Annotated in this window: 49 protein-coding genes, 1 tRNA gene and 1 other RNA gene (1 of these 51 only partly in view); 14 read left to right on the top strand and 37 right to left on the bottom strand. The window is 65.5% G+C overall.

Translation table 11 applies throughout. From position 1 onward, the window contains the following. The 6 genes from J2S97_RS07005 to J2S97_RS06980 form a co-directional block, all read right to left on the bottom strand. Positions 1-1,323, bottom strand: the 5' portion of a protein-coding gene (locus J2S97_RS07005) for an aspartate kinase (RefSeq protein WP_307047894.1). 36 nt of this gene lie to the left of the window's left edge; the window shows 1,323 of its 1,359 coding nt (coding positions 1-1,323); its start codon is at positions 1,321-1,323; the stop codon falls past the left edge of the window. A gap of 80 nt (positions 1,324-1,403) precedes the next feature. After that, complete coding sequence (locus tag J2S97_RS07000) at positions 1,404-2,024, bottom strand: GNAT family N-acetyltransferase (RefSeq protein WP_307047892.1); 621 nt, start codon at positions 2,022-2,024, stop codon at positions 1,404-1,406. Positions 2,025-2,045: 21 nt separating this feature from the next. Beyond that, the gene (gene recR / locus J2S97_RS06995) at positions 2,046-2,645 is read right to left on the bottom strand and encodes a recombination mediator RecR (protein WP_104174078.1); all 600 of its coding nucleotides are present in this window, start codon (positions 2,643-2,645) and stop codon (positions 2,046-2,048) included. 144 nt (positions 2,646-2,789) lie between these two features. After that, complete coding sequence (locus J2S97_RS06990; RefSeq protein ID WP_307047889.1) at positions 2,790-6,050, bottom strand: DNA polymerase III subunit gamma and tau; 3,261 nt, start codon at positions 6,048-6,050, stop codon at positions 2,790-2,792. A gap of 51 nt (positions 6,051-6,101) precedes the next feature. After that, positions 6,102-6,198: signal recognition particle sRNA small type (ffs, locus tag J2S97_RS06985), an RNA gene on the bottom strand. A gap of 59 nt (positions 6,199-6,257) precedes the next feature. After that, a complete protein-coding gene (locus J2S97_RS06980) occupies positions 6,258-6,584 on the bottom strand; it encodes a hypothetical protein (protein WP_307047887.1) in 327 nt (108 codons plus the stop codon). Positions 6,585-6,999: 415 nt separating this feature from the next. On the opposite strand from J2S97_RS06980, the gene J2S97_RS06975 reads away from it, so the two are divergent. After that, positions 7,000-7,084 (top strand) — tRNA-Ser (locus J2S97_RS06975). A gap of 129 nt (positions 7,085-7,213) precedes the next feature. On the opposite strand, the gene J2S97_RS06970 is transcribed toward J2S97_RS06975, so the two are convergent. After that, entirely contained in the window at positions 7,214-8,125 is a 912-nt protein-coding gene (locus J2S97_RS06970) for an oxygenase MpaB family protein (protein ID WP_307047886.1), read from the bottom strand. Between the two features lie 431 nt (positions 8,126-8,556). Between J2S97_RS06970 and J2S97_RS06965 the strand changes: the two genes are divergently transcribed. The 4 genes from J2S97_RS06965 (at position 8,557) to J2S97_RS06950 (ending at position 12,887) form a co-directional block, all read left to right on the top strand. Continuing rightward, on the top strand, positions 8,557-9,717 hold the full coding sequence (locus tag J2S97_RS06965; protein ID WP_307047884.1) for a M23 family metallopeptidase: 1,161 nt from the start codon (positions 8,557-8,559) through the stop codon (positions 9,715-9,717). A gap of 95 nt (positions 9,718-9,812) precedes the next feature. Beyond that, positions 9,813-10,298 carry a glutathione peroxidase gene (locus J2S97_RS06960; protein ID WP_307047882.1) on the top strand — a complete coding sequence of 162 codons (486 nt, stop codon included), beginning with the start codon at positions 9,813-9,815 and terminating at the stop codon, positions 10,296-10,298. A gap of 240 nt (positions 10,299-10,538) precedes the next feature. Beyond that, entirely contained in the window at positions 10,539-11,750 is a 1,212-nt protein-coding gene (fdhA, locus tag J2S97_RS06955) for a formaldehyde dehydrogenase, glutathione-independent (protein ID WP_307047880.1), read from the top strand. Positions 11,751-11,945: 195 nt separating this feature from the next. Beyond that, positions 11,946-12,887, top strand: coding sequence for a phosphodiesterase (locus J2S97_RS06950; RefSeq protein ID WP_307047878.1), 942 nt, complete (start codon positions 11,946-11,948; stop codon positions 12,885-12,887). Positions 12,888-12,893: 6 nt separating this feature from the next. Here J2S97_RS06950 and J2S97_RS06945 read toward each other — a convergent pair whose 3' ends face one another. Then, positions 12,894-14,369 carry a stealth family protein gene (locus tag J2S97_RS06945; protein ID WP_373460512.1) on the bottom strand — a complete coding sequence of 492 codons (1,476 nt, stop codon included), beginning with the start codon at positions 14,367-14,369 and terminating at the stop codon, positions 12,894-12,896. A gap of 263 nt (positions 14,370-14,632) precedes the next feature. Further along, a complete protein-coding gene (locus tag J2S97_RS06940; protein ID WP_307047876.1) occupies positions 14,633-15,547 on the bottom strand; it encodes a hypothetical protein in 915 nt (304 codons plus the stop codon). Positions 15,548-15,694: 147 nt separating this feature from the next. Here J2S97_RS06940 and J2S97_RS06935 point away from each other — a divergent pair, with 147 nt between their 5' ends. Both J2S97_RS06935 and J2S97_RS06930 read left to right on the top strand, forming a co-directional pair. Further along, positions 15,695-15,994 (top strand): type II toxin-antitoxin system VapB family antitoxin, encoded by a 300-nt coding sequence (locus tag J2S97_RS06935; protein WP_307047874.1) that lies wholly within the window; start codon positions 15,695-15,697, stop codon positions 15,992-15,994. Next, positions 15,987-16,652: a LytR C-terminal domain-containing protein gene (locus tag J2S97_RS06930; RefSeq protein WP_307047872.1), complete on the top strand. Its 666-nt coding sequence runs from the start codon at positions 15,987-15,989 to the stop codon at positions 16,650-16,652. The genes J2S97_RS06935 and J2S97_RS06930 overlap by 8 nt, the downstream gene beginning before the upstream one ends. A 4-nt stretch (positions 16,653-16,656) precedes the next feature. On the opposite strand, the gene J2S97_RS06925 is transcribed toward J2S97_RS06930, so the two are convergent. The 18 genes from J2S97_RS06925 to J2S97_RS06840 all read right to left on the bottom strand — a co-directional run bounded on the left by J2S97_RS06925 (position 16,657) and on the right by J2S97_RS06840 (position 34,852). Continuing rightward, the gene (locus J2S97_RS06925) at positions 16,657-17,280 is read right to left on the bottom strand and encodes a TetR/AcrR family transcriptional regulator (RefSeq protein WP_307047870.1); all 624 of its coding nucleotides are present in this window, start codon (positions 17,278-17,280) and stop codon (positions 16,657-16,659) included. Positions 17,281-17,332: 52 nt separating this feature from the next. Beyond that, complete coding sequence (locus J2S97_RS06920) at positions 17,333-18,049, bottom strand: DsbA family oxidoreductase (protein WP_307047868.1); 717 nt, start codon at positions 18,047-18,049, stop codon at positions 17,333-17,335. 198 nt (positions 18,050-18,247) lie between these two features. Further along, positions 18,248-18,817: a GNAT family N-acetyltransferase gene (locus J2S97_RS06915; protein ID WP_307047866.1), complete on the bottom strand. Its 570-nt coding sequence runs from the start codon at positions 18,815-18,817 to the stop codon at positions 18,248-18,250. A gap of 41 nt (positions 18,818-18,858) precedes the next feature. Next, positions 18,859-19,707 (bottom strand): sugar phosphate isomerase/epimerase family protein, encoded by an 849-nt coding sequence (locus J2S97_RS06910; protein ID WP_307047864.1) that lies wholly within the window; start codon positions 19,705-19,707, stop codon positions 18,859-18,861. Between the two features lie 60 nt (positions 19,708-19,767). Further along, positions 19,768-20,991 (bottom strand): substrate-binding domain-containing protein, encoded by a 1,224-nt coding sequence (locus J2S97_RS06905; RefSeq protein WP_307047862.1) that lies wholly within the window; start codon positions 20,989-20,991, stop codon positions 19,768-19,770. Then, a complete protein-coding gene (locus J2S97_RS06900; RefSeq protein ID WP_307047860.1) occupies positions 20,991-22,103 on the bottom strand; it encodes an ABC transporter permease in 1,113 nt (370 codons plus the stop codon). The genes J2S97_RS06905 and J2S97_RS06900 overlap by 1 nt, the downstream gene beginning before the upstream one ends. Then, the gene (locus tag J2S97_RS06895) at positions 22,100-23,137 is read right to left on the bottom strand and encodes an ABC transporter permease (protein WP_307047858.1); all 1,038 of its coding nucleotides are present in this window, start codon (positions 23,135-23,137) and stop codon (positions 22,100-22,102) included. Before J2S97_RS06895 ends, J2S97_RS06900 begins: the two co-directional genes overlap by 4 nt. Further along, positions 23,134-24,735: a sugar ABC transporter ATP-binding protein gene (locus J2S97_RS06890; protein WP_373460528.1), complete on the bottom strand. Its 1,602-nt coding sequence runs from the start codon at positions 24,733-24,735 to the stop codon at positions 23,134-23,136. The genes J2S97_RS06895 and J2S97_RS06890 overlap by 4 nt, the downstream gene beginning before the upstream one ends. A 93-nt stretch (positions 24,736-24,828) precedes the next feature. Beyond that, positions 24,829-25,311 (bottom strand): heme-degrading domain-containing protein, encoded by a 483-nt coding sequence (locus J2S97_RS06885; RefSeq protein ID WP_307047854.1) that lies wholly within the window; start codon positions 25,309-25,311, stop codon positions 24,829-24,831. Beyond that, a complete protein-coding gene (locus tag J2S97_RS06880; RefSeq protein ID WP_307047852.1) occupies positions 25,304-26,338 on the bottom strand; it encodes a Gfo/Idh/MocA family protein in 1,035 nt (344 codons plus the stop codon). The genes J2S97_RS06885 and J2S97_RS06880 overlap by 8 nt, the downstream gene beginning before the upstream one ends. 1 nt (position 26,339) lies before the next feature. Continuing rightward, a complete protein-coding gene (locus J2S97_RS06875; protein ID WP_307047850.1) occupies positions 26,340-27,230 on the bottom strand; it encodes a TolB family protein in 891 nt (296 codons plus the stop codon). Between the two features lie 142 nt (positions 27,231-27,372). Continuing rightward, positions 27,373-28,374, bottom strand: coding sequence for a sugar phosphate isomerase/epimerase family protein (locus tag J2S97_RS06870; RefSeq protein WP_307047848.1), 1,002 nt, complete (start codon positions 28,372-28,374; stop codon positions 27,373-27,375). A gap of 1 nt (position 28,375) precedes the next feature. Further along, positions 28,376-29,512 carry a Gfo/Idh/MocA family protein gene (locus J2S97_RS06865; protein WP_307048558.1) on the bottom strand — a complete coding sequence of 379 codons (1,137 nt, stop codon included), beginning with the start codon at positions 29,510-29,512 and terminating at the stop codon, positions 28,376-28,378. A gap of 179 nt (positions 29,513-29,691) precedes the next feature. Further along, on the bottom strand, positions 29,692-30,531 hold the full coding sequence (locus J2S97_RS06860; protein ID WP_104174058.1) for a carbohydrate ABC transporter permease: 840 nt from the start codon (positions 30,529-30,531) through the stop codon (positions 29,692-29,694). Further along, positions 30,524-31,537 carry a carbohydrate ABC transporter permease gene (locus tag J2S97_RS06855; RefSeq protein ID WP_307047846.1) on the bottom strand — a complete coding sequence of 338 codons (1,014 nt, stop codon included), beginning with the start codon at positions 31,535-31,537 and terminating at the stop codon, positions 30,524-30,526. The genes J2S97_RS06860 and J2S97_RS06855 overlap by 8 nt, the downstream gene beginning before the upstream one ends. Positions 31,538-31,600: 63 nt before the next feature. Then, positions 31,601-32,923: an ABC transporter substrate-binding protein gene (locus J2S97_RS06850; protein WP_307047844.1), complete on the bottom strand. Its 1,323-nt coding sequence runs from the start codon at positions 32,921-32,923 to the stop codon at positions 31,601-31,603. Between the two features lie 49 nt (positions 32,924-32,972). After that, positions 32,973-34,115 (bottom strand): Gfo/Idh/MocA family protein, encoded by a 1,143-nt coding sequence (locus tag J2S97_RS06845; RefSeq protein WP_307047842.1) that lies wholly within the window; start codon positions 34,113-34,115, stop codon positions 32,973-32,975. Further along, positions 34,112-34,852: a sugar phosphate isomerase/epimerase family protein gene (locus J2S97_RS06840; protein WP_307047840.1), complete on the bottom strand. Its 741-nt coding sequence runs from the start codon at positions 34,850-34,852 to the stop codon at positions 34,112-34,114. Before J2S97_RS06840 ends, J2S97_RS06845 begins: the two co-directional genes overlap by 4 nt. A 184-nt stretch (positions 34,853-35,036) precedes the next feature. Between J2S97_RS06840 and J2S97_RS06835 the strand changes: the two genes are divergently transcribed. Together J2S97_RS06835 and J2S97_RS06830 are read left to right on the top strand one after the other, a co-directional pair. Further along, on the top strand, positions 35,037-36,269 hold the full coding sequence (locus tag J2S97_RS06835; RefSeq protein ID WP_307047838.1) for an ROK family transcriptional regulator: 1,233 nt from the start codon (positions 35,037-35,039) through the stop codon (positions 36,267-36,269). 83 nt (positions 36,270-36,352) lie between these two features. Beyond that, entirely contained in the window at positions 36,353-37,546 is a 1,194-nt protein-coding gene (locus J2S97_RS06830; RefSeq protein ID WP_307047836.1) for an MFS transporter, read from the top strand. A gap of 254 nt (positions 37,547-37,800) precedes the next feature. Here J2S97_RS06830 and aceB read toward each other — a convergent pair whose 3' ends face one another. Both aceB and aceA read right to left on the bottom strand, forming a co-directional pair. Beyond that, positions 37,801-39,474 (bottom strand): malate synthase A, encoded by a 1,674-nt coding sequence (gene aceB, locus J2S97_RS06825; RefSeq protein WP_307047834.1) that lies wholly within the window; start codon positions 39,472-39,474, stop codon positions 37,801-37,803. Between the two features lie 223 nt (positions 39,475-39,697). Next, positions 39,698-41,029 (bottom strand): isocitrate lyase, encoded by a 1,332-nt coding sequence (aceA, locus tag J2S97_RS06820; protein WP_307047832.1) that lies wholly within the window; start codon positions 41,027-41,029, stop codon positions 39,698-39,700. A gap of 181 nt (positions 41,030-41,210) precedes the next feature. Here aceA and J2S97_RS06815 point away from each other — a divergent pair, with 181 nt between their 5' ends. Next, positions 41,211-42,698, top strand: a complete 1,488-nt coding sequence (locus J2S97_RS06815) for a helix-turn-helix transcriptional regulator (RefSeq protein WP_307047830.1) — start codon at positions 41,211-41,213, stop codon at positions 42,696-42,698. A 94-nt stretch (positions 42,699-42,792) separates the two neighbouring features. Here the strand turns inward: J2S97_RS06815 and J2S97_RS06810 are convergent, their stop codons facing one another. From J2S97_RS06810 to J2S97_RS06800, 3 genes are read right to left on the bottom strand one after another with little or no spacing between them, the layout of a single operon-like run. Next, the gene (locus tag J2S97_RS06810; RefSeq protein WP_307047828.1) at positions 42,793-43,827 is read right to left on the bottom strand and encodes a TAXI family TRAP transporter solute-binding subunit; all 1,035 of its coding nucleotides are present in this window, start codon (positions 43,825-43,827) and stop codon (positions 42,793-42,795) included. Next, positions 43,824-45,260, bottom strand: a complete 1,437-nt coding sequence (locus J2S97_RS06805) for a sensor histidine kinase (RefSeq protein WP_307047826.1) — start codon at positions 45,258-45,260, stop codon at positions 43,824-43,826. The genes J2S97_RS06810 and J2S97_RS06805 overlap by 4 nt, the downstream gene beginning before the upstream one ends. Further along, the gene (locus J2S97_RS06800; protein ID WP_307047824.1) at positions 45,257-45,925 is read right to left on the bottom strand and encodes a response regulator transcription factor; all 669 of its coding nucleotides are present in this window, start codon (positions 45,923-45,925) and stop codon (positions 45,257-45,259) included. Before J2S97_RS06800 ends, J2S97_RS06805 begins: the two co-directional genes overlap by 4 nt. A 288-nt stretch (positions 45,926-46,213) precedes the next feature. On the opposite strand from J2S97_RS06800, the gene J2S97_RS06795 reads away from it, so the two are divergent. After that, complete coding sequence (locus J2S97_RS06795; RefSeq protein ID WP_307047822.1) at positions 46,214-47,608, top strand: MFS transporter; 1,395 nt, start codon at positions 46,214-46,216, stop codon at positions 47,606-47,608. Positions 47,609-47,882: 274 nt separating this feature from the next. Beyond that, positions 47,883-49,631 carry a pyruvate dehydrogenase gene (locus tag J2S97_RS06790; protein WP_307047820.1) on the top strand — a complete coding sequence of 583 codons (1,749 nt, stop codon included), beginning with the start codon at positions 47,883-47,885 and terminating at the stop codon, positions 49,629-49,631. Between the two features lie 121 nt (positions 49,632-49,752). Here J2S97_RS06790 and J2S97_RS06785 read toward each other — a convergent pair whose 3' ends face one another. Beyond that, positions 49,753-50,109 carry an iron chaperone gene (locus J2S97_RS06785; RefSeq protein ID WP_307047817.1) on the bottom strand — a complete coding sequence of 119 codons (357 nt, stop codon included), beginning with the start codon at positions 50,107-50,109 and terminating at the stop codon, positions 49,753-49,755. A gap of 222 nt (positions 50,110-50,331) precedes the next feature. Between J2S97_RS06785 and J2S97_RS06780 the strand changes: the two genes are divergently transcribed. Continuing rightward, a complete protein-coding gene (locus J2S97_RS06780) occupies positions 50,332-51,636 on the top strand; it encodes a serpin family protein (RefSeq protein WP_307047815.1) in 1,305 nt (434 codons plus the stop codon). Positions 51,637-51,815: 179 nt separating this feature from the next. On the opposite strand, the gene J2S97_RS06775 is transcribed toward J2S97_RS06780, so the two are convergent. From J2S97_RS06775 to J2S97_RS06760, 4 genes are all read right to left on the bottom strand, one after another. Further along, positions 51,816-52,658 carry a hydroxymethylpyrimidine/phosphomethylpyrimidine kinase gene (locus J2S97_RS06775; protein WP_307047813.1) on the bottom strand — a complete coding sequence of 281 codons (843 nt, stop codon included), beginning with the start codon at positions 52,656-52,658 and terminating at the stop codon, positions 51,816-51,818. 56 nt (positions 52,659-52,714) lie between these two features. After that, positions 52,715-53,146, bottom strand: coding sequence for a hypothetical protein (locus J2S97_RS06770; RefSeq protein WP_307047811.1), 432 nt, complete (start codon positions 53,144-53,146; stop codon positions 52,715-52,717). Beyond that, positions 53,143-54,060 carry a TIGR01777 family oxidoreductase gene (locus J2S97_RS06765; protein ID WP_307047809.1) on the bottom strand — a complete coding sequence of 306 codons (918 nt, stop codon included), beginning with the start codon at positions 54,058-54,060 and terminating at the stop codon, positions 53,143-53,145. The genes J2S97_RS06770 and J2S97_RS06765 overlap by 4 nt, the downstream gene beginning before the upstream one ends. 65 nt (positions 54,061-54,125) lie before the next feature. Continuing rightward, a complete protein-coding gene (locus J2S97_RS06760; protein WP_307047807.1) occupies positions 54,126-54,782 on the bottom strand; it encodes a TetR/AcrR family transcriptional regulator in 657 nt (218 codons plus the stop codon). A gap of 243 nt (positions 54,783-55,025) precedes the next feature. On the opposite strand from J2S97_RS06760, the gene J2S97_RS06755 reads away from it, so the two are divergent. Further along, on the top strand, positions 55,026-55,721 hold the full coding sequence (locus J2S97_RS06755) for a queuosine precursor transporter (protein WP_307047805.1): 696 nt from the start codon (positions 55,026-55,028) through the stop codon (positions 55,719-55,721). The last annotated feature ends 151 nt before the right edge of the window (positions 55,722-55,872 follow it).

The following is a 55,872-nucleotide window of genomic DNA, read 5'->3' as shown; positions in this document are numbered from 1 at the left end:
TTCGCTGTCCAGGTCGAATGCCTTGTGGATGGCCCGGACTGCATCGTCGAGCAGGTCCGCGTGCGTCACCACGGAGATGCGGATCTCAGAGGTGGAGATCATGTTGATGTTGATCCCGGCGTCGGACAGGGCCTTGAAGAATGTGGCCGAAACGCCCGGGTGCGAACGCATACCGGCGCCGATCAGCGAGAGCTTGCCGATCTGCTCGTTGTATTCGATGCTTTCGAAGCCGATTTCCGGCTGGGCGGCACGGAGGGCAGCGAGCGCGTCGGCGCCTTCGACAATGGGGAGCGTGAAGGAGATGTCCGTCCGGCCGGTGCCGTGCGTCGAGACGTTCTGGACGATCATGTCGATGTTGGAGTGCGCATCGGCGATCACCTGGAAGATCGCGGCGGCCTTGCCCGGGATGTCGGGAACCCCCACCACGGTGACCTTGGCTTCGGAACGGTCGTGTGCAACGCCGGAGATGATTGGCTGCTCCAAGGCAACTCCCTCTTGAGTCGTGATCTTGTCGTCGGCTCCCGGCATGACCCAGGTGCCTTCGTTCTGGCTGAATGAAGAACGCACGTGCAGCGGCACGCCGAAGCGCCGCGCATATTCCACGCAGCGCAGGTGCAGGATCTTGGCGCCGGAAGCGGCCAGTTCCAGCATTTCTTCGCTGGAGATGCGGTCGATTTTCTGGGCGGAGGGAACCACGCGGGGATCCGCCGTGTAGATGCCGTCCACGTCCGTGTAGATCTCGCAGACATCGGCGTCCAGCGCCGCGGCCAGGGCCACCGCGGTGGTGTCGGACCCGCCGCGGCCCAGGGTGGTGATCTCGTTGGTGGTGCGGCTCATCCCCTGGAAACCGGCCACGATGGCGATGTGTCCCTTGTCCAGGGCGGTGCGGATCCGGTGCGGGTCGACGTCGATGATGCGCGCCTTGCCGTGGATGCCGTCGGTGATCATGCCTGCCTGCGACCCGGTGAAGGACTGGGCCGAGGCGCCGAGCTTGTTGATGGCCATGGCGACGAGGGCCATGGAGATGCGCTCACCGGCGGAGAGGAGCATGTCCATTTCGCGCGCGGGGGCCGAATCGGTGACCTGCGCGGCAAGATCCAGGAGTTCGTCGGTGGTGTCGCCCATGGCCGAGACCACCACAACTACCTCGTTGCCGGCCGTCTGCGCGTCAACTACGCGCTTTGCCACCCGTTTGATGCCGTCCGCGTCAGAAACCGAGGAGCCGCCGAACTTCTGCACAATGAGCTGCTTGGTGCGGGCAGTGGCGATGGGCACCACGTGCGGCTGATTTTCGGTCTTCACTTCGGTAGTGGGCATACTCATGCGCGCACCCTCACTGGATCAAATCGGGGTTCCGGGGCCAAGCAACCTAACGTCGCGACGGCGTAACTGATGTGCTCAGTTTATCGCCGGGAGCCGCGCGGCGTTGAATTGTGACCGTATGGTGGCCCGGCGCTCCACGCCGCCCGGTCCAGGCGGTAGCGCCAGGAGGCCAGCCCCTTGCCATGGCTGTCCTGGTTGGCGGTGAAGTAATGATCCCGGACGAAGCCGAGGCGTTCGAGGAGGCGCCGGGAAGGGGTGTTGGCTTCGTAGACGCCGGCGTAGATGGTGTCGATGCCGCGTTCGGTGAAGAGCCAGCGGACCAGCGCCGCGGCGGTTTCGGTGCCGTAGCCTTTGCCGTGGTGGTCCGGGTGCAACAGGTAGCCGAGACTGGCATAGCGGTCGGGAAGGCTGCCCGGCAACGGTGGTTCAGCCGTGTTCCACGTGCGGCCGTCGCCAATCATCGCCCCTGAAGACCGAAGCACTACTGCCCAGCCGACGTGGAAGCAGGCAGCCGTTGAGCGTTCCGCGCGGGTCAGCAAATCGGCGAGGAGCTGATCTGTTTTCCCGGCGCTCAGCGGCTGGTGCGACAAAAAGCGGACCGCATCGGGATTGCCCCGGAGTCCGCGTAAGGCGTCGGCGTCGGCTTCCGTCAGGGGGCGCAGTTCCAGGCGTTCCGTGACGATGGAGGATAGCGGTTGCATGGGCTGCCGTCGGTGACCGGGTCAGCTCAACGCATTGCGGCGGCCCTCGAACGCCCGCCCCAGGGTGACCTCGTCCGCGTACTCCAAGTCACCGCCCACGGGCAGGCCCGAGGCAAGCCTGGTGACCGCGATGCCGATCGATTTCAGCATCCTGGCCAGGTACGTGGCGGTTGCCTCACCCTCAAGATTGGGGTCGGTGGCGATGATGATCTCCTGGATGGCGCCGTCGTTGAGCCGGGTAAGGAGCTCCCTGATCCGCAGCTGTTCCGGCCCGACGCCGGCGATCGGATTAATGGCGCCGCCCAGAACGTGGTATCGGCCCCGGAAGGAGCGCGTGCGCTCAACAGCCAGGACGTCCTTGGATTCCTCCACAACGCAGATGACCGACGGGTCGCGGCGCGGGTCACGGCAGATGTTGCACAATTCCTGCTCCGTGACGTTGCCGCAAACCGTGCAGAATTTCACGCGTTCCTTGACCGTGGTGATGGCGTCGACAAGCCGCTTCATATCCTGCGGGTCCGCTTCGAGGATGTGGAAAGCCAGCCGCTGGGCCGACTTGGGCCCCACGCCGGGAAGGCGGCCAAGTTCGTCGATCAGCTCTTGAACTGCACCTTCGTACACAATGTCCTCGTTCGTTTGACTCGTTCGGTTGAATCGTAAGTTGGCGGGTGTTGAGCCGCCGGCGTCCGTTCGCTGCAGGGGTTGGCCCGCCGCGTCAACCACTGGCGCGGGTCCGGCCGAAAGACGAACCCGAGCGGCGGCGGGCTAGAAGCGGGGCGGCAGCGGGCTGCCGTCCAGCGACCGCTCCTCCACCAGCTTTCCGCCCAGAATACGCTCGACGGCGGCGCGTCCAAAGACGCCCGATTCCTCGATGGTTTCGTCATCCGCACTGGGGATGTCCTGGACGTAGGTCTTGGTGGCGTCGGCCTGGCGCGCAGGAGCTTTAGCCCTGCCGGCTTCGGCCTCCGGGCTGTTGGAGAGCCGCTGGTACAGACTCTGTTTCACCGTCGTGGCGGGGCTGGCTGCCGGAGCAGGGGCGACCTGCGGCTGGGTTGCGTACCCCGCGGGTGATGGTGCAACCGCGACGTTCCGGACATCCGGCGCCGGCATCGCGGGTGACGGGTCCGCCGCGGCGGCGGGACCGTTCTGCCCGGACGGTGCCCAGCCCGCTGGGGAACTATCCGCAGAGGGACTCACCGCAGAGGAATTGCCCGCACCGGCGAGCACACCTACCGGCTGCTTGGTCTCGACCGGCCGAGGGGCTTCCGCGGCCTGGAGGGGCCGGGGTTCCTCCGGAGTCTCGGCGGCCCCGGGGAGCTGGGCTGCAGCGGGCTCGTAATGGGGTGTCGGGGGTTCCGGCTCAGCCGGCAGGCCGGCCATGTCGGGGCTGTCTACGGACTTGCCCACGTTCGACTCAGCACCCACGGTCCAGACGCCCGGCGCCTCTTCCATGGCGCGGGACCATGGATCGTCGCTGGACGTGCCGTTTGTCCCGCCCGCCGAGGACCTGCCTACGGATGACTTCTCGGCCGGTTGCCGGATTGAATCCCGGCCTTCCGGGGCCGGGCGGGCCGGTGTGACCGCCGATGCAGGGGCGGGCTGGAGTGGATGTGACTGCACCGGAGCAGACGGCATCCAGTCCATAGGCGGCTCTTCCTCCATCGGAGGGGCATCTTCGTCCAGGGGCGGACCCCAGTCATCGTCGGGGTAGCTGTAGGAACCGGAAGCGTCTTCTTGCGACTGCGTTGCCGGCGGAGCCTGCAGGGCGCCACCCGGAGCGGGGCTGGCCGGTGCGGGGATGGCCGGAGCGGGGCTGGCAGTAGCGGGGCTGGCAGGTGCGGGGCTGGCCGGTGCGGGGCTGGCAGTAGCGGGGCTGGCCGGTGCGGGGCTGGCCGGTGCAGCATCGCCAACTGCGCGGGCAGGCGCTGTACCCGGGCCCGGCTGGCGCGCAGGGGCATCGACGGAGGGCACGGGTGCGGGCGTCCCGCCGGGAGCGGCGTCCCCTCCCGTAGCCGCAGGGGCAAGGCCCCAGGCCACGTCAGCGGACGTCGCCGGTGTTTCCCGGCCAGCAGGTGTTTTTGGGGTCGCCGGTGTTTCCCGGCTAACGGGTGCTTTTGGGTTTGGCTCAGAGCTCGCTGAGCTGCTGGCGGCGCCGGACACTGCATTGATCTGGCAGTCGATGCCCACGGTTTTGTGGATTGCCTGGCGAAGATTTTCGGAGTGGTCTGCCCGTCCGAAGGCGCCGGCCAGCCCGGAGGTGGTGAATGAAAGAGTCAGCACCTGGCCGTCAAACTGGCCCACCTGGGCGTTGGGTTCCACAAGGGCCCAGGTGCTGCGTTTGATCTTGGTCAGGGTCTGCAGGATATCGGGCCACGCGCGGCGAAGGACCTCGACGTCGCCGCCGGGTCCGGCCGCCGGAATATGGGTTTCCGCCGCCGGCTGCCGTGCTTCGGTCCTCACAGGGGCCGGCTCGGCTGCGGTCGGCTGAACGGACGCCCGCTCAGATGGTGGCGGTGCCACTGCGGGCTCCACGGGGGCCGGCGGGGCGGCGGGACGCGAGGGGGCCTGGCCGGGCATGCCCCGGTTTGCTGTGACCGGCTCGTCAACAGGCCAGTCGGCCGTGGAGACGCGCGGTGGCGTGAGGGATTCCCGGGCGGGCCCTTCGCTGCCGCCTGCTGCGGGCTGGGCCTCGGCGGCCGGAGCCACTGCCGGTGCCGGGGCAACTGCGGGTGCTGGTGCAGGCGTGGCAGCGGGTGCCGAAGCCGGGCCCGAAGCAGCGGCCGCTGCCGGGACGGCAGGGGGTGCTGAGGACGCCGCAGGAGCGGCAGTCGGTGCCGGAGCCCCGACGTCGTTGCCGCCGTAGTTCAAGCGGCGCTCCACGCGGTCGATCCGGGCGGCGATACCGCGTTCAGTCTGCTCGGAGCTGGGGAGCAATATGCGCGCACACAGCAGCTCGAGGTGAAGCCGCGGCGACGTTGCCCCCGTCATCTCCGTGAGGGCTGTGTTGGTGACGTCCGCGGCCCGGGAAAGCTCGGCTGCGCCCAGGTTGTGCGCCTGGTTCTGGAGGCGGGCTATCTGGTCCGCAGGCATGCCGCGCAGGATCGACTGGGCGCTTTCCGGCATGGCCTGGACGATGATGAGGTCGCGGAAGCGCTCCAGGAGATCCTCGACGAAGCGGCGGGGATCGTGGCCGGTCTGGATGACGCGGTCCACGGCGCGGAAGACGGTAGCGGCGTCGGAAGCGGCCACGGCGTCCACGACGTCGTCCAGCAGGGACGCGTGGGTGTAGCCCAGGAGTGCCACGGCAAGTTCGTAGTCCAGCCCGCTGGGGCCGGCACCCGCCATCAGCTGGTCCAGGACGGAGAGCGAATCGCGGACTGAACCCCCACCGGCCCGGATGACCAGGGACAACACTCCGGGGGCCACAGGAACGTTTTCCTGGTTGCAGAGCAGCTCAAGGTAGGCCATGAGGGGTTCGGGGGGGACCAGCCGGAACGGATAATGGTGCGTCCGTGAACGGATGGTGCCTATTACCTTGTCCGGCTCCGTGGTGGCGAAGATGAACTTGATGTGTTCCGGCGGCTCTTCCACGATCTTGAGCAGCGCGTTGAAGCCGGCGGACGTGACCATGTGGGCTTCGTCGATGATGAAGATCTTGTAGCGGTCCCGGACGGGAGCGTACGTGGCGCGTTCGCGAAGGTCGCGGGCGTCGTCCACGCCACCGTGGCTGGCGGCGTCGATCTCGATTACGTCAAGGGAACCCGAGCCGCCGCGCGCCAGTTCAATGCAGCTGGGGCACTTGCCGCAGGGAGTGTCTGTGGGGCCCTCGGCGCAGTTCAGGCAGCGGGCCAGGATTCGTGCCGAAGTGGTCTTTCCGCAGCCGCGCGGACCGGAAAACAGGTAGGCGTGGTTGACGCGGTTCTTTCGCAGCGCCGTCATCAGCGGCTCCGTGACATGTTCCTGCCCGATAACGTCAGCAAACGAATCTGGACGGTATCTGCGATAAAGGGCGGTTGTAACACTCACAGAGAAAACCCTACCAATCCGGGCTGACAGTTTGCCGCCCTGTGGGGGAATAGTAAAGACCCCCCATGCACCCGCCAGAGCCCATTTACCCTTGCTACCTTCCGGTCCTGGGGGAGTTCAACAGGATGACGCCACATGAGGGGCCGTCAATGAGTTTACCCGATGATTTCGTGTGCCCCGAATCGGCTGCGAAGGACTTGTGTTCCGTCACGAGCGGTGCCCGTTCACTTCCCAGCTCATCAATGCCGGTTCCTCATAGGGGTGGGCTGAACGCAGGGCAAGGACCACTGCATCAAGCAGTTGCGCCTCCACGACGCATTCGATCCTTAGTTCCGGCACCTGTTCGCCCTGGCCCACAGAGCCGATGAAGGGACGGGATCCGGGGAGGGGTGTGAACCGGCCGGTGCCCGGTGCGGTGAATGCGCAGTGGGAGTAGTTGCCGATCCGTCCCGCCCCGGCCTCGCCTATGGCCGTGAGGACCGCCTCTGCGTGATCGGCGGGAACGTAGGTCACCAAAGCGTGGAGCTGCGTCATGCGCCCATCCTCTCAGGAACTTCGGACGCGGATAGCAGCACAAGTAGGTAACGGTCCGCCGATATTCAAGTAGCAACCCTTGCTTATCATCGGCACAAAGCGGACCATGGATATGTACACCGATTGGGGCAATCTCACTTGAACTCAAGGTTGTGAGCTGCAGGGCCTGGCGCGAGGGCCGGACCCGGCAGCTCAACGGTGTTCCGGAGGGATGGGCGCATTGGGGGCGTCCATTTTGACGTTAAGGACCCTTTTCCGGGATGCCTTGGGGTGGCGGGTTCAAGGGTGTGCCAGCCTGCGAAACCTGCGCCGGAGGCGTCCGCCGAATGCGTTGACGTAACGGTCAATAGGGCCCAATTGGGTGATGCCGAAAAGTTCAGGTATTCTAGTATCTGCTTTTGATTCAGAAGCTACTGGAGAATTCGCCTAGCGGCCTATGGCGCACGCCTGGAACGCGTGTTGGGTTAACGCCCTCGGGGGTTCAAATCCCCCATTCTCCGCGTTTGGCCCCGGTCCTCGGACCGGGGCCTTTTTGCGTTCCGGATCCTGTATCCACCGATTAGCGATGAATAGAGCCCAGTCGTCGTGCGATCAGAGTCACGCTGGGAAACCAGCGGGCCTGTCCCCGCTTAGGCCGCAATCCCCAAGCGGCGGAGGCGCCGCCTCGCTGCCTGTTCGCTTGGCCCAACCCTGCCCAGGGCAACATGGACGACGGCGAGAGTAACTTTGGTACCCAACCTCACCGGGAGCGGAAAAGGCCCCAGGCGCGGCGTCTGGAGTCCCAGCATGTCCCGGTACTTCGGCTCGAGGCTGGAAACAGCGGCGGCAAACAGCATCCTGTACCCGCGGCGCAGCGAAGGATGAAGCGGCGGGTTGCGGATGAACGCCACCATCTCGGCGACCCTCTCATCCGAGCGGAGGTCGCCGTCGTCGTACCAGCTGTCCAGCTGCTGCCGCATCTCCTCTTCGCTGAGCGGCGGCGACTCCACTCCCATCAGCCGGCCCGCCTGCGCCCACTCGCGGACGTAGGCATCCGGCCCGCCGGGGATGGGCCGGCCCCAAATTTTGTGGGCGGAGAGGAATGCGTCTGTGAACGCGATGTGCACCCACCGGAGCAGTTCGGGGTCATTGGCTGAGTAGCTCCGGGCGACGCCATGGCCGTCCACGTAGTCGCCGCGCACCGACTTGTGCAGCCGCAGTACCCAGTCGGACGCCTCACGCGCCGCGGCCGTGGAGCCATAGGACACTGTGAAGATCCACCGGATGGTTCCGGCAAGCCGTCCCAAGGGATCTTCGCGGAAGCGCGAGTGATCATAGACGCCAGCGAGGGCGCCCGGGTGCAGGGCCTGCATCAGGAGCGCACGGATGCCGGCCACGATGGTGGTCATCGACCCATGGACAGCCCAGACGGCCGACCCCGGAAGGTGATATCCGGCGTCGTCCCCGTCTTCCAGCCGGAGAGCCCAGTCCGGCACTGCATCCCGGGTCCCGGTGAATGTTTGTTTGAGCTCGGCCTGCCAATCCCCGAGGACATTGCGCATGCTTTATTCTCGCGCACGCGGCCTGGTACGGACCTGTGGGTGCGCCCCGGAGCTGTGAGCCAGCTGGGAATTCCGGCCGGAAAGACCGGAATTCCGCGGTAGCACTCCAACGGGATCGGTTTTGGGGGTTCCCAGCGGTAATGGCCCTGTGGTCCCATAGGAAACGTAAGTCCGTCGAGATTGGGGTCTGGCGGGCCTATCGCAGGAGTCAGCACGTGGGAAATCACTGGGGATATGGACACGAGGAACATCCCGCCAGGCCTTGTCTAGCCGCTGCGCGGCTGCTCGGCGTCTGCGCGGTTTCGACGCTGGGCGTGATCGCTTTTGGGCTTCAGGGACCGGTTCCTGCGCCGCCGGCCGGGGTCGTTTCAGCCTCGCAGCAGCCCGCGATGGGCGGTCCGGGAATTGCCCCCTCCTGGCCCGGGGCTTTCATGAAACCCCTGGGGATTGCGCCCGAAAGCATCTCTGCGAATGCCAATGCCCTGCTCTCTTTCAGCCGCAGCGACATCCGGACGACGTCCAAGAGCGGCAAGCACGAACTGAACGTTGCCTCCGACGAACTGAAGCGCCCTCCGGTCGGCTCGCTAATGGCGCCCCTCGAAATGCTGAATGAAACCTCGGGCTTCGGCCTTCGGGTGAGCCCATTGACTGGCACTGCGGGAGAGTTCCACTGGGGCCAGGACTTCGGAGCCGCATGCGGCACCCGCGTTTATGCGGCCGACGCCGGTGTGGTCAGGGCCGTTGGCTGGCATCCCTGGGGCGGCGGTAACCGGGTGGAGATCGATCACGGAAACGGGTTGATCACCACGTACAACCACCTCGAAGGGATCGCCGTCAAGAAGGGGGACTCCGTCCAGGTGGGCGAAGTCATCGCGAAGGTTGGCACCACAGGTTCGTCCACGGGATGCCACCTGCATTTCGAGACCATCCTCAACGGATCCCATGCCAACCCGCTCAAATGGACGCTCCTGCCCATCAAGCAGCTGGACGAACTCGGGAACATCGACATGATCAGCTACGCTCCCGGTGCGGATGCCCCTGCGGGCGATCCGACGTGGGCGATCCCGGTCTCTGCAGACAATTCGCATACGGTGACGGGAGGGGAGACGGAAGCCCCTGTCGGGGGAACCCCCTCGGCAACAGCGACCGGAACGCCATCCGCAACGGCGACCGGAACGCCGTCGGCCCCGGCGACGCAGCCGCCGAGCACTTCCGGTTCGCCGACCACACCGGGGAGCCCGACGGCGACCGCGACGCCGTCGGCTTCCGCCACACCGTCTGCCACGACAACCACGCCGCCGCCGACGGGTACTGCGCCGCCGACGGGTACTGCGCCGCCGACGGATACTGCGGCGACGACCGGGACGGGGCAGTCGACCGCGACTCCGACACCCACGTTCGCACCGACGTTTACCGCAGCGCCGGCGCCTACGGCGGAGCCGACAGCCGAGCCGACTCAGCAGCCCACCGGGGAGCCCGAGCCGGAACCCACTGCCACGGCGACCACCGAAGCCGCCACGGCCCCCGAGCCCACAGAAAGCCAGCCGGCTCCGACTCCGACGGCGACTCCGACTGCCACCCCCACTCCGTGACCTGACGTCCGGACCGACCTTCGCGAGGGCACGAACGCGGGCACTTGGCCGTTGTCCATAAATGGCAGCCGTGACCCATTTCTAAGGAGCCCTCTGTGAATTCCCTTTATCCCATTCAGCTGACGCTCAACGACGGAACGGAAACCGACTTTGGCCGTTTCAAGGGGAATGTGGTGCTGGTGGTCAATGTGGCCTCCCAGTGCGGCTTCACGCCGCAGTATGCCGGCCTCGAACTGCTCTACGGGAAGTTCCAGGACCAGGGTTTTGAGATCCTGGGGGTGCCCTGCAACCAGTTCGCCGGGCAGGAGCCGGGAAACGACGCCGAAATCGCCGAATTCTGCCAACGCAATTTCGGCGTGACATTCCCGCTGACCGCCAAGGCGAACGTCCGCGGCAAGAACCAGCACCCGCTCTATGCCGAGCTCACCCGGTTCAAGAACGGCCCGCTGCCAGGCCTGGTCAAGTGGAACTTCGAGAAGTTCCTGGTGAACCGCGCCGGCGCGGTGGTGGCGCGCTTTGCCCCCACGATGGAGCCCGACTCACCTGAGATTCTGGCTGCCATTGAAGACGCGCTCGCCTGACGCGACCGCATGCCAACGGCAGACAACATATGCGGGACCTTGGTCCCTGTTACCCCACCAACCCTCGGCCTAGACTGGCCGGACCCTTCGAACTAACCCCGCACGGCCGCGGCATTGACCGGCGCGCCGCATTGCAGGATGGTACGGCCGGCTCAAGCCGGCCGGGGGAGGGCGCATCAGTACTTCGTGAATCACAGCAGGGCACTCATTTTGGGCGCCCGTGAAACCAGGAGGAAAGAGATGACAGGGAACAAAGCAGTTGCCTACAAAGGACCGGGCAAAGTCGAACTGATCGACATTGACTATCCAAGCTTCGAACTCAAGGACGGTCCTGGCGTCAACCCCGCCAACGTTGGCCGTTCTGTGCGCCATGGGGTCATCCTCAAGACGGTCGCCACCAACATCTGCGGCTCCGACCAGCACATGGTCCGCGGACGTACCACAGCGCCTCCGGACCTCGTGCTGGGCCACGAAATCACCGGTGAAGTGGTGGAAGTTGGCCCCGACGTCGAGTTCATCAAGGTGGGGGACATCTGTTCCGTGCCCTTCAACATCGCCTGCGGACGCTGCAGGAACTGCAAGGAACGCAAGACCGGCATCTGCCTCAACGTCAATCCTGACCGGCCGGGAAGCGCCTATGGCTACGTCGACATGGGCGGCTGGGTAGGCGGGCAGGCCAACTACGTCCTGGTGCCGTACGCGGACTGGAACCTGCTGAAGTTCCCGGACAAGGACCAGGCCCTGGAGAAGATCCTCGACCTGGCCATGCTTTCCGACATCTTCCCCACCGGGTTCCATGGCGCCGTCACGGCAGGTGTTGGTGTGGGGTCAACCGTCTACATTGCTGGAGCGGGCCCCGTCGGCCTCGCTGCCGCAACCAGCGCCCACTTGCTGGGTGCCGCGGCCGTGATCGTTGGCGACCTGAACGAGCAGCGGCTGGCACAGGCCCGCAGCTTCGGCTGCGAGACCATCGACCTCACCAAGGGCGGCCCGGCCGACCAGATCGAGCAGATCCTGGGCGTTCCGGAAGTCGACTGCGGCGTTGACGCGGTGGGCTTCGAGGCACGCGGTCACGGCACCGGCGCGCAGGAGGCACCGGCCACGGTGCTGAACTCGCTGATGGAAATCACGGCTGCCGGCGGCGCGCTGGGCATTCCGGGCCTGTATGTCACGGGAGACCCTGGCGGTGTGGACGAGGCGGCGAAGAAGGGTTCGCTCTCGATCAGCCTGGGAACGGGATGGGCGAAGTCGCTGAGCTTCACCACCGGCCAATGTCCGGTGATGAAGTACAACCGCCAGCTGATGATGGCGATCCTGCACGACAAGGTGCACATCGCCAAGAACGTCAATGCCAAGGCGATCAGCCTGGAGGACGCGCCCAAGGGCTACGCCGAATTCGACGCCGGTGCCGCCACGAAGTATGTGCTGAATCCGAACGGCTACCTGAGCTAGCCGCCAGGTACTTGAGTAACCACCTGCCCGCGGACACATACCGAGGCGGGTATGTGTCCGCCGGGCTACTCGTTATTACGGTTTTTTCAAACATGCCTACTGGAGTTTGCACATTGTTAGCCGAATGTCTGATTGGATAGACATTACTGAGAGGGACACTGGAGGCGCCGCTTCCAACCAACCACGAAGGCAGTAATGGAGCTCATCGAGGCCGAACACCCCCGGCCGCGTCATTTTCTACTCCACCTGAGCGACCCCCACCTGTTGGGGGGTCCGGATCATCTGTATGGCGCAGTGGACAGCGAAGCCCGCCTGAAACAACTGTTTGAGGAAGTCAGAGCCTCAGGGGCGCGCCCGGAAGCCGTGATCTTCACCGGCGACCTGGCGGACCAGGGTGAACCCGAGGCGTACGCAAAGCTGCGGGCCATCGTGGAACCCGCCTGCAAGGCGATGAACGCCCAGGTCATCTGGGCCATGGGAAACCACGACGACCGTGAGAACTTCCGAACCGGGCTGCTCGACCAGACCGGAAACGACTCGCCGGTGGACCACAGCTACTTCGTCAACGGTCTCCGGGTGATCACGCTGGACACCTCGGTGCCGGGCTTCCACCACGGTGAGCTCAGCGAGGCGCAGTTGGAATGGCTCGCCGCGGAACTGGAGACGCCCGCGCCGGACGGCACCATCCTGGCGCTGCACCATCCTCCGGTGCCCTCCGTGCTGGACCTGGCCGTCCTCGTGGAGCTACGCGGCCAGCCGGCTTTGGCCAGGGTCCTGCGTAACTCGGATGTCCGCACCATCCTGGCCGGCCACCTGCACTACTCCACCACTGCCAGTTTCGCCGGCATCCCTGTTTCGGTGGCCTCCGCTACCTGCTACACGCAGGATCTGAACGTACCCGTGGGCGGTACCCGGCCCCGCGACGGAGGCCAGGCCTTCAACCTCGTGCACGTATACGAGCACACGATCGTGCACTCAGTTGTCCCCGTCGGTAGCGCAGCGGCAGTGGGCGAGGTGGTGACAGCTGCCGAAACCCAGCGGCGGCTGACGGCGGCCGGCATCAGGATTCCGCACAAGGCTAAAACGCACGGACACCCGCCAACACAGAGCATCCCCATGATCCGACTGGGCGGCTGAGTAGCCCTACTTTTCCCAGGGCGCCTTGATGGGGTAGTACTTCTCGAGGAATTCAGTGACCAGCTTGGCGCGTTCTTCCGCCTCCACTTCGGGGAAGCTGCCGTCGTTTAGGCAGAAGAAGTCCATGTTGCGCTTGGACAGGAGCTTGGGCAGGTAATTGAGGCCGGCGCGGGCGGTGGTGTCCACGTACCGCACCTTGGCCGCCGTCTGGGTCACTGCCCGCCCCGTCAGGAGGGCGTAGTAGTGATAGAAGGAATTCGTCACGGAGATGTTGTCCGCGGCACGGAACCGGCTGGCTGCGGTCTTGGCGAATTCCTGCGGGAATTCCTGCTCCATGGTGGCCGCGACGCTGCGCCGCAAGGGGGCTGCAGTGTGCTCCAGATGGCGGGTGGTGATGCGGCCGAACCGGTCCCACAGCAGCTTCCGGTTCACCCGGGCCGCGTTCTCGAACCCGCTGCGTTCCGCGTCGTTGTCGCCCAGGCCGATGCGGGTTTCCGCCTCAATGAACTTGGTGACGCCGCCCGGTGTGAAGAACATGTCCGGTCCCACTGCACGGCCGAAGAACATGTCGTCGTTCGAGTACAGGAAGTGCTCCGAGAGTCCTTCGATGTGGTGCAACTGGCACTCCACGGCCTGCGAATTGTGCGTGGGGAGCACTGACGGGTCCGCGAAGAACTCCTCACTGCGCACAATGGTCACCGTGGGGTGGTCGGCCAGCCAGGCCGGGGCCGGGGAGTCCGTGGCGATGAAGATGCGCCGCACCCACGGCGCGAACATGTACACCGAACGCAGGGCGTACTTCAATTCGTCGATCTGGCGGAAGCGGGCCTCGTGGTCATCGCCCTCGCCCACGACGACGCCGGCCATCCGGGCACGCCGCGCCGCGATGTATTCCGGCGAGCTGCCGTCCACCCACGAAAACACCATGTCAATGTCGAAGCTGATGTCGCTGGCGTGATCCGCGAACATGTTCTCGATGGTGGGCCAGGTGTGGCCGTAGCGTTCCACCGTGCCGCGCACGGCGTCGGTGGTGAGCATGGTCCGGCGGGTAAGGGAGTTTTCGATGGGCAAAATCAGCTGCTTGCCTTCGAAGCTCCACAGCTCGATCTGCACGCCGGCGGACGAACCAAACTCGAAACCGCCGTCGGGCTCCACCCTCGGACGGTAGAGCCGGAAGATCCGGGACTGGCGGTTGATGGAGAGCTCGCCGTCGGCAACCAGCACCGAGGACTTTTTCTTGGCGTCCACGGTCATGGAGTAAACGGGCTCGTCGCGGCACGCCTCCACCAGCGCGGCCCGGAGCTTCTTCCGGTCCTTCCAGTCCAGCGCAATGACGGGCCGGTGGTTATTTCCGCGGACCAGGAGGTAGTCCAAGCCAGCGTTGGCAAGGACATTGCGGATGAACAGCAGGTCCTCCACCATGGCCTGGTACGGCGTTCGGGTGGAATTGATCAGCGCATAACGTCCCCGGTGGCGCACCACGTCGGGGCGGTGTTTCAGGCGTGCAACAGCAGCCGGCGACGTTACCTCGGGGTGGCTTCTGCCGTCGTCGGAAGCCTGACCGCCGTAGTAGATCTCATCCTGAACCAGTGCGTCTGTAATGGTGTTTCTCCGAGCTGTTGTCTATAGAGGGCCTATTTGCATGATAACCCGCGTAAAAAAACTGGACGAATCCCGACGCGGGCACCGGAGCCGTGCGGCGCCCCGCGCTGGCCGTGCCTGGCGCGACGCCAGGAACGCCGGGGCTAGCCGGCCAGGGCCTCCCGCCAGTTACGCAGGAAAGCGCCGCCGGCGTCGTCGTGGATCACACTTTCAGCCAGCCCCAGATCGGCTGCCGTCAGGACCTCATACGGCTTGACGGGCACGCCGTCCGCAGGGCGGACGTCGACGTGCTTCACCTCGTGGTCGTTGTGGTGCAGCCAGTCAGCCATCGCGTAGTCGGTGCGTGAATCGCCCACCGTCCGCCAGGCCAGCGGCCGGATGCCCTGCGCCGCGAGCAGTTCCACGGCACGGCTGGCACCCAGGTCCTTGCCGAGGCGAACGGATTCGATGTCCGTGGAAATGATGGTGGGATCCACCCGGTAGTCGATCTGGTCATCGGAATCGGGAGCGTGGTGGTCCAGCCGGACCACGCCCAGGCCGTGGCGGGCCATGAGCTCCATCGCGTCGGTGTCGAACAGTTTCTGTTCGTCGAGGTAGTCCTGGCTGGGCACATCGATGTGCTGCTCCACCGACACCATGGCCCGCTTGGTTTCGTCGTAGAACATGTGTTTCGCGTAGTCCTCGGAGACCAGCCGGCGGACGTCGTCGCCGTAGGCGCCGGGGACTGCCAGCTCGTGGTCCACATGCACGGGGCCCGGCCCGGCAGCCGTGTAACTGAACCAGACAGCGCCTTTTTCGCAGATGGCGTGAATGATTGTTCCGGCGGGCATGCCGGCCGCGATCATGGGCTCCATGACCTGTTCGCGGATGAACGCGTCCGAGCGGCCCGTATTGAAGATGACGGGAATCCCGGCCGTGGCCAGGGCCACCATGTCCGCAATGATCTCGGGCTTGACATCGCGGGTGACCGGACTCGCCACTGGGCCATCGACGTCGAGCAGGAGGGCAAGGGGAGGAGCCGACGGCGAGGCGGCAGCTGGGTTCTCGGGTGCAGTCATAGGTCCATTCTGGCAGTCCGGGGCGGCACGGCGCAGAATGTTGCCTCGCTGCGACGCAGGCGGTCAATGGTCACCGTTTGGCTACAACCTTGGAACAGCGCTGGGTCATTCGTTCCCTTGGCCGGGCAAGTTCCATAGGCTTGCAGGGTGATATTCAAAGCTGTGGGCGAGGGACGCCCTTACCCCGACCATGGTTACAACACCCCCAGGGAGTGGGCCGCGCTTCCGCCGCGTCCTGTCCGGCTCGATGAGCTGGTGACCACCAAACGTACCCTCGACCTTGAGGCTCTCCTCGCCGAGGATTCCACGTTCTTCGGCGATCTCTTTCCCCACGTTGTGCAGTACCGGGGAACCCTGTACCTCGAGGACGGGCTGCACCGTGCTGTCCGGACGGCACTGCATCAGCGCACCGCCATCCACGCCCGTGTGCTGGTGATAGATGGCTAGGAAACCCAAGGACATCAACGTCCTCCACGGGCACCGGGTGGTTTCCGGGAAGGAACTCAGGGCCACTTTCGTTGAGCCGGACGACACCGCGGAGAACCCCGTCCGGCTGCGCCGCCGGATCCTGCACGGCGTGGTACTGGTGATTCTGGTGGGGCTGATCATCGCTGCCATCATCGTTGCGTTGGCCATCATGAACGGACAGATCAAGATCCCGACGGCGGAGCGGAGCCGGGCTTCTGTGTCGGCGTGCCCGACGGCTACTTTTGACTACACACCGAACGACAAGGTCAGCCTGAACGTCTACAACGGCACCAACCGGCCCGGCCTGGCCCGTTCCGTGGCCGACGAGTTCCTGGCCAGGAAATTCGCGGTGGCCGACGTGGGCAACACCCAGTCCGGCTACCGGGGCGTGGCCGCGGTGGTTTCCGGGGCTGCCGGGCAGTCGGCCGCGTTCAGTGTCCAGCGCAACCTGCCGGAATCGGATTACTTCCAGGACGGACGTTCCGACGGCAGCGTGGACGTGATCCTGACGGGTGATTTCAAGGAACTGACCGGGCCCGAACTTGTGGACCAGACGCCCGGCAAGCTCAGCTGCCCGCGCGAGAGCCGCCGGATCGTGGACAGTGCCAAGTGGCCGGTGATCCCCAAAGCCGGGTAGGCGACTAGGGCTGGCTGAAACTCACGGGACGGCCGCCGTCGTCGAAACGTGCCCCCGCGCCCAGCTGGATGAACCGGACAGTGCGGAGCACCGCCTCCGGACTGCCGTCCCCGCGCGCCGCACTGGACGACAGGGTGCCGTGGATCAGCTGCGCCAGTTGCACGATGTCCGCGGCGGGGAGATAGCCCTGGGCCATCGCGTCGCGCAGGATGTCCTGCAGGAGCAGGCTGAGCTCGCCCACGTGGTCCGCGAGCTTCGAGAAGGACGCCGGCGAGAGCACAGCGGCCATGGCCGGGCCCGGCGGCAGGTGGCGGCGGCTCAGGTCCTCCACCTGGGCACGGACATACAGCGCCAGGCGTTCCACCGGGTTCTCCAGGGACTGCAGCGACTCCCGGAGGCCGTCAAGGAAGCGTTCGGTTTCGTCCAGCGCGTAGGCGATGAGCAGCTCTTCGATGTCCGCGTAGTAGTTGTACACGGCAGTGCGGCCGATCCCTGCATGGCGGGCAACATCGGTCATGGTGAGCCCGGGCAGGCCGTGGGTGAAGAGGAGCTCGCCGAAGCCCGTCAGGATGCGGCGTTGGGTCTCGGCTCGTTGGGCAGCGTTCGTGGCGGCCGAAATCCTAGGCATACAGACACTTTACAGTGATCTGTCAGCAAACCCCGGCACCGCGGCGCCGGAGTCAGATGGCGCAGCCGTCGGGGCCGCACGCTTCGGCCCCGCCTTCGCTGCCGGGGGCTCCGGTGCCGGCCATCACGAGGGGCTGCTTCTCCTGCCACGCCTGGTGGAGCGCCTGGCTGAACATCGCCGACGGCTGGGCGCCGGACAGTCCGAACTTGCGGTCAATCACGAAGAACGGCACGCCGCTGATACCCAGGGCACGGCCCTCTTCGAAGTCGAATCTGACGTCGTCGGCGTACTTGTCGGTGGTGAACAGTTCGTCCAGTTCCCCGTCGTTGATCCCCAGGTCACGGCCCAGGGAAGTGAGGTACTCCCGGCTGCCGATGTCCCGGCCGTGCTCGAAGTGGTCGCTCAGCAGGCGCTCCTTGGCGGCGTCCTGCTTGCCGTGGGCTGCGGCCAGGTGGATCAGCCGGTGGGCGGTGAAGCTGTTGGCAACCACGACGGCGTCGAACCGGTAGTTGAGGCCCTCACCCCTGGCCTGTTCAGCCACGTGTTCGAACATCTGTGAGACCTGCGCCGGCGCCATGCCTTTGCGGGTGCTGAGGTATTCCAGTTCGGTGCCGTCGTAGTGCTCGGGCAAGGTGGGGTCGAGCTGGTAGCTGCGCCACTGCACCTCCACGGAATCGCGGTGCGGGAATTCGGCCAGGGCCGCTTCGAAACGGCGCTTGCCGATGTAGCACCAGGGGCAGGCGACATCGGACCAGATCTCAATCTTCATGCTTGCGACAACCGGGTGCACGGTGCATCCATTCCCCGGCGGCATGTCGCTTTGGTCACTGCCGAAGGAGCGCGAACTGGCAGCTGATGACCTCAGGGCAGGGATTTAAGGTCATCACCTGCCCGTTCACGCTTCGGGGCTTCGCTTCGGGCGGGTCGGGGCGGGGCGGGGCTTAAGTGTCCGTTCGCGCTCGGGGGCTTAAGTGTCCGTTCGCGCTTCGGGGCTTCGCTGGGGGCGGGGGAGCGCCTGCTCCATCACGAAGTCGTGCTCCACAGTGGATCCCAGGGTGAACGACTTGGTGCCGACCTTCCGGAAACCCGATTTCTCGTAGAAACGGATGGCCTTGGCGTTCTGGCTGTTGACACCCAGCCACATTCCGCGGGCACCGGCGGCAGCGGCCTCGCCGAGGCTGGCGTGCATCAGCTCCGCCGCGGCGCCCAGCCCGTGGTGGTCGGGGTGGACGTAGCACTTGCTGAGCTCGGTGGCCGGTAGGGCGGTCAGGGCGGCGGCAACGTCCGGATCCCGGACCGGCCGGTCCACGAGCATGCTGTAGCCGCGGAGCTCGCCGTCGGAGTCGATTACCAGGACCGTGATGTCCGGGTCCGCGAGATAGCTGTGGAAATTTGCTTCGCTGAGCGTTGCCGCCAGATGCGCCGCGATGTCGGCGCGGGAGGACTCCGGCGGGCAGGCGAGCGGAAAGGTGACGGCGGCAAGCCCGGCCAGCCGGCCGGCGTCGTCCGCGGTTGCTTTCCGGATGGTGTGCGTCATGTCCAAAACTCTAGTGTGTCGCTTGTATGCCGGTAGTGCAGTCAGAGGCTGCGCAGGAAAGCCAGGCCCCTTGTGGCCAACTCGTCCTGGCTCGGGGCCAGCGGCCGCCAGATGGAGGCCGCTACGGCGATTGCGGCATTCTCCACGGTAAAACTTTCGATGTTCAGCGGTCCGCCGTAGCCCACCTCGTCCAGGACCCGCACGAAGCCTTCCCAATCCGTCTGGTCTCCGCCGGGGGCGCCGCGGTCGTTGCCGCAGACCTGTACGTGAACGAGGTGTTCTCCGGCGGCCCGAACCGCAGCGGTAACCGAACGTTCTTCGATGTGAAGGTGGTAGCTGTCCAGCGCGAGGCCGACGCCGTTGCCGAGCAACGGCTCCAGCGCCTCGAGAGCCTGTTCGACCGTGTTGATGAGCGATGTTTCGTACCGGTTCAGCGGTTCGATGCCCAGGACGACGCCCGCTTCCTGGGCCCGGACCGCCACCGGCTGCAGATTTCGGCGCAGCTCGGCGTAGGCCTCGTGCCGCTGCTCACGCGACATCCGCCAGACCCGGCCGGTCTGGGCGTAGAAAGGACCGCACACGGTGGGCGAGCCGATGCTGCCGGCCATGGTGATGCAGGCCATCAGGTAGGCCTGGGTCCTTTCCACGGAGGCCGGAGCCGCGGCCACCAGGTCCCGGCCCGGCGCCATGGCACCGACAATAAACGGTGTGAGCCCCGTGGCCGCGAGGGATTCCCGCACCGCGGCGGGCGTGAAGTCGCCGTCGTTTTCCAACGGCAGTTCGACGGCGTCAAACCCCATCGCGGCGATTTTCGCCAGCAGCCCGCCCAGGTTGGCGTCGGTCAAGGGAGATTCCCAGACCCACGTGCTGATCCCGACAAGCCGTTTCACGCTGCCTCCTTCCGACGCCGAGGGCCCGCGGGTCGGCGCCGCGGGCCCCACCGGACAGTGTCAGGGCATTTGCCGCTTCTGCCAGACCTCCGGGTAGCCGGGCAGGTCTTCGCCGCCGAATTTGGCGTAGTGCCCGCCGGGCATCCCCTGATTGCGCTGCAGCCAGGAGTCCAGCTCGTCCGCGAGGATAGGCTTCTGCGGCAGAACCCATTCGGCCGGGATCTGCTCACCCTTGAAGATCTTTTCCAAGGCCAGCAGCGGGGTCCGCCACTGGAAGTTGGAGTAGACGGGGGCCATGGCATCGATTCCGGTTTCCTTCCACTTGGTCAGGAAGCTCATCTCGTCCTCGCCGGTCATCACGGGCAGGTCCTTGCCGGCATCCTCGAACGCCTCGAGGGCAGCCACAGCACCGTCCCCGGCATCCATCCAGACGCCCTGGACGTCACCGGTGGCCAGTTCATCGGAGATGATCTTCTTGATCTCGGTGGGGTCGGCACCGGTGAAGTAGTCCTTGGCCTGGATTCCTTTCTCTTCAAAGATCTTCTTTGCCGCCGCCCAGCGGTGCTCCAGCACGTCAACGCCGGGGAGGATGCGGAGGGCCACCACCTTGTCGCCGGACTGCAGCCTGTCGGTCAGGAACGTGGCGGTATCGATGCCCCAGGCGAAGCCGCCTATCGGGTGGATGAACGTGGTGGCGCAGTCTGTTTCGACGCCGCGGTCAAAAACGACCACAGGCTTGCCGGTCTGGCAGGCACGTTCCACGGCCTGGGTCAGGGCCGCGGTCGAATTGGGCGAAATGACGAACGCGTCGCAGTTCCCCTCGTCGATGAAGTAATCAATGTCCGCGATCTGGGTGTTGTCGTTGTCCTTGGCGTCCCGGGTTTCCATTTCTGAAATGACACCCGAGGCCCGCAGGACCTGCAGCTGCTGGTTCATGGTGATCCAGCCGGTCTGCCGCCAGGGGTTGGAGATGGAGGCGTTGGCGAAGCAAACCTTGTGCGGTCCGGCCGCGGCGAACTTGGCGGTGTCCGTCATGTCGCCCGCGATGTACTGCAGGTAGGGTTGCTCGGCGTTCCCTTCAAAGGTTGCCGAGCGTTGCTTAAACTGCCCGTCGTAAAGCGCCTGGTCAAACCATTCCTGGCTTGCCGGTGTGGTTGCCGCCGGTGAGCCGGTACCCGTTGCCGTCGTTTCAGTAACCGACGGATCCGTGGTGGTACAGGCAGTCAGCACCACCAGTGGCAATGCTGCCCCAAGTGCGATCGCGCGAATAGAGTGTTTGCGCATCAGACTCGATCTCCTCCTTGTTCGGTGCCCTCGTGGGGCATGGGTGCTGCAGTCAGCCGGTGCCGTTCGTCATGGGCATCGGAAGTGGCTCCCTTGCGCTTGCGCTGCCATGACTTGGACGCTGCTGCCACAGCAATGATGATGATTGCCCCCTGGACCGTGTCCCGCCAGGTCGCCTGGACGCCCATGAAGTTCAGGAGGGTGAACAGCGCCTCGAGGGCGAACGCCCCGGCCGCCGCGGACAGGACCCAGCCGCGTCCGCCGCCCAGCACGACACCACCGAGGACGACGGCGGTGATCGCCGTGAACTCGTAACCCCGCCCCACTGACGGATGCACCCCCGCATAGCCGACCAGCAGGATCCCGGCCACAGTTGCCGACAGCGACGAGAGGATGAACGCCCGCGTCCGCACCCACCAGACACGGGAACCGGCAAGCGCGGCCGCCGCAGGATTGTCACCGACTGCGATGAGCATGCGGCCGAAAGGGCGGCGCATCAGGCCGAACGCCAGGACCGCCACCGCAGCCAGGATTATGACGGGGTAAGGAATGATCTCCAGCACCGGGACGTCCTGGATCCCGCCGCGCCCTATCTGGCGAAAGCTGTCCGCCGGGTTTCCCTGGGCCGCGCCGCCGGTCCAGTAGAGGACCAGCCCGAGCAACGCCAGCATCATGCCCAGGGTCACAATGAAGCTGGGCACCTTCAGCAGCGTTGAGATCAGTCCGTTCACGAGCCCGATAAAGGCACCCAGCACAAACATCAGGATCAGCACCGGAATCACCCTGGAATCGTCCTGCCGGATGAGGTTGCCGGCAACGATGACCTGCATGGTCACCACCGACCCCATCGACAGGTCGAATTCGCCGCTGACAATGACGAAATACTGTCCGACGGCGGCGATGGCGATCGGGGCCGTCCTGCCGATGAACCGGATGAAGGAGCCCGGCTCCCCGAAGGAAGGGTTCAGCACGATGATGGCCGTCAGGAGGCTGATCAACAGAATGAAGACGGCCCCGCCCGGGGTGCGTACAGCACGCAGGAGCCGCTGGGAACGGCTCGCTCGGTTCTGCCGGAGGACCGCACTGCGCCCCGACGGCAGTGCTGTGCTCATGGCCCCTCCGCAGGCGCAGCCTGTGCGGCCGGCGCCTCCGCGGAACCCTTCGAGGTGAACCGCTCGGGCCTGCTGACGATCCTGCGGCGGGCATAGACGGCGACTGCAACGACGATCACGACGCCCCTGACCACGTCCTTGAGGAAGGGGTTGACCTGCATGACGGACATGATGTTGTCCATCATGGCGAAGATCAGTACGCCGCCGAGGGTGCCGGTGATGGTCCCCTTTCCGCCGGCCAGCAAGGTTCCGCCGAGGACCACGGCGGCGATGGAGAGCAGGTCGTAGCCGCCCTGGGAACCTACCGTCGGGCTGCCCACGCCCAGCCGGCTGGCAAGGAGCAGCCCCGCCATTCCCGCCAGCAGCGAACAGATCACATGGGCCGTGATGACCGGCACGTCGATGCGGATTCCGGAGGTCCGTGCCACGGAAATGTCCCCGCCGACGGCGTAGAGGTGGTGGCCCACGCGGGTGCGGTGGAGCAGCAGCATGGCCAGGCCAGCACACGCCAGCATGATGATTGTCGATATGGGAACGGGCCCCAGGCCCGTTGCCCCGATGAGGCGGAAGGAGAGCGGGGTCTGGCCGAAGCTCCCCTTGAAATTGGTGGCCAGGTAGCCGCTGATTATCAGACCCATGCCCAGTGTGGCGATGAACCCGTGCACGTTCAGGCGGGCCACGATGAGCCCGTTTGCGAGGCCGATGACCGCCGCGGCCCCCAGCGTCAGCAGCACGCCGGGCAGGACGTTGCCCGGGTTGTTGGCCATCACGCCGGCCGCGATGAGGCTGGCCAGGCTGGTCACGTAGGGAACAGACAGGTCCAGGCTGCCTGCAAGGATGACGAGCGTCTGGCCGATGGCGATGAAACCCAGGACGCTGGTTCCGGTCAGGATGCTGGAGATGTTGCCCTGGCTGAAGAAATTCCGCCCGATCGTGCCGACGAGTACCGCACCGGCGATCAGCGTCAGTAGCGCCACCAGGTAGACGATCTGCGTGGAGGACAGGCGCTCGACGAGGCTGCCGCGCTGGTTCATGCCCCTCCTTCCGGAGCAGTCCTGGCGCCCGTTCCCAGCTGCAGGATGGCTTCCTCGGACGTTCCGGCCGGAAGCTCGCCAGCCAGGCGCCCGTCGCGCATGACCAGGATCCGGTCGGACATGCCGATCACCTCCGGCAGTTCGCTGGAGACCATCAGGATGGCCTTGCCTTCGGCTGCGAGCTTGCGCATCAACCGGTACACCGCAACCTTGGCTCCCACATCTATGCCGCGGGTGGGTTCATCCAGCAGGACCAGGCGGGGCCGGATGGCCAGCCATTTGGCGAGGACCACTTTCTGCTGGTTCCCGCCCGAAAGGTACTGCACCTCCTGGTCCAGGTCCCGGGCGACTACTTCCAGGGAGGAAAACACCCCCGGAATCTCGGTTCTTACCGCTCCTGTGCGGCGCGGGAAAACTGACCTGATCACGCTGAGCGCGTTATCCAGGATGGACTGGTTCAAGCTCAGGCCCTCAGCCTTGCGGTCTTCGGTGATGAGGGCCATGCGCGCCCGGACGCCGTCCCGCGGCGACTTCGGCAGCAGCTCCCGGCCTTCCACCGTCATCGTCCCGCGGTCAAAGGGGGCGGCGCCGAAGATGGCGTGAAGCATTTCCGTCCGGCCCGAGCCCTGGAGGCCGGCAAGGCCGACAATCTCCCCCGGCTGAACGCTGAAGCTGATCCCGTCCAGTTGGCCGTTTCCGGCCCCCTGCAATTCCAGGATGGGCCCTGCGGGTAACCCAGGACCTTCAGCATTGTTGCCTTCAGCATCCCTGTCTGCCCGGGGCAGCTTGTCCGGGAAGAAGGCTGAAATGGGCCGCCCCACCATCAGCCGGACCAGCCGTGCATCGTCGAGTTCAGACGCGGGGCCGGTGCTGACAACCCGGCCGTCCTTCAGGACGGTGATGACGTCGCACAGGTCGAAGAGTTCCCGGAGCCGGTGGGAGACGTAGAGGATGGCCGTGCCACGTTCCCGGAGGCGGGACACGATCTGGTAGAGGAGCTCAACTTCGGCGCCGGCCAGGGCGGCGGTGGGCTCGTCCATGGAGATGATCCGGGCGTCGTAGCTGACCGCCTTCGCAATCTCCACTACCTGCTGCTCAGCCACGGTCAGGCTCCGCACCTGCGTCGTGGGCCGGATGGCGGTGATCCCGAGCGAGTCCAGCAACTCCGCCGTCTTGTCGTTCATCAAGGCCTTGTTCACCAGGACTCCGCGTCTAGGTTCCCTGCCTAGGTAGATGTTCTCGGCCACCGTGCGGTCGGGAAGGAGGTTGAACTCCTGGAACACCGATGACAGCCCGGCCTCGTGGGCCTTAGTCGGGTGGCTGAAGTTCACTTCTTGGCCGTCCAGCAGGACCGTGCCGGCATCCGGCTGGTACACCCCAGCAAGCACCTTCATGAGGGTGGACTTTCCTGCGCCGTTTTCGCCCACAAGCCCGTGCACCTGGCCCCTGTGAAGACTGAGGTGGGCGTCTTCCAGTACGGGAATGCCGAAGAAACTCTTGGTCAGCCCGCGGACCTCCAGGAGGGGTGGTGGCGCCGTGGAACCCTGATGAAGCCCACCGGGGACTGACGCCGCGCCAGTCCCATTGTGGTTCTCCATCGATTCGCCCACGACTAACTGTTACAGGGCCGATTCCGTTCAGTCAAGGGATAAACGATTGCTCACTACTAGGGGCCATTCGGCAGGGTTTTCCTATTCCGCGACGTCCTTGAGGAATGTTCGGATGCCGTCCACCACCAGCTGGTGGTCGTCGTCGGAGGACAGCCCGGATACCGTGACAGCGGCGACGACGCCCGTTCCGCGGACCCGGATGGGAAACGATCCTCCGGCCAGCGTGTAGTCCTCCGGAGTGAGCCAACCGCCTTGTGTAGGGTCGGCGCCCTTGGAAGCGAACTGCTCGGTGAGGAGCGCAGTGCTGTGCTCAAAGCGCAAGGTGGTTGCAGACTTGCGGCGGATCCACTCCTCCTGGTCGGCCGTGGCGCCGGGCAGGACACAGCGGAAGAGCACGATGTTGTGCCGGCGGATATCAATCGCTACTCCATGGCCTTCGGCAATTGCGCGGTTGGCGATGAGCGAGCCGAGCCGCCAGGCGTCGTGGTGGTCGAACTGCGGGAAGACAAGTTCCTCCTCGTGCTGGCGTAGTTCGGCGAGCCGGGGTGAATCGGTGTCAGTCATTGCTGTCCCTTTCCGGTGTGGCGTCGGCGGCGTAGCTGAGCCCGATCTGTCGGCGGATCTCGTCCATGGCGGCCATGATGGCCACGGTCTCGCCCGGCGGAAGGATGGAGCCAGCTGTGGCTCCTTCGCTGACCAGCCGCTCCAGCTCGGCGGCCTGGAACTGCATCCCCCTGCTGTTCACGGGTTGGTCGAACCGCTCCAGGACGTTGCCGTGGGTGTCGAACACTGTGAAGGGCGTCGGGTTGTACCAAGTGGCTTCGATGTCGATCCACCCTTCTGTCCCGATGACCACGGCCCGGTTGGGGCCGGCCGCGTCAAGTTCGCAGTCCAGGATGGCCTGCCGTCCGCCTGCGTATTCGAAGATCGCCGCGGTCTGGCGGTCCACGCCCGTTGCCGTCATGGAGGCGCTGGCCCGGATGGTTTCCGGAGTGCCGAAGATGTCAAAGGCAAAGGAGACGGGGTAGACGCCGAGGTCCAGCAGCGCACCGCCGCCCAGGGCAGGATCGTTCAGCCTGTGGGCAGGGTCCTTGGGAAGGTTCTGGTTGTGGCTGGCGATGACCTTGCGGATCTCGCCGATCGTGCCGTCCCGGATGATTTCGCGGAGCCGGATCATGTGTGGGAGGAAGCGGCTCCACATGGCCTCCAGGGCCACGAGGCCCTTGGACCCGGCCAGCTCAACGATCTCCCTCGCTTCACGGGCGTTGATGGTGAACGCCTTCTCTACCAGGACGTGCTTCCCGGCATTGAGGGCGAGGAGCGCGTTCGCGTGGTGGAAGGGGTGGGGCGTGGCAACGTAAATGACGTCCACATCCGGGTCCGCAACCAATGCTTCATAGCTGTCATGGGCGGTGGGAATGCTGTATTTGTCACCGAATGCCCTGCTCGATTCCATGCTGCGGGAACCGACAGCCTGCACCGTGAAGCCGTTCTCGAGCAGGTCCTGCGTTTGCAGGTCAGCGATGAAGCCGGTGCCGAGGATTCCCCAGCGGATTTGTCCGTCGGAAGTGCCATGGGGGTGGTTCGTCACGTTAATCCTTTGTGGTTTCGGAATCGCTGAGCGGGTACGCGACGTACGCGAACCGGGTGGAACCGGGCGACCAGCTGTTGACGTTGAGCGTACCTTGGCCGCCGAAGAGGGACCACGTATGCAGCGGCGTGGTCCAGTCGCCGGTAGAGACGAGCACGACGTCGACCGGCAGGTCCGCGGGGTGGCCCACCGTGCCGCCGGGAAAACGGATATAGCTGGCCAACCGCCCGTCGGGGGAGAGGTGCGGGAACCAGTCGACGGTTTCGGATTCGAGGAGCTGCTCGAAGCCTCCTCCGTTCACTTTGATACGGGCGAGTTGGGCGTGGCCGGGTGTCGACGTAAAGGACTCCGTGTTCAAGTAGAGCCATTTCCCGTCGGGCGAATATTCGGGCCCGTCGCAGTGGCCTGCGCCGACGTCAGCGGCGGCGGTAACGCCGCCGTCGGACGCCATGGTCATGAGTTTGCCGGGTTGCGTGAAGTCGCCGGCTTCAATTCCCACGTAGGCCAGCTCCTGACCGTCCGGGCTGACGCCGTGGAGGAAGTGGAAGGACCCGTCGTCGTTGGTGATCCTCTCGGCCGCCCCGCCGTTGAGTTCTGCGCGGTAGATGTGGCCATCATTCGCCGAGAGGAAGATCTGTTCACCGTCGGGCGCCAGGACGTGATCGTTGTTCAGGTCCGGGACCCCGGTGAGGGGGACCTGCGCGACGGCGCAGGTCCCGACATCAAGGCTCCACAGCTTTCCGTCCCCGTTGAGGATGAGGGCGGAGCCGTCGAGGGTCCAATTCGGTGCCTCGAGGAGGACGTCGTCCGTTGTGTGCACCAGCTGGGAGTGCCCCGTGACGGACGCAATCCAGACCTCGCAGCGCTGCCCGGGCTGGAGGGTACGCAGCATAGCTAGAGTTCCTGTTCAGTCATGACGCCTCTTGAGTTTTTGTCCAGATAACGTCGCCAAATCGCGCTCGAAGTCGCGTTATCTGGACAAAAACACTGTCGGTCTGGCCGGGTCTGTCGGTCTGGCCGGGTGTGCCGGGTGGTCAGTCCTTGCTGCTGAAGGCGGCGTCGAAGCTGGTCTGCGACGCCGGGAAGTCGAACTTTTTCAGGGCGGCGAGGGCTTCGGGGGCGCCGTGCAGGCGGTCCATGCCGGCGTCTTCCCATTCGACGGAGATGGGGCCGTCGTAGCCGATGGCGGTGAGGGCGCGGAAGGACGATTCCCAGGGGACGTCGCCGCGGCCGGCGGAGACGAAGTCCCAGCCGCGTCGCGGGTCGCCCCAGGGCAGGTGGGAGCCCATGACGGTGTTCCGGCCGGTGGGGCGGAGCTTGGTGTCCTTGCAGTCCACGTGGTAGATCCGGTCCTTGAAGTCCCAGATGAAGGAGACGGGGTCGATGCCCTGCCACATGAAGTGGGACGGGTCCCAGTTCAGGCCGAATGCGGGCCGGTGTCCGATCGCTTCGAGGGTGCGGACGGTGGTCCAGTAGTCGTAGGCGATCTCGGAGGGGTGGACTTCGTGGGCGAAGCGGACGCCGCATTCGTCGAAGACGTCAAGGATGGGGTTCCAGCGGTCCGCGAAGTCCTGGTAGCCGGCCTCGATGACTTTCTCGGGGACGGGCGGGAACATGGCGACGTACTGCCAGATGGAGGAGCCGGTGAATCCGACGACGGTGTCCACGCCGAGGGCTTTGGCGAGCCGGGCGGTGTGCTTCATTTCCTCGGCGGCGCGCTGCCGGACGCCTTCGGGGTCGCCGTCGCCCCAGACCTTGGATCCGACGATGGCTTCGTGGCGGAAGTCGATGGGGTCATCGCAGACGGCCTGGCCCTTGAGGTGGTTGGAGATGGCCCAGACCTTCAGGTTGTACTTCTCCAGGACGGCGAGTTTGGAGTCGACGTAGCCGGGTTCGTCCCAGCGCCAGGCGTCCAGGTGGTCCCCGGAGACGGCGATTTCCAGGCCGTCGTAGCCCCAGCCGGAAGCCAGCTTGGCGACTTCCTCGAACGGGAGGTCGGCCCACTGGCCGGTGAACAGGGTGTACGGGCGGGGCATGTCAGGCTCCTTCGGTGGCGGATGTATGGGGTGAGGCGAGCTGGATGATGGAGGACTTGGCATTGGCGGATTCTTCGACGGCGGCCAGCACCCGCTGCACGGCCAGTCCCTCCTCGAACGACGGCGACGGCGGGGTGCCGCCGTTGACCGCGGCCAGGAAGTCCCGGATTTCGTGTGTGAACGTGTGTTCCCAGCCGATCACATGGCCCTGCGGCCACCAGGCAGCCATGTACGGGTGCCCGGGTTCGTTGACGAGGATGCGCCGGAAGCCCTGTTCCCGGACCGGGACGGTGGCGTCCAGGAAGCCGAGTTCGTTGATGGCTTCAAGGTCGAAGAGCAGGGAGCCCTTGTCGCCGTAGATCTCGAGCTTGAGGGAGTTCTTCTGTCCTGTGGCCATGCGCGAGACTTCCACCGAGGCGATGGTCCCGGTGTCCAGTGTCAGCGTGGCCCAGGCGGCGTCGTCGACCGTCACTTCTTCGGGGCCGTGCGCCCCGGGGCGGCTGGTCACGAAGGTGTGCAGCCGGCCGGAGACCTCGGTGACCGTGCCGCCCAGGAGGAACAGGACCTGGTCGATCGCGTGGGAGGCGATGTCGCCCAGGGCCCCGGACCCGGCGGTTTCCTTGTTCAGCCGCCAGGTCATGGGGGAGTCGGAGTCCACCAGCCAGTCCTGCAGGTACGCGGCCCGGACGTGCCGGACTGTCCCGAGCCGGCCCTCGGCGATGAGCTCCTTCGCGAGGGCCAGGGCCGGGACGCGGCGGTAGTTGAAACCGATCATGGACTGCACGCCGCGTTCACGGGCCGCCTGGGCGGCTTCGGTCATGGCCTCTGCTTCGGCCAGGGTGTTTGCCAGGGGCTTCTCGACCAGGACGTGCTTGCCGGCCTCGAGGGCTGCGATGGCGATCTCGGCATGCATCCAGCCAGGGGCGCAGATGTCCACGATGTCAATGTCGTCCCGGTCAAGGACCGAGCGCCAGTCCGTGGCGGACTCCGCCCACCCGTATTTCTCAGCGGCGGCGGCGACCTGCCCGGCGTCCCGGCCCACGAGCACTTTCTGCTCGAAGGCCGGAACGTCGAAGTAGGACGCAACGTTCCGCCACGCGTTCGAGTGGGCCTTGCCCATAAACGCGTAGCCGATCATCGCCACGCCCAGGGGCGGGCCGGCCGGTGCGGAGGTGTTGAAGGTGCTGCTGTCCGCCGACGGCGGGGGCGTGTGCGCCGTGTTCATGATGATGCTCCTCATAACTAAGGTGGCTGGCCGCGAACGGCGCTTGCTCGGCTGGCCGGGTAAGGGTTCTGCTGGTTCCTACTTCATTGTGCCTACTTGACGGCGCCGGCGGACAGGCCTGCGACCAGATGCTTCTGGACCAGGATGAAGCCGATCAGGACGGGAAGGCTGACCACCACGGAGGCGGCCATGAGCTGGTTCCAGAACACGTCGGATTCGCTGGCGTAGGCCTTGAGCCCCAGGGACAGGGTCTTGGTGGCCTCGTTGGTCAGGACAGAGGCGAACAACACCTCTCCCCAGGCTGAGATGAAGGAGTACACCGCCACCGCAATGATGCCCGGCTTGGCCACCGGCAGGATGACCCGGAAGAGGGCGCCCATCCGGCCGGTGCCGTCGATCATCGAAGCCTCTTCCAGCTCCTTCGGGATGGATGCGAAGTAGCCGCTCAGCATCCAGATTGCGAAAGGCAAAGTGAACGTCATATAGGTGATGATGAGCCCGAGGTAGGACCCCTGCAGCTGCAGCCCGGTCATGTTCCGGATCTGCGTGAAGATCAGGTAGAGCGGCAGGAGGAACAGGATGCCGGGGAACATTTGCGTGGACAGGACCGTCAGGCTGAAGGCCCGCTTGCCCTTGAACTGCAGTCGGGCGATGGCGTAGGCGGCCAGTACGGCGACCGTGACGGAGCAGGCTGTGGCGCAGATGGTGATGATGAGGCTGTTCTGGAAGTACTTGGCCAGCGGCACGGTGGTCCAGATGTCGAGGTACGGGGAGGCGGTGATCTCCCGGGGGATCCACTGGAACAGCCCGGAGACGTCCTTGAGCGGTTTCAGCGATGTGGATACCACCACGTAGAGCGGGATGGCCACCCAGAGGGACAGGATTGTCAGGACCACGTTCCTGAGGATTCGGAAGTTGCGGGTCTCAATCATTGTCGGCCCCCTTGGGCAGCACCATGCGGATGTAGAAAACGGAGGCAATGAACAGTGCGATGAGCAGCAGGACGCTCATGGCGCCGCCCAGGCCGAAGTTCCAGCTGCCGAATGAATTCTGGTAGATCAGTGGCGAAATGAGGGTAGCTTCCTTCGGAGACGAGGCGCCGAACAGGACAAAGGGAATGTTGAACTGGTTGAAGGTCCAGAGCGACATCACCATGAGGAGCACACCGTTGGCCGGGCGGACCATGGGCAGCGTGATCGTGCGGAACTGCTGCCAGAGTGACGCTCCGTCGATGGCCGCAGCTTCGTAGACGTCCGTGGGGACATTCTGGAGGGCCGCCATCAGCATGAGGAACGCGAAGGGCCACAGCTGCCAGACGTTCACCACGATCATGGCGCCGAAGGAGTTCTCGCCCAGCAACCAGAAGGGCCGCTCGTCACCGAAAAGATGGAAGGTGTCCACCAGGATCTGGTTTACGGCGCCGTCGCGCTGGTTGAACATGAAGGCCCATGCGATGGTTCCGACGTACGCCGGGAGTGCATAGGGAACCAGGAAGAACGTGCGCAGGACCGCACGGCCCTTGAAATTGGAGGAAAGGAACACGGCGCCCGCCATGCCCAGCACCCAGGAGAAGCCGACCACCAGCACGGTATAGCCCAAGGTCCGGCCGACTGTGCTGAAGAATGCCTGTCCGATGGTGCTTTCAGGGTTGAGGCCGTTGACGAAGTTCTGCAGGCCCACGAAGGGGGCGTTGAGCCAGTTGGTGAGATTGAGCTGGGTCAGGGAGATGAACGCGATCCAGATGCCCAGGAGCATGGGGCCGATGTGGATCAGGAGTTCGAGGATCGCGGCCGGGAGGATCAGGCCGTACGGGAGGAATGAGCGGCGCCGCTTGCGTACTGGCGGTGCGGTGGCGGCCTTCGGTTGGCCGGGCTCAGGATCAAGGGCAGCTGTGCTGCCTGCAGCGGCGGGGCCGCTGTCCAGTGCTGAATGGGACATGGAAACTCCTTTGCCGGAGTGGGGGCACCGCAGTTCGGCGGCGCCCCCGCTCACTGGGCCTGGTTACTGGGCCGCGGCCATCTGGTTGTTGGCGTCCTTGAGGGCCGCCCGGATGTCATCTTCGGAAACGGTTCCGGTGGCCGCCTTGGCAAAGAGGTTCTTGATTGCCGTGCCGGTGAGGGTCTCCATCTGGCCCTCTTTCGCGATCAGGGGCATGGGCAGCGAGTGGTTGGCCAGGGCATCATTCTTTGCCTTGACCTCCTCGGTCTGGAATGCCGCGTCGCTCGAGGCGGTGGTCACCACGGGCAGCGAGGAGTACGCCTTGTTCAGGGCAACCTGCTCCTCGTCACTGGTCAGGAAAGCTGCCAGCTTGATGGCATTCGCCTTGTTGTCGCTGTTCTTGAAGACGCTCAGGTTGATCCCGGCGACGTGGCTCTGGGTGCCGGCATCGCCGGTGGCACCGGCCGTCATCATGGGGATCGGGGCGACGCCCCAATCCTTGAAGTCGCGGGCGGCGAAGTTCTTCAGCGGGCTCTGATCGAACATCATGGCAGCCTTGCCGTTGATGACGTTGTCCACTTTCTGGCTTCCCTGGCTGAGCTCGGCGTCCGACGGCGACATCACCTTGTGCGTGGCCATCAGGTCCACGAACTGCTTGACACCCTCCACCTGGGGATCGCTGTCAAAGGTCGGTTTTCCTTCCGCGTCGAAGAGAGTGCCGCCGTTCTGGAGGCCCCGGACGAATGCCTGGTGCGAGTTGGCGGACACGGATGCTCCGGCGGCCGTGAAGCCCCACTGATCCGGTTTGCCGTCGCCGTTGGTGTCCTTGGTGAGCTTCTTGGCGTCGGCCACAAACTCGTCCCAGGTGGTGGGCGCCTTCTCTATGCCGGCTTCCTTGAACATTTTGGTGTTGTAGTACATGTTGTACGCCAGGCCGTAGAGCGGCACCGATGTCGGGGTCTTGCCTTCTGCGCCGCCGGTGGACCAGCTGGTCTTGAGGAAGCGGTCCTTGCCGCCGACCGCTTCCAGCAGCTCGCCTTCGACGGGCTCAAATGCGCCTGTCTCCTGGAGCGTTACGGCCCAGGTATTGCCGATGTTCAGGACATCAGGGCCGTCGCCGCTGGTGACTGCCGTGAGGATGCGGTTGTAGAGGTCAGTCCAGCTGATGACTTCCAGCTGGACCTTGACTCCGGTCTTTTCGGTGAATCGGTCCAGGGACGGCTTGAGCTTGGCTGCCGTGTCATCCAGGCTGTTGCCTTGGTCAGAGGCCCAGTAGGTGATGGTGTCGCTGGAGGCTTGGCTGCTGCCGCCGCCGCAGGCGCTCAGGCTGAGTGCCATGGCGGCCGTTGCGGCAAAGGCCGACAGGACTTTCAGGGGATTTTTCATGGTGCTCCGGTTTCTCGTCGTCGAGCTGGGAAGCTGATGCTGGGTGGTGCTAGGCGGAGATGGTTGCTGCCGTCGGGTCCCAGTCCTCGGGCAGGGCCGGGACCTTGGCGGCGGAACTTTCGACGTCCACGAAGGCGCGGTTGTCGATGGACTCCGAGATCGAGGCCATGGTGTCGAGGATGTGGAAAGCCAGCTCACCCTGTGCTCGGTGCGGCCGCCCTTCGCGGATGGCGCGGGCCATTTCCAGCACTCCGGCGCCGCGGCTGGCGGTGGAGCCGACCGACGGGACTACGGTCCAGTCGTCGGAACCGATCGCGCAGATTCGGATGTCGCCGTCGAAGTTGTTCGGATCCGGAAGCGCAATCGTCGCGTCGGAGCCGGTGATCTCGACAAAGCCGGCGCGCTTGAACGGTGAATCGAAGCTGAAGATGCTCTGGGCCGATTCGCCACCCTCGAACTCCAGGATGGAACTGACATGCGTCGGCACCGTGACGTCGAACTCCTCGCCGGCCTTGGGACCGGAGCCGATCACCCGAGATTCGCGGGACTTCGAACCGAACGCGGCCACCCGGCGGACACTGCCGAAGGTCTGGACGAGGGTGGTCAGGTAATAGGGGCCGATGTCGAACAGCGGACCGGCGCCGTCCTGGAACAGGAAGGCGGGATTTGGGTGCCAGGATTCCGGGCCGGGTGACTGCATCAGGGTCAAGGCGGTCAGCGGCGTGCCGATGTCGCCACGCTCGATCATCCGTCGGGCCGTCTGCAGGCCGGCACCGAGGAACGTGTCCGGGGCGCAGCCCAGCCGCACGCCGGCGGCGTCAGCCACCTTGAGCAGGCCCAGCCCGCTTTCCCGGTCCAGTGAGAACGGCTTTTCGCTCCAGACATGCTTGCCGGCGTTCACGGCCTGGGTGGCCACTTCGACGTGCGCTGCGGGGATGGTCAGGTTGATGACAATCTCGACGTCGGGATCGCCCAGGACCGCGTCGATGCCGCCATGGTTCGCGATCCCGTACTCGGCGGCCCGCGTGGCTGCGGCCTCCTCGAACAGGTCTCCGATCGCTACGACCCGGACGTCCGGGAAACTGGTGAGGTTGTCCAGGTATTGTTTGCTGATCACACCAGCGCCGATGATGCCGACGCCGACCGGGCCGGAACCCAAGGGGCCAAAATCGGTTCCTGCTGCGTGGCTCATGCGGAGACCTTCCCGGCGTTGAGGTAGTTGTAGCTGTCCCGAACGGCATCGAACATGTCGCCCTGGAAATCGTCGAGTTCCACCACGGCGGCTTCGAGCGAGCGGGCAGCGTCCAGCACGTCCCAGATCGGCATCTTGCCGTCGCCGACGGCGAGCTGGCTGGACGGATCGGAGGTGACGGGGCCGTCCTTGATGTGAATGAACTTGACCCGGTCGCCGAGCCGGGCGAGCAGTTCGGCCGGGTTCTGGCCGCCCACTGCTGCCCAGTAGGTGTCGAGTTCCAGGACAACTTCAGGGGCCAGATTGTCGGCGAGGTGTTCGATGGCGGTCTTGCCGTCGATCACGGACTCCACTTCCCACCAGTGGTTGTGGTAGCCGACGCGGACCCCGTATGCAGCGCCTTTGGCGGCGGCGGCGTTGAGCTGTTCGGCGGTTTCCTTAATATCTTCGATCGTGTTCCAGCGCTCGATCGGAACGTGCGGGTCAATGACGGTGCCGATTCCCAGCTGCCGTGCTGCGGTGAAGATGGCGTCCTGGTCATCGCTGAGCAGGGGGGCGTGGCCGGACGGCGCGGTGAGGTTGTTCTCTGCCAAGGCTTGCTTGAGTTCAGCGGCTTTGGCGACGAAACGGTAGGGCTCAACCATGGTGAAGCCGATTTCAGCCAGGCGCTGGATGGTTCCAGCGAGATCCTCTTCCAGGGCCTTGCGGACCGTGTAGAGCTGGATCGAGTATGACACTGTCTCTCCTCGTCGTTGGGGTAAGAGGGTGCCCGTCAAATCCCGGATCGCACTCAGGCTCAGGTGACACCGCTCACAGATCAAGCTAGAGGTACTTTTGTCGAGCGTCAAGCAAAAGTTGAAAAGTCATCGACGATCTTTCGACGGCGTGACATGCATAAGAGCTTCGTGCTATCACTGACTCATGAGTCCAACGTCTGGGAAAGAGCCCGGCACCGAACCCGGAACCGACACCGCTGCCGATGGTGGCGGGAGTCTTTCGCGCGCCGGCGATCTCTTCCAGCTGCTCCGCGACGGCAAGGCGCGCACGCGGGCCGAGCTGGCCCTGACCACCGGCCTGGCGCGGTCCACGGTGGCCGCACGAATTGACGCGCTGATCTCCTCCGGGCTGGTGGGACCTGCCGGTGAGGCGACCTCCAGCGGCGGCCGGCCGCCGTCGCGCTTTGCCTTCAACCCCGCCGCGCGCTCCGTCCTGGCAGTCGACGTGGGCGCAACGCACGTGATCGTTGCCGTCACCGACCTGGGCGGCAACGTCCTCGCCGAGCGGCGCCTCGCCCAGGACGTGGCCGAGGGCCCGGAAACCGTCCTGGGCCGGGTGGTCGAGGAGGGCAAAATGCTCCTCACCGAGGCCGGCCGGACTCCGGCGGACCTCGCCGGCATCGGGATCGGGCTGCCCGGGCCCGTGGAACACGCCACCGGGATGCCGGTAAAGCCGCCCATCATGCCCGGCTGGGACGGATTCGACGTGGCCCGCTACGTCCAGCGCTCGCTGCCGGTCCCGGTGCTGGTGGACAACGACGTCAACATCATGGCCCTCGGCGAACGCACGGCCCACTGGCCGGAGCACGACAACTTCCTCTTCATCAAGGTGGCCACCGGCATCGGTGCGGGCATCATCAGCAGCGGTGAACTGCAGCGCGGTGCCAACGGAACAGCGGGCGACCTTGGCCACGTACGGGTCCCGCGCGGTGATGACGTCCTCTGCCGCTGCGGCAACTACGGCTGCCTCGAAGCACTGGCGTCGGGTCCCGCCGTGGCGCGGGAACTGGCCGGCCAGGGACTGGCTGCCGAGAAGGGCGGGGATGTCCTGCGGCTGGTCGCCGCGGGAAACCTGCAGGCAATCCAGGCGCTGCGCCAGGCCGGCCGCGATGTGGGGGACGTGCTGGCAACAGTGGTGAACCTGCTGAACCCGTCGGTGATCGTGATCGGCGGGAGCCTGGGCCAGGCCGGCGAGCACCTGATGGCAGGCGTACGGGAAGTGGTTTACCGGCGGTCCCTGCCGCTGGCCACATCACACTTGCGGATAGCGCTCTCGATGGCCGGGGACCAGGCAGCCATCCTCGGTGCCAGCCAGATGGTCACGCAGCATGTGCTGTCTCCTGCCGTGATAGAAGCCACCCTGCAGGCTACGGGATAACGCCCGTCATGCGGCTGCGGGCGTGATAGCAATGAGTTGATGACACCGATTTCCAGCTCCCGCACCAAGCCGCAGCCCGCCTCATGACGGCGAGTATCCTCGCGAGGATGCCGCGCGGCTGGATCCTGCTGGCGAGCATCGGACTCATCGCGCTGAACATGCGTGGCCCGTTTGTGGCTGTTGCCCCCGTGGTGGGCCCGATGCAGCAGGACCTCGGGTTCTCGCCGGTGGAACTGGGGCTGCTGACCGGCATTCCCGTGCTGTGTTTTTCCCTGGCGGCGCCGCTTGCCTCGTTTGCGGGCCGGAAATTCGGTGCCGAATTCGCCATCATGCTTACGCTGCTCGGGGTGCTTGCCGGTGTCATTGTCCGCTCGGCCGGAAACGGCGCCCTGGTGCTGTTCGGAACCGTCCTCATCGGCCTGGCCATCACCATCGGCAATATCGCTGTCCCGCTGATCATCCGCCGCGACTTTTCACCGCGGCGCCAGGGGACGGCCATGGGCATCTACACCGCTGCCCTGAACATCGGCTCGTTCCTCACCTCCGTGGTTACCGCGCCGCTGGCGGAGCTTGCCGGGTGGCGGCTGTCCCTCGCAGCCAGCGGGCTCTTCGCCGTGGCAGCCACGGTTTTCTGGGTGATGTCAGTGGGGCGCAATGCCTTCGTTCCCGCAGCCGTCGATGATTCCAATCCCCGGCCCTCCGGCGGGCGGCCGTCGTCCCGCTGGATTACCGCCGGGCTGACAGCGGGCTTTGCGGGGCAGGCCTTCTCCTACTACGGCGTCACGGCCTGGCTGCCGACCTTCCTGATCGACGAACTCGGCATGGCACCCTCCGCCGCCGGCGCAGGGTCCTCCCTCTTCCAGATCCTCGCCATTGTGGGCGGCCTGGGGGTGCCGATGGTGGCCAGGTTTGCCAGTACGACGGCGGTGGCGGTCACCCTGGGCACGATGTGGCTGACCGTTCCCCTTGGCCTGCTGCTGGCTCCGGAGCTGTGGTGGCTCTGGTCCTCCGTGGGCGGAGCGGCGCAGGGCGGCGGCATCACGCTCATCTTCATTGCCATCATCAAGCTGGCCCGCGACCAGGCATCCGCCGGCCGGATGTCCGCCATCGTCCAGGGCGTGGGGTACTCGGTGGGCGCGGCCGCACCGACCCTCCTGGGCTATGTCCACAGCCTTTCCGGGTCCTGGACCAACCCCATGCTGCTGATCCTCGGCTCCGTGGCGGCGTTCTTCCTGGGCACGACGCTCTCCGTGCGGAAGGTCCCCAAGACCCGCTGACGCGTCCCGCCGTCGTCGTACTTCCCCGCCCCGGAACTCCCAGCGCGAACGGACACATAAGCCCCCACAAAAAAGCGCGAACGGACACATAAGCCCCCACAAAAAAGCGCGAACGGACAGTTGAGGCCCTCAGCCAAGGTCCTCAACTGTCCGTTCGCGCTTAATGGTGGTTCCGCTGCCGGGCGGCCGCCCCGGATTTCGGGGTGCCTGTTGCGGAGGGCGTGGCCGCCCGGCAAGCGGAAACTTTGGGATTCCTAGGCGGCCGCGAGCTCCGCGTCCTCAATCGGCCCCTCGGAACGGTCGCGGGACTCGTGCAGGAAGCGGGCGTAGGCGGGAAGGGTCAGGAACGTGGGGAACGCGTCGGCCAGGGTGACTTCCTCGAAGATGTCCCGCGCGTCGGCGAAGCGGTCGCCTTCGAAGCGTTCGAGATTCGTGAATTCCTGGTCAAGCATGTCCTCCACCCACTCGCGGGTGATGATTTCGCCGTGGTCGGTGATGGCGTGGGAGTAGATCCATTGCCAGATCTGCGAGCGGGAGATCTCCGCGGTGGCGGCGTCCTCCATCAGGTTGTGGATGGCCACCGCACCGTTGCCGCGCAGCCAGGACTCGATGTAGCGGATCCCGACCTCGATGTTGTTCCTGATGCCCTGTTCGGTGATGGTGCCGGTGGTGGCGGCGATGTCCAGCAGCGCCCGGTCATCCGGCGTGACGTCCTCGCGGAGGCGGTCCAGCTGGTTCGGCCGGTCGCCAAGGACGCCGTCGAACACCTCGCGGCACACCGGAACCAGGTCCGGGTGGGCAACCCAGGAGCCGTCAAAGCCGTCGCCGGCCTCACGGGTCTTGTCCGCACGGACCTTCTCGAAGGCGATGGCGTTGGCTGCCTCGTCCTTGCGGTTCGGGACAGCTGCGGCCATGCCGCCGATGGCCATGGCGCCGCGCTTGTGGCAGGCACGGACCAGCTGCTCGGTGTAGGCGCGCATGAACGGGGCCGTCATGGTCACCTGCACGCGGTCAGGGAGGACGAAGCGGGGGCCGCGGGTGCGGAAGTTCTTGATCATGGAGAAGATGTAGTCCCAGCGGCCGGCGTTCAGGCCCGCCGCGTGGTCGCGGAGTTCATACAGGATCTCTTCCATCTCAAAGGAGGCCGTGATGGTCTCGATCAGCACCGTGGCGCGGATGGTGCCCTGCGGGATGCCCAGCAGGTCCTGGGCCAGGATGAAGATGTCGTTCCACAGGCGTGCTTCGAGGTGGTTTTCGATCTTCGGCAGGTAGAAGTACGGGCCCTTGCCCTGGGCCAGCAGGCGGCGGGCGTTGTGGAAGAAGTACAGGCCGAAGTCCACGATGCCACCGGCGATCGGTTCGCCGTCGATGAGCATGTGCTTTTCCGGCAGGTGCCAGCCGCGGGGGCGGACCACGATGGTGGGCAGTTCGCCGGCCGGGCGGAGCTTGTAGTCCTTGCTGCGTCCGTCGGAGGTCGAGGTGAAGTCGATCCGGCGTTCCAGCGCGTCCGCGAGGTTGAGCTGGCCCTGGATGACGTTCCGCCACGACGGCGTGGAGGAGTCTTCCATGTCGGCAAGCCATACTTTGGCGCCCGAGTTCAGCGCGTTGATGGTCATCTTCTTGTCCACCGGGCCCGTGATCTCCACGCGGCGGTCCTCCAGGCCCGGGGCCGGGGGAGCGACGCGCCAGTTCGGATCATTGCGGACGGACTCGGTCTCGCGGAGGAACCGCGGGTCCTGCCCCTTGGCGATTTCGGCCCGTCGGTTGCGGCGGCCCTGCAGCAGCTCCTGCCGCCGCGCCGTGGTGGCCCGGTGCAGCTTGGCCACAAACGCCAGGGCGTCCGGCGTCAGCACCTCGCTCTGCCGGCAAATAGGCTGCGCGGTCAGTGTGATCCCGTTGATCGTGAAGTTGTCAGTGAAGCTGTTCATTTCGATTGCTCCTTAAAAGCAAGAAGGGAAGTTCGACGGCGGGCGGTGACATTAGGTGAGATCCGCACGAGGCCGAAGGAGCCGGTGATGCGACAGCCTGCGTAAAGGGGCCCTGTGCCCGCCCCCGACCGAGTTCTACGAGGTCATGGGGCGGGCATGGGGATAGCAGGCAGAGCATTGCCGGTCCGAAGGCCGACGGACATAAGGCCCGCCGTCGGAAGTGTTAGTGGAACTGGCCCTCTTCGGTCGATCCGACCAGGGCGAGGGTGGATGCGTTCGGGTTGAGCGCAGTGGCGATGTCGTCGAAGTAGCCGGTGCCGACTTCGCGCTGGTGCTTGGTCGCGGTGTAGCCGCGGGACTCGGAGGCGAATTCCTTTTCCTGGAGCTCGACGTAGGCGCTCATGCCTTCACGGGCGTAACCGTGGGCGAGATCGAACATCGAGTAGTTCAGGGCGTGGAAGCCGGCCAGGGTGATGAACTGGAAGGTGAAACCCATGGCGCCGAGTTCACGCTGGAACTTGGCGATGGTGGCGTCGTCCAGGTGCTTGCGCCAGTTGAACGACGGCGAGCAGTTGTAGGAGAGCATCTGGTCCGGGAACTCGGCCTTGACGGCCTCGGCGAACTTGCGGGCCAGTTCGAGGTCCGGGGTGCCCGTTTCCATCCAGATGAGGTCGGAGTACGGGGCGTAGGCCTTGGCGCGGGCGATGCAGGGTTCGATGCCGTTGCGGACCTTGTAGAAGCCCTCAGCGGTGCGGACCGGCTGGCCCCCTTCGCGGAGGATGAATTCCTGGTCGCGCTCGTCGACGTCGGAGGTGATCAGGGTTGCTGCCTCGGCGTCGGTGCGGGCGATGACCACCGACGGGGTGCCGGCGACGTCGGCGGCCAGGCGGGCCGCGTTCAGGGTGCGGACGTGCTGCTGGGTGGGGATCAGCACCTTGCCGCCGAGGTGGCCGCACTTCTTCTCCGAAGCGAGCTGGTCCTCCCAGTGAACGCCCGAGGCGCCGGCCTGGATCATGGATTTCATGAGCTCGTAGGCGTTCAGCGGTCCGCCGAAGCCTGCCTCGGCGTCGGCAATGATCGGCACCATCCAGTCCTCGACGGTCTGGACGCCCTCGGAGAATTCGATCTGGTCGGCGCGGAGAAGGGCGTTGTTGATGCGGCGGACCACGGTGGGAACCGAGTTGGCCGGGTACAGCGACTGGTCCGGGTACGTGTGGCCTGAGTTGTTGGCGTCGGCGGCAACCTGCCAGCCGGACAGGTAGATGGCGCGGAGGCCGGCCTTGACCTGCTGCACGGCCTGGTTGCCGGTGAGGGCGCCCAGGGCGTTGGTGTACTTGCCTTCCTTGTGCTCTTCGGTCAGCTGCTTCCACAGCTTCTCGGAGCCGCGGCGGGCGAGGGTGTGTTCTTCGGAGACGCGGCCGCGGAGTCGGACGACGTCCGTTGCCTTGTAGTCACGGGTCACACCTTCCCAGCGGGGGTTGGCGGCCCACTCGAGCTCCAGTGCGGCGGCCTGCTCTTCGGGCGTCTGCTGGGTGGGCTCAAATGCTGCAGTCATCTTTGTCTCCTTGTTTGTGCTCCGGGTTGTCCTGGCCGACCCCGTCCTGCGCCTTTGCAGTGGGGGCCGGCCCGGACCGGTGCGGTGTTTCTTTCCGTGAGATCTACTTTTCAGCACTTTCAAGAGGGTTACTAGATGAAAACTATGGAAAGAAGTGCACTTCTTCCCGTATGCTCAATAAATGTCCCCTACAAGCTGGAACCGCAAAGCGGCCACCCCGCCGTCGTCCCCTGGCGCCCCCGAGGTGGACGTCATCAGCTTGGGCCGCCGCGTGCGGCACCTGCGCAAGGCGGCGGGCATGACACTCGACGACCTGAGTGCCGCCGTCGGGACCGCGCCGAGCCAGCTGAGCCTGATCGAGAACGGTAAACGTGAACCGAAGCTGGGGCTGCTTCAGCTGCTTGCAACGGCACTCAGCGTGACCATTGACCAGCTGCTCGGGGCGGAGCCGCCAAACCGGCGGGCGGCGCTGGAGATCGAGCTGGAACGGTACCAGCGCAGCCCCATCTATGAGTCCCTCAACCTGCCGAAAATCCGCATCAGTTCGCGGCTCCCGATGGATGTTTTGGAGTCCATGGTGGGCCTGCAGCACGAGCTGGAGCGGAAACTCAATGAGCAGGTGGCGACGCCCGAAGAAGCCCGCCGCGCCAACGCTGAACTGCGGGCCATGATGCGCGAGCGGAACAACTACTTCCCGGAGTACGAGGCCGAGGCGCAGAAGGTCCTGGCCTCGGTGGGACACACCAGCGGTCCGCTTTCGCATCACGTCATCGCGGACATTGCCGGTCATCTCGGGTTCACCCTCCACCATGTGGGAGACCTGCCGCATTCCACCCGTTCCGTGACGGATCTCAAAAACCACCGAATTTACCTGACACAGAACCAGCGCTCGGACCACGACCCCCGGTCGGTACTCCTGCAGGCACTCGGCCACTACGTCCTCGGCCACCAGACCCCCAACAATTACGGGGATTTCCTGATGCAGCGCGTGGCCACGAACTACTTCGCGGCCGCGCTGATGCTGCCCGAGCAGGCCACCGTCGATTTCCTCCAGAAGGCCAAGCAAGCCAAGGAAATCGCAGTGGAGGACGTCCGGGACGCCTTCGCCGTGTCCTATGAAACGGCCGCCCACCGCTTCACCAACCTCGCCACCCAGCACCTGGACATCCGCACCCACTTCCAGAAGACCCATAAGAGCGGCATCATCTACAAGGCCTACGAGAACGACGGCGTGACGTTCCCGCAGGACCACACCGGCGCCATCGAGGGCCAGCCGTCGTGCAAATACTGGACCAGCCGCATGGTGTTCGACGTGGCGGACAAGTTCAGTGCGTACAACCAATACACGGACACCCCGGCGGGGACGTACTGGTGCACGGCCCGGACTGAGCGCTCGGCGAACGGTGAGTTCTCCCTGTCCGTCGGAGTGCCGTACGCGCAGGTGAAATGGTTCCGCGGGCGGGAAACCACCGAGCGGTCAAAGTCCACGTGCCCTGACGAGAACTGCTGCCGCCGTCCGCCTGCCTCGCTGACGTCGGAATGGGCGGGCAACGCCTGGCCGTCCGCCCGGGCGCACTCCCACCTGCTGGCCGCCATGCCTCCGGGTGCTTTCCCGGGCGTGGACGAGACCGAGGTGTATTCGTTCCTGCAGGCGCACTCCGGGAGCTGAACGCTCTCTCACTTCCTGCTGTGTTTCCCGAAACGCTCTCTCACACGTGAGGGAGCGTTTCGGGTTTTGGTGCAAATAGTGAGAGAGCGTTCGGTTATCCGTGGAGTTCACGGTAGGCATCAGCGGCTGCCGGGTGCAGCGGCAACCCCGCAGTGTTGATCAGCGATTCCGGGCTCAGGAACTGGACCCCCAGACTGGAGCGGGGGATTAGTTCCTCGGCATGCCCCACCAGCAGTTCGACGGTCCTCTTTACGGTTCGCGCGTCCAGGTCGTTCCGGCACAAGAGGAGGTTGGCCACACCCACCGTCCAGACCGCCGGAATGCCCTCGTAGCTGCCTTCAGGGATCAGCACGCGGTCGTAGTAGGGGCCATAACGGGTCCGTATGGACGGAATCAACGCCGAGAGGTCCAGGAATCCCAGGGCGGCCGCCTTGTTGCTGTCAGCGATTGCGGCCGTAGGCACGCCACCGGACCAGAACAGGGCGTCCACTGACCCGTCCTGCAGGGCTGCCAGACCATCGTTGAGCCCGAGGTTCAGCACGTTGACTGTCTCTTCGGTGGCGGCAGCGGAGGCGGCGCCAACGGCAGCGGTGCCCAGCCCGGCAGCTTCGATCAGTCGAGGAGTGGTCAAGGAGGTCCCCGAGCCGGGCTCGCCGACAGCCACGGTCCTGCCTGCCAGTCCGGCGAGGTCACCGATGCCGCTGCCTTTCCGTACGATGCAGTGGACGTAGTTTTCGTACACCCTTCCGAGGGCGGTGACTCCGGCGGCGGACGTGCCGCGTGCTTCCAGCTGCTGGGCCGCGGCATCGGCCAGCGCGACGGCGAACGTGGCCTGGCCCGTAAGCAGCCGCCCCAGGTTGTCCAGGCTTCCTCCGGTAGTCAGTGGCACCGCATGGTCTGCTACGCCATGGCGCTGGAGGGACTCCGCCAGCAGCGTGGCGAACTCCAGGTAGAACCCTCCCGGCTCACCCCCGGCCACGGTCACCGTGCCCGGACGGTCCTCGGGAGTGCAGGCGCTGAGGGCCGGCAAAAGCAGTCCCGCCAGCCCGGCAGCCAGCCCTGCCTTGAGGGCGGTCCGCCTCGGCGGAAGGCCATTGTCGCCGCCGGCCGCGAAGGTCAGACCAGTCATACAGGGCCCTCCTTACCCAGTTGGGCCAAGGCACGCGGAAACTCGATGCTCGCGATCAGGCCGTGCGGCGAGGCTTCCGCCAGCAGCAGGCTGCCCCCGTTGGCTCCCGCCAGTTTGTCCACAATCGTCATGCCCAGGCCGTTGCCGCGGATTTCCCGGTGCTGAGGGGAACGCCAGAAGCGGCTTGTGGCAGCCGCCCGTTCCTCAGCGGAAAGCCCGGGGCCGTCGTCGGAGATTTCGACGGCGACCGCGTCCGGGCGTACCCGGACTGCCACCGAGATGCGGGCGCCGGCTGCGTATTTGATGGCGTTGTTGATCAGTTCCCCCACCATCTGGGCCAGTTCGGCGGCGTTGCAGGCAATGTGCACCGCCGGGTCCGGCGGATCGCCCAGCAGGATGTGTGAGCCGCTGCGCCGTGCCGCAGGTCCTGCCCGTTCGGTTTCTTCCTGCAGGACAGGGTAGGGATCAACCGCGGCAGGGAGCCCGCGCGAAGGGGTCCCCAACGGCCCTCCGGCAGAGTCTTCGAAGATCCGGTGCTCGGCCGTGGCCAGCTTCAGGACCCCGTCCAGGATCTCTTCCACACGTTCCAGTTCCGCCTGCACTCCGGCAGCGGCCTTGTGTTCCCGGGCTGTTTGCAGTTCAAGCTGCAGCAAGTCGATCCTCAACCGCAGGGCGCCCACGGGATTGCGCAACTGGTGGGAGGTGTCGGCAATCAGCTGGCGCTGGGAGTCGATACTCGCACTGACCGTCCGCGCCATTCTGGTGAAGGAGCGGCTCAGTTCCCGCAGTTCCGGTGGCCCGTCCTCCGGGAGCCGGCCGGTCCTGCCTGTTGCCTCAAGCTCCGTTACCGCCGAATTCAGGCGGTGCACAGGACGCAGCACCCACCTGGTTACGCGGGCGGCGCCGAGGAGGAGCACCGCTGCGAGGGCGGCCGCAGCCACTCCGACGAGGAGCCACCGCTCCCGCAGCTTCTGCCGGGCCGCATCCAGGTTGACTTCCAGGACCGCCTCGCCAAGAACCTGGCTTGCGCTGCCGAAGGAGCGTGAAATCACCTCAGATCCGGTTCCGAAGGGCTGAAGCGGAGCAAGCGTGGTGTCGTTGAGGTTCAGGTTCGCCCTGGCCAGCGCGTCGCGGACGTCTGCCCGTTCCTCGCTCAGGCCGCCCGAGCGCAGCGTGCCTGCCTGGAGCCGGATCAGGACCCCCTCGCCATACAGTTCCGAGTATCTGTCCATCTCGGCCTGCAGCTGCGTGGCGTCTCCTCCGTCCGTCGCGGCGTCGAACGCCACCTGCGCGAGGCGGTTGAGGGCGGCAGCCCGGTTGATCTGCAGTTCCTGGGTGAGCTCCCGGCTGGCCGACGACAGGATGGCGGTGGAGGCGAAGATGACGATGAGGACGGACAGGACGCTCAGGATACCGAGGACACGCAGCTTCACGCAGGACCCGCCTCGACCCGGTAGCCCACGCCGCGGACGTTGATGATGAAGCCCGGCATCTGGAGCTTCGCCCGCAGGCCTGTCAGGTGCACGTCAAGGGACCGCGAGGAGGCAAGGAACGCATCGCCCCACAGCGCATCCAGGATCTGCTCCCGGGTGACCACCGAACCTGCATGGCTTGCCAGGAGCGCGAGCAGGTCGAATTCGGTGGCGGTCAGGGGCAGGACCCTGGGACCGATCGCGGCCACACGCCGTTCGAGGTCCACCTCGAGTTCGCCCAGCACGATGGTCCGCTGCTTGGTGTCCTTTGCGCGGCCTGCCCGCCGGGTGACGGCTTCGATGCGGGCGAGGAGCTCCACGAGTTTCACCGGCTTGACGAGGTAGTCATCGGCTCCGGACCGCAGGCCAAGCACCACGCTGCGCTCGTCGTCGCGGGCTGTGAGGATAAGGATCGGGACGGGCGTGACCTGGCGAAGCTTGCGCAGGACGTCGAGGCCGTCCATATCCGGAAGGCCCAGATCGAGCAGGATGACCTCGGAGCGCCGGTGTTCCAGGAGTGCGTCAGCTCCGCGGGCAACCCGGGAGGCCGTGTGCCCGGCGGAAACCACGGCCGCGTCGAGGGCGGACGCCATGGCGTCGTCGTCCTCGACGATGAGCACATCCATGGCCTGTTTCCTGTTCCGTATGAGCGGTGTTTTCTTCCCCAGCCCGCCTTTGGAGATTACCCCGTCCACCGATTTTCCGCCCTGCAGGGCAACCCAGGGGCAAAACCTAAGGAAGTGTTAGGACTTCCCCTCCCGCGTTGGTTGTGCGGTGGATCACGAATAGCTTGGATGGGGTCCTCGGCTTTCTGGGGACTGTCGATGTCGAGGAGGAACCATGGGCAATGTTGCCGTGGACAGCACGAAAGTTAGCCAGGGCCCCGTGGCGACCCCGGCCAGGAAGGTTCAGCGATGAGCACCCAGCAAACCGAGATCCAGAGTGAGTCAGCCCAGACCCGCCGGGCTGTGAGCAACATCCTCAAAGGCTCAGCCGGCAACCTCGTGGAATGGTACGACCTCTACGTCTACACGGTCTTCGCCGCCTACTTCCAGTCCCACTTCTTCAACTCCAAGGACGAGCTGCAGGCCGGCCTTGAGGCGATGGCCGTGTTCTCGACGTCGTTCCTGATGCGCCCCATCGGCGCCTGGTTCTTCGGCCGGTACGCCGACCGCAAGGGTCGCAAGGCAGCGCTGACGCTGAGCGTGACGCTCATGTCCGCGGGTTCCTTTGCCATCGCACTCCTGCCCACCACACAGCAGGTCGGCGTCTGGGCCTTGGTGCTCCTGATCCTGATCCGCCTGGTCCAGGGCTTCTCCGTGGGCGGCGAATACGGCACCAGCGCCACCTACATGTCCGAGGCCGCCACGTCCAAGCGCCGCGGCTTCTTCTCCAGCTTCCAGTACGTCACCCTGATCGGCGGCCAGATGATGGCCCTGCTGGTACTGGTCATCCTGCAGAATGTGATGCCCAAGGACGACCTGACTGAGTGGGGCTGGCGTATCCCGTTCGCCATCGGCGGCGTGGCGGCACTCGTCGTCCTCTGGCTGCGGCGCTCCATGGAGGAAACCGTCTCCGCCGAGCAGGTCGAGGCCGCGAAGGTACCGGCAGTGGCCGGCGTTGCCCAGCCGGGCACCATGAAGCTGCTGTTCACCCAGTACTGGAAGCCGCTGCTGATCTGCATCGGCGTCACCCTCGGTGGCACTGTGGCGTTCTACACCTACACCAACTTCATCCTGAAGTTCATGAACGATACGTCCGGCATCGCCAAGACCGACACCTCGGTGATCAACTTCTGGGCACTGTTCATCTTCATGCTGCTCCAGCCCGTCTACGGCATGATCTCGGACAAGGTGGGCCGCAAGCCGCTTCTGCTGTGGTTCGGCATCACCGGCGTCCTTTTCACCTGGCCGCTGCTTTCCACCCTGTCCAACACCAAGGACCCGTTCACCGCGTTCCTGCTCATGATGGGCGGCCTCCTAATCGTTGGCGGCTACACCTCCATCAACGCCCTCGTGAAAGCCGAGCTGTTCCCGGCTTCCATCCGTGCCCTCGGGGTGGGGCTGGGCTACGCGATTGCCAACTCACTCTTCGGCGGCACGGTTCCGCTGCTCGGCGCGGCCTTCCAGAAGGCCGAGCGGGTGGACCTGTTCTTCACCTACGTCACGGTCGCCATCGCCATCTCGCTGGTGGTCTACGTCTTCGCGCTGCGGAACAAGAAGGCCACGCACCTGGACCGCGAACAGGGCGACGCCTGGCCGCAGTCCAGCAAGGATGACGACAAGGACAAGGACCTCGTGGACGCCTAGCGTCCAGGAGCAGACGGTCCCGAAGAGTACGACGGCGGGTGGCCGGCAATGCGGTTCCGTACGGGGCCGGGCCGGGCGCCCGCCGTCGTCGAACGCTCACCGCCCCATGACGCTCTCTCACGTCCTGCAGGAAAAACCCGGACGCTCTCTCACTTTCTTGTGGAAAGTGAGAGAGCGTCCGGGTTTTCGTTGCGTTAAGTGCGAGAGCGTTTCGATAAGGGCGGACTATATTGGCCCTGTCAGCCCATCAACCTGATCGCGGGAGTGTGCACTCATGGCCAAGGAACTCGCCACCCAGCTCATTGAACAACTCCAGGCTGCCGGCGTGCAGCGAATTTACGGGATCGTGGGGGACAGCCTCAATCCGATCGTCGACGCCGTCCGCAAAACGGGCGGCTCCCAGCACGGCGGAATCGACTGGATCCATGTCCGGCATGAGGAGGCCGCAGCCTTCGCCGCTGCGGCCGAAGCCCAGCTGACCGGCCGGCTCGCAGTCTGCGCGGGCTCCTGCGGCCCCGGCAACCTGCACCTGATCAACGGCCTGTACGACGCGAACCGCTCAGGAGCACCTGTCCTGGCCATCGCCTCGCACATTCCGAGCAAGCAGATCGGCAGCGGCTTCTTCCAGGAAACCCATCCGGACCGTCTCTTCAATGAATGCTCGGTGTACTCGGAGCTGGTCAGCACCGCCGAGCAGGCACCCCGGGTCATGCACAGCGCGATCCAGCACGCCGTCGGGCTCGGGGGAGTCGCCGTCGTCACTCTTCCGGGCGATATCGCCGGCCTGGAAGCAACCGGCGAGACGCCGCTGCCCGCGACGTTCCGGCGCGCAACCCTCGTCCCCGACGCCGCGAGCGTCCGGGAGCTTGCTGATGCCATCAACGCGGCCGGAAAAGTCGCCATCTTTGCCGGGGCAGGAACCCAGGGCGCCCACGACGAAGTCGTCGCCCTCGCAGAAGTGATCGGCGCCCCGATCGGCCATTCGCTGCGGGGCAAGGACTTCATGCAGTACGACAACCCGTACGACATCGGCATGACCGGGCTGCTCGGCTACGGCGCCGCAGCCGAAGGGATCGAGGACGCGGACCTGCTGATCCTGCTCGGCACGGATTTTCCTTACGACCAGTTCCTGCCCGGCACCCGGACCGCGCAGGTGGACCGGGCCGCCCACAAGCTAGGGAGGCGGACCGACGTCGACGTCGCCGTTCACGGCGACGTGCTGCCCACGCTCGCCGCGCTGAAGCCCCTGCTGGCTCCAAAGAAAAGCCGGCGTTTCCTCAACCAGATGCTCAAGAAGCACGACAGGCTCATGAACAAGGCCGTGGGCGCCTATACGCGCAAGGTCGAAAAGAAGCAGCCGATCCACCCCGAGTACGCGGCCTCGATCCTGGACCAGGTGGCGGCGGAGGACGCCGTCTTCACCGCGGACACAGGCATGTGCAACGTCTGGACCGCACGCTACATCAATCCTCTGGGCACGCGCCGGCTGATCGGCTCGTACCTGCACGGTTCGATGGCCAACGCGCTGCCGCACGCGATCGGCGCGCAGCTGGCCTACCCCGGGCGGCAGGTCATTTCGGTCTCGGGCGACGGCGGGCTGTCCATGCTGCTCGGTGAGCTCATCACCGTTGCAGCGCATCGTCTGCCGGTGAACGTCGTGGTCTTCAACAACTCCACGCTGGGCATGGTCAAACTCGAGATGCTCGTGGACGGGCTGCCCGATTTCGGCGTCGATGTGCCCGACGCCGACTACGCCGCCGTCGCCCGCGCGCTCGGCTTCCACTCGGTCCGCGTCACGGATCCGGCGCGGATCGAGGAAGCCTACCGGGAGGCCTTCGCCCACCCCGGGCCCTCCCTGGTGGAACTCATCACGGATCCGAAGGCGCTGTCGATTCCGCCGAAGATCACCGGGTCGCAGGTCCTCGGCTTCGCGACCGCGATGTCCAAAGTGGTCCTGAACCGCGGCGCCGGCGAGGCCGTGAGCATGGCGCGGAGCAATCTGAGGAACATCCCGCGGCGGTAGTCCGCCAAAGCCTTTCCCGCGGACGACGGCGGCGCTGGCTCCCGCGGACGACGGCGGCGCTGGCGCCCGCCGTCGTACGCTTCCGGCGGCTGTGGCAGCCGACGGCCGCGACAGCCGGCCGCTACTGCCCGCGGCGCTCGGCCGCAAGAAGTGCCGCCGTCTTTTCGATGAGTTCGTACGGTACAGGTTTGCCCAGCGGGAACTTCAGCGTTCCCTTGGCGGACCGGTACGGGGCGATCTCAGCTTGAAAGGCATCGTCTCCGGCCGGCACCGGATACACCGAAACATGGTGGGCCCATCCCGCGAAGTACACCACGTACTTGCCGTCCAGGGTGACGGTCGGGAGGCCGTAGCTGATCATCTCGCCGGACTCCGGCACAGCGGCGTGGCACCTGCGCCGGATTTCCCGGAGGATGACCTGCACCTCGGCGGGAAAGGACGCGATGTACTCGTCAATGCTGTTGAAATGCTGTGCCATCTAGCGCTCCTCCGACATGTCACGAGGATACGCCCGTGACGGAAGTGCGGGAGCGTTGGCGGAAACGTTGCGAAAGATGCGGGAACGTCGGCGGGGTGAAACCAAAACGACGGCAAACCGTGACCCTACGGGCATCGTCCTGCGGCAGGCCGGCTGGTTGACTGAAGGAAGACGGGCGGATTCCCGCCAAATGCCGGCAGGGCAGGTCCAAGGGGGAAGAAAATGAAAACATTCCGTGTGGCCAGGATCGCGACGGCCGGTGCCCTGGTGGCGCTCACCGCCTGTTCGGCGTCGTCTCCCGATCTCCTTAAGGCCGACGGCGTGGAGCGGGTTTCGGTGGACCGTGCAGCTTATGCCGCTGAACTGCGTTCCTTCCGGGCTTCGGCCCTGGGCCTCGGCGAAGCCCTGCTGGCCGACGGGGGCGACGGCTCCAACGGGAACGTGGTGTCCTCGCCAGGGAGCCTGCTGATTGCGCTCGCGATGCTTCGCTCCGGTGCGTCGGGCGAGACTGCCGCGGAGATGGACAGCGTCCTACAACTTCCCCAGGAGAACCGCGATGAGGCCATGAATGCGGTTCTCAGGTCACTCGAGAAGTTCGACGGCGACCCCGGCTCAGTGGACGAGGACAATCCGCCGCGGAAACCGGTCATGCACGCCGCCAACGGGCTGTTCGTGGACAAGGGCGTGCCCACCGGGGAATCCTTCCTGGACACTCTCGCCCGGCACTACGGAACCGGTGTGTATCCCGTGGACTTCAGCGATGAGGGTGCGACGAAGCCCGCCATCGATGCCTGGGTCAACAGGAACACTGGCGGCCGGATCAAAGAAGCCCCGGCAAAGTACGATCCAGACAACACGTTCAGCCTGCTCAACTCCCTGTACTTTGCGTCCGCCTGGAGCGCGCCGTTTGACCCGAATGACACCTCGGACCTGCCCTTCACCACAGCCGCCGGCGAGGAAATCGAGGCGCCCGCAATGCACAACGAGCTGGAAATGAAGTACGCGGAAGGGGCTGGCTGGCAGGGCGTGGACCTTCCCTACGCCGACGGTTTCGTCATGCGCCTGGTCCTGCCGGAGGCCGGAACCGGCCCGGGAACCGAGGCCGGATCCCGCCCCGCGTCCGCGGCTTTCAACGCAGCCAAGCTCACGGAGATCGCCGACACCTTCGACACAGCAGCGCTCGAAACAGTGCAGATCCAGCTGCCGCGCTGGGACCACAAATGCAGCTTTGACCTGCGCAAGGTGTTTGAGTCGCTCGGCCTGCAGAAGACCCTCAACACCACCGAGGACTTCAACAACATCCAGCCCAAGATGATGATTACCCAGGCCGCGCAGGCTGCCAACATCACTGTTGCCGAAAAAGGCACCATCGCCGCCGCTGTCACCCAGATCAACGGCATGGCCACCAGCGCTCCGCCGCAGCCCGAGCGCACCATCACCTTCGACCGGCCGTTCCACTATCAGATCGTGCACGTGGAAACCGGCCTGCCGCTGTTCATGGGAACGGTGGCCGACCCCCGCTCATAACCGGGACGCTCGCTCAGATCCTGCAACGAAAACCGGGACGCTCGCTCATCCAGTGATAGAGCGTCCCGGTTTTTCGTGCGAAAAGTGAGAGAGGGTCCCGGTTTTTCGTGCGAAAAGTGAGAGAGGGTCCCGGTTTTTCGTGCGAAAAGTGAGAGAGGGTCCTGGCAGGCGGGGAGTGGTTAGCGCGGGCCACCCTGCCACAGGGCGTCGAACGGGGCGCCGGAGGCCACACGGTTGCGGATGCCGGCGGTCACGAACGCCTTGGCCGTACGGGCAGCCTCGAGCGGCGTCGCGCCCTTGGCCAGCTCGGCTGTCACCGCGGCGGCCAGGGAACAGCCGGCACCGGAGACAGCCACTTCGCCCACCTTGGGGGCGGACAGGACTTCCAGGGTGCCGCCGTCGTAATAGACGTCGACGGCGTCGGGCCCGGCCAGGCGCACGCCGCCCTTGGCCAGCACGGCGGCCCCGCTCAGCTCATGGATGCGGATGGCCGCGGCCTTGAGGGACTCGACGTCGGTGATCTCCATGCCGGACAGCGACTCCGCCTCGAAGTGGTTGGGCGTGACAAACGTGGCCAGCGGCAGGATCTGTGCCTTGAGTGCCTGGTCCGTATCCAGTGCGTGGCCCGGCTCCTGGCCCTTGCAGATCAGGACCGGGTCGAGCACCACGTTGGTGAACCCGCCCGTGACCAGGGCGGACGAAACGGTCGAAATGGTGGCCGGGCTGCCCAGCATGCCGATCTTCACGGTGTCGAGTAAGGACGGCGCGCCTGAAGCGGCGCCGTATGCCGCCGTCGTCGCCTCCAGCTGGTCCGCGATGACCTGCTGGTCCACCGGGACAAAGCGGTGGTTCCAGTTGTCGTTCGGGTTGAAGGACACGATGCAGGTCAGGTTGGCAATGCCGAACACGCCCAGTTCCTGGAAAGTCTTCAGGTCGGCCTGGGCGCCGGCACCACCGGTCGCCTCGGACCCGGCAATGGTGAGGGCGACGGAAGGGTACGTCTCAACAGCGGCAGAAGTCATCCACCCATCCTGCCACCGCGCCCAAACAGGCCGCATTGTGCGGATGACCAATATCGCTACGGGACTTCGGGTCCCGGCGACGGCTGCCCGCCGTCGCCGTATTCCCCGGCAAGTTTCCAGACCGCGAGCCGGCCCAACGCAGCCGCGGCACCCATGGCGGCTGCAGCGGCATAGTCCGGCACGGAGCTGAAACCGCCAAACGGGAAACCCAACGCAACGCCCAGCAGGCCGAATGCCGCCACATGGATCCAGTGGCTGCTGACCGGCCGCAACAGCAGACCCAGCGGCATCGCCAGGCTCCATCCGATGACTACCGCAGGAATGGCGCCGACCATCAGGGCAACGACGGCGAACCAAACGCCGGACGTCGAACCAGAATTGCGTAGCTGGTCGTTGGCGCCGAGCAGCAGGCAGAACGTCACATGCGTCACGAGGATGCCGAGCCACACGGCGCCGGATCCCAGCACTACGCGTTCCGGGCGGCTCATGCCTGCCGCCCGGTGATGTCCTTAAGGGCGCTCCCCAGCTCGGGATGCCTGAAGATGAAGCCGGCAGCCAGCAGTTTCCGCGGCTCTACCCAGCGGCTCTTGAGAACCAGCTCCGTTTCGGTACGGATCAGAACGGCGCCGAGTTCCAGCAGCCACGCCGGGGTCGTCAGGCCGAGCGGCGCGCCATGGGCCCGCCGGACCAACCGCATCAGCTCCCGGTTATCCACGACGTCGGGTGAGGCAACGTTCACGGGGCCCGTGATGTCCGTCCGCTGGTGCACGAACAGCGCGCTGCGGTACAGGTCTTCGACATGGACCCAGCTGAACTTCTGCCTGCCGCTGCCCATAGGTCCGCCCAGCCCCAGCCTGGCGAGATTGGCCAAGGGGCGCATCACACCGGCACCCGGGCCGAGGACGATGGAGATCCGCAGCGGAACCTTGCGGGTGAGGGGCGTTTCGGAGGCAGCCAGGGCTGACTCCCAATCCCGGGCGACACTCACGGAGAAGCCTTCGCCCAGCTCACCGTCCTGTTCCGACTGCGGTGCGTCTTCTGCATGGCGGTAGATGGTCCCGGTGCTGGCGTTGAGCCAGGTCGCCGGGGGAGCGGAGCAGCGCCCCACCGCCCGGCCAAGTTCCGCCGTCGTGGATACGCGGGATCCCAGGATCTGTGCCTTGTTCCGCTCGTTGTAGCGGCAGTTCACGGAACGTCCGGCGAGGTTGACCAGGAGGTCGGCGCCGTCGATCGCCCTGGTGATCCCGGCGTCGTCGCCCCAGCATGCGGTGTCCGCTCCGGTGCCCGCGCCGGTGCGGCCGATGGTGCGGACCTGCCAGCCGTCCTGCCCGAAGCGTGTCCGGAAATACCCGCCGATGAAACCGGATGCTCCGGCCAGGACCACAGTCTTTCGGTTGTCCATCTTTCCCCCCATTGATTGCTGCTGCTTTGAAGTTTGGCTGCCGGCTTTTTGGTGCCGGAACCTGGTTATTCGCGGACGCTGCGGCTCAGGCTGAGGACGTCGTCCAGCACCTTGCTGACGCCGGGAATCCTTGCGAGGGACAGCCCGCGAGCGATCAGCGGTGCCACTCCGTCGATCAGTTTGCGGGTGCGGCGCCTGTCTTCCGACGTGTCATAGACCCAGAAGAGCGCCACTCCCATGTAGCCGAGCCACAGCAGCTCCGGCAGGTCGGCGCGAAGCTTTTTGGGAACAGCCGGGCTGGCGCCGTCCACGATGTTCCGGAAGATGGCCAGGGAGGCATCCCGGGCGGCCGTGGATTCGCCGGAGAACGGGTTGACGGGCGACGTCGGGCGGATGGCGGTGGCGATGAAGTCGGCACCGAAGCGGTGGTACGGCTCCATGACGTCCAGGCCGGCGTGCAGCGTGGCCTTGAGCCTGCCGCTGAGGTCCTTGACGCTCTCGACGGCTTGGGCCGCTTTGGTGGCATGCTCCGCCTGGACCTGGACATAGAGCTCCTGAACCAGCTCGTCCTTCGATGCGAAGTAGTAGTAGGCGTTGCCCACCGACACTCCCGCCTCCGTCGCGATGGCGCGCATGGTGGTTTTTTCGAAGCCGATTTCACGGAACATCCGCAGTGCCACGTCGGCTACAAGCTGCCGCGTCTGCTCGCTCTTGCTTGCCATGGGGATCTCCGTCATCCGATTTCTGAACGTGTTCAAGAAGTGTGGCACACGAATTGAACGTGTTCAAATTACGGAGTAGTTTGCCGACCGGTGCCCGTGCGCGCCCGGTGGTGCGAGAATGGAACACGGTTCCGGCGGAAGCACTTCGCTGGAGCCCCTCCCAGTGCTAATACAGCCGGCCGCTGCAGCGACTTCCTCGCGATTTCCCGGGCAGCCGAGCGAACCACTCCGAATGGATCACCCATGACTACCGCCAAGACTTTCCCCGCCTCCGCGGCGCCGAAATTCGCCTCGATCGGTTCCCCCTACTTCGGCATCATGCTGGCCGTCATGGCTGTGGTGCTGATCCTGTCCAACATCGGGGCGTCCAAGGGCGTGGCGATCGGTCCGATCATCACGGACGGCGGTTTCTTCCTCTTCCCGCTGGCCTACATCCTGGGCGACGTCATCAGCGAGGTCTACGGATTCAAGGTGGCACGCAGGGCCATCATCACCACGTTTGCCCTGTCCGTGTTCGCCTCCCTCTGCTACTGGGTGATCATCGCGTTGCCCGGCTTCGGCGACGAGTTCGGTACCTCCAAGCAGGCCGCGCTCGAAGGTGCGCTGGGCCCGGTTCCGCAGATTGTGCTGGCCTCGCTGCTGGCGTTCGTGGCCGGGCAGACCATCAACTCCTGGATCCTGGTGAAGATGAAGGCGCGCACGGGCGAAAAGTCGCTGTGGGCCCGGATCATGAGCTCATCGGTGGCCGGCGAATTCGTTGACACGCTGATCTTCTGCAGCATCGCGGCGTCGGTCATCGGCATTACGGACTTCGGCACCTTCGTGAACTACGTGCTGGTGGGCTTCCTCTACAAGACCCTGGTGGAGTTCCTCTTCGTGCCGGTGACCACCTTGACCATCGGCTGGATCAAGAAGCGCGAACCGAGCTACGGGGCGTAAGAGCCACACAGCCACCCTCAGCGAGTTCGCCGGAACCACGCGGGTTCGCCGGAAGGTCCCTGTGTGTCAGGCTGTTGTGTGACAGGTTCCCTGTTGCTGGAGCCGGTGCTCAGAGCGGGGAAAGGTCCATCATGGATTTCGTTATGCCTGT

The sequence above is a fragment of the Arthrobacter oryzae genome (assembly GCF_030812315.1).
GTDB lineage: Bacteria > Actinomycetota > Actinomycetes > Actinomycetales > Micrococcaceae > Arthrobacter > Arthrobacter oryzae_B.
This window is presented reverse-complemented; position numbering and strand designations above follow the sequence as displayed.

What these genes read in the sequence shown, in the direction of transcription:
- J2S97_RS07000 (WP_307047892.1), bottom strand. Translation starts at nt 2,024, where the DNA reads ATGCAACCGCTATCCTCCATCGTCACGGAACGCCTGGAACTGCGCCCC.
- J2S97_RS06980 (WP_307047887.1), bottom strand. Translation starts at nt 6,584, where the DNA reads ATGACGCAGCTCCACGCTTTGGTGACCTACGTTCCCGCCGATCACGCA.
- J2S97_RS06970 (WP_307047886.1), bottom strand. Translation starts at nt 8,125, where the DNA reads ATGCGCAATGTCCTCGGGGATTGGCAGGCCGAGCTCAAACAAACATTC.
- J2S97_RS06965 (WP_307047884.1), top strand. Translation starts at nt 8,557, where the DNA reads ATGAAACCCCTGGGGATTGCGCCCGAAAGCATCTCTGCGAATGCCAAT.
- fdhA (WP_307047880.1), top strand. Translation starts at nt 10,539, where the DNA reads ATGACAGGGAACAAAGCAGTTGCCTACAAAGGACCGGGCAAAGTCGAA.
- J2S97_RS06950 (WP_307047878.1), top strand. Translation starts at nt 11,946, where the DNA reads ATGGAGCTCATCGAGGCCGAACACCCCCGGCCGCGTCATTTTCTACTC.
- J2S97_RS06940 (WP_307047876.1), bottom strand. Translation starts at nt 15,547, where the DNA reads ATGACTGCACCCGAGAACCCAGCTGCCGCCTCGCCGTCGGCTCCTCCC.
- J2S97_RS06930 (WP_307047872.1), top strand. Translation starts at nt 15,987, where the DNA reads ATGGCTAGGAAACCCAAGGACATCAACGTCCTCCACGGGCACCGGGTG.
- J2S97_RS06925 (WP_307047870.1), bottom strand. Translation starts at nt 17,280, where the DNA reads ATGCCTAGGATTTCGGCCGCCACGAACGCTGCCCAACGAGCCGAGACC.
- J2S97_RS06920 (WP_307047868.1), bottom strand. Translation starts at nt 18,049, where the DNA reads ATGAAGATTGAGATCTGGTCCGATGTCGCCTGCCCCTGGTGCTACATC.
- J2S97_RS06915 (WP_307047866.1), bottom strand. Translation starts at nt 18,817, where the DNA reads ATGACGCACACCATCCGGAAAGCAACCGCGGACGACGCCGGCCGGCTG.
- J2S97_RS06905 (WP_307047862.1), bottom strand. Translation starts at nt 20,991, where the DNA reads ATGCGCAAACACTCTATTCGCGCGATCGCACTTGGGGCAGCATTGCCA.
- J2S97_RS06900 (WP_307047860.1), bottom strand. Translation starts at nt 22,103, where the DNA reads ATGAGCACAGCACTGCCGTCGGGGCGCAGTGCGGTCCTCCGGCAGAAC.
- J2S97_RS06895 (WP_307047858.1), bottom strand. Translation starts at nt 23,137, where the DNA reads ATGAACCAGCGCGGCAGCCTCGTCGAGCGCCTGTCCTCCACGCAGATC.
- J2S97_RS06890 (WP_373460528.1), bottom strand. Translation starts at nt 24,735, where the DNA reads ATGGAGAACCACAATGGGACTGGCGCGGCGTCAGTCCCCGGTGGGCTT.
- J2S97_RS06885 (WP_307047854.1), bottom strand. Translation starts at nt 25,311, where the DNA reads ATGACTGACACCGATTCACCCCGGCTCGCCGAACTACGCCAGCACGAG.
- J2S97_RS06875 (WP_307047850.1), bottom strand. Translation starts at nt 27,230, where the DNA reads ATGCTGCGTACCCTCCAGCCCGGGCAGCGCTGCGAGGTCTGGATTGCG.
- J2S97_RS06870 (WP_307047848.1), bottom strand. Translation starts at nt 28,374, where the DNA reads ATGCCCCGCCCGTACACCCTGTTCACCGGCCAGTGGGCCGACCTCCCG.
- J2S97_RS06865 (WP_307048558.1), bottom strand. Translation starts at nt 29,512, where the DNA reads ATGATCGGCTACGCGTTTATGGGCAAGGCCCACTCGAACGCGTGGCGG.
- J2S97_RS06860 (WP_104174058.1), bottom strand. Translation starts at nt 30,531, where the DNA reads ATGATTGAGACCCGCAACTTCCGAATCCTCAGGAACGTGGTCCTGACA.
- J2S97_RS06855 (WP_307047846.1), bottom strand. Translation starts at nt 31,537, where the DNA reads ATGTCCCATTCAGCACTGGACAGCGGCCCCGCCGCTGCAGGCAGCACA.
- J2S97_RS06850 (WP_307047844.1), bottom strand. Translation starts at nt 32,923, where the DNA reads ATGAAAAATCCCCTGAAAGTCCTGTCGGCCTTTGCCGCAACGGCCGCC.
- J2S97_RS06845 (WP_307047842.1), bottom strand. Translation starts at nt 34,115, where the DNA reads ATGAGCCACGCAGCAGGAACCGATTTTGGCCCCTTGGGTTCCGGCCCG.
- J2S97_RS06835 (WP_307047838.1), top strand. Translation starts at nt 35,037, where the DNA reads ATGAGTCCAACGTCTGGGAAAGAGCCCGGCACCGAACCCGGAACCGAC.
- J2S97_RS06830 (WP_307047836.1), top strand. Translation starts at nt 36,353, where the DNA reads ATGACGGCGAGTATCCTCGCGAGGATGCCGCGCGGCTGGATCCTGCTG.
- aceB (WP_307047834.1), bottom strand. Translation starts at nt 39,474, where the DNA reads ATGAACAGCTTCACTGACAACTTCACGATCAACGGGATCACACTGACC.
- aceA (WP_307047832.1), bottom strand. Translation starts at nt 41,029, where the DNA reads ATGACTGCAGCATTTGAGCCCACCCAGCAGACGCCCGAAGAGCAGGCC.
- J2S97_RS06815 (WP_307047830.1), top strand. Translation starts at nt 41,211, where the DNA reads ATGTCCCCTACAAGCTGGAACCGCAAAGCGGCCACCCCGCCGTCGTCC.
- J2S97_RS06810 (WP_307047828.1), bottom strand. Translation starts at nt 43,827, where the DNA reads ATGACTGGTCTGACCTTCGCGGCCGGCGGCGACAATGGCCTTCCGCCG.
- J2S97_RS06800 (WP_307047824.1), bottom strand. Translation starts at nt 45,925, where the DNA reads ATGGATGTGCTCATCGTCGAGGACGACGACGCCATGGCGTCCGCCCTC.
- J2S97_RS06795 (WP_307047822.1), top strand. Translation starts at nt 46,214, where the DNA reads ATGAGCACCCAGCAAACCGAGATCCAGAGTGAGTCAGCCCAGACCCGC.
- J2S97_RS06790 (WP_307047820.1), top strand. Translation starts at nt 47,883, where the DNA reads ATGGCCAAGGAACTCGCCACCCAGCTCATTGAACAACTCCAGGCTGCC.
- J2S97_RS06785 (WP_307047817.1), bottom strand. Translation starts at nt 50,109, where the DNA reads ATGGCACAGCATTTCAACAGCATTGACGAGTACATCGCGTCCTTTCCC.
- J2S97_RS06780 (WP_307047815.1), top strand. Translation starts at nt 50,332, where the DNA reads ATGAAAACATTCCGTGTGGCCAGGATCGCGACGGCCGGTGCCCTGGTG.
- J2S97_RS06775 (WP_307047813.1), bottom strand. Translation starts at nt 52,658, where the DNA reads ATGACTTCTGCCGCTGTTGAGACGTACCCTTCCGTCGCCCTCACCATT.
- J2S97_RS06770 (WP_307047811.1), bottom strand. Translation starts at nt 53,146, where the DNA reads ATGAGCCGCCCGGAACGCGTAGTGCTGGGATCCGGCGCCGTGTGGCTC.
- J2S97_RS06765 (WP_307047809.1), bottom strand. Translation starts at nt 54,060, where the DNA reads ATGGACAACCGAAAGACTGTGGTCCTGGCCGGAGCATCCGGTTTCATC.
- J2S97_RS06760 (WP_307047807.1), bottom strand. Translation starts at nt 54,782, where the DNA reads ATGGCAAGCAAGAGCGAGCAGACGCGGCAGCTTGTAGCCGACGTGGCA.
- J2S97_RS06755 (WP_307047805.1), top strand. Translation starts at nt 55,026, where the DNA reads ATGACTACCGCCAAGACTTTCCCCGCCTCCGCGGCGCCGAAATTCGCC.